General features: G+C 39.9%; 38 protein-coding genes, 1 pseudogene and 1 riboswitch. Of the genes and pseudogenes, 27 read left to right on the forward strand and 12 right to left on the reverse strand.

All coding sequences use genetic code 11. From position 1 onward, the window contains the following. Nucleotides 1-49 precede the first annotated feature (49 nt). From BDR01S_RS17615 to BDR01S_RS26080, 7 genes and pseudogenes are all read left to right on the forward strand, one after another. Nucleotides 50-1,798: pseudogene (locus tag BDR01S_RS17615) on the forward strand (ABC transporter ATP-binding protein). Nucleotides 1,799-1,822: 24 nt separating this feature from the next. Then, nucleotides 1,823-2,497: a response regulator transcription factor gene (locus tag BDR01S_RS17620; protein ID WP_066249995.1), complete on the forward strand. Its 675-nt coding sequence runs from the start codon at nucleotides 1,823-1,825 to the stop codon at nucleotides 2,495-2,497. Then, the gene (locus tag BDR01S_RS17625) at nucleotides 2,494-3,531 is read left to right on the forward strand and encodes a sensor histidine kinase (RefSeq protein ID WP_066249997.1); all 1,038 of its coding nucleotides are present in this window, start codon (nucleotides 2,494-2,496) and stop codon (nucleotides 3,529-3,531) included. The genes BDR01S_RS17620 and BDR01S_RS17625 overlap by 4 nt, the downstream gene beginning before the upstream one ends. A gap of 314 nt (nucleotides 3,532-3,845) precedes the next feature. Further along, the gene (locus BDR01S_RS17630) at nucleotides 3,846-5,228 is read left to right on the forward strand and encodes an L-cystine transporter (RefSeq protein WP_066250000.1); all 1,383 of its coding nucleotides are present in this window, start codon (nucleotides 3,846-3,848) and stop codon (nucleotides 5,226-5,228) included. Between the two features lie 249 nt (nucleotides 5,229-5,477). Beyond that, complete coding sequence (locus BDR01S_RS17635; protein ID WP_066250002.1) at nucleotides 5,478-6,323, forward strand: VOC family protein; 846 nt, start codon at nucleotides 5,478-5,480, stop codon at nucleotides 6,321-6,323. A gap of 23 nt (nucleotides 6,324-6,346) precedes the next feature. Then, complete coding sequence (locus BDR01S_RS17640; protein ID WP_066250005.1) at nucleotides 6,347-7,417, forward strand: LLM class flavin-dependent oxidoreductase; 1,071 nt, start codon at nucleotides 6,347-6,349, stop codon at nucleotides 7,415-7,417. An 87-nt stretch (nucleotides 7,418-7,504) separates the two neighbouring features. Then, on the forward strand, nucleotides 7,505-7,660 hold the full coding sequence (locus tag BDR01S_RS26080) for a hypothetical protein (protein ID WP_157406206.1): 156 nt from the start codon (nucleotides 7,505-7,507) through the stop codon (nucleotides 7,658-7,660). Between the two features lie 104 nt (nucleotides 7,661-7,764). On the opposite strand, the gene BDR01S_RS17645 is transcribed toward BDR01S_RS26080, so the two are convergent. Together BDR01S_RS17645 and BDR01S_RS17650 are read right to left on the reverse strand one after the other, a co-directional pair. Continuing rightward, the gene (locus BDR01S_RS17645; RefSeq protein ID WP_066250007.1) at nucleotides 7,765-7,944 is read right to left on the reverse strand and encodes a DUF3934 family protein; all 180 of its coding nucleotides are present in this window, start codon (nucleotides 7,942-7,944) and stop codon (nucleotides 7,765-7,767) included. A gap of 89 nt (nucleotides 7,945-8,033) precedes the next feature. Then, nucleotides 8,034-8,267, reverse strand: coding sequence for a hypothetical protein (locus tag BDR01S_RS17650; protein WP_066250009.1), 234 nt, complete (start codon nucleotides 8,265-8,267; stop codon nucleotides 8,034-8,036). 212 nt (nucleotides 8,268-8,479) lie between these two features. Between BDR01S_RS17650 and BDR01S_RS17655 the strand changes: the two genes are divergently transcribed. From BDR01S_RS17655 to BDR01S_RS17695, 9 genes are all read left to right on the forward strand, one after another. Then, nucleotides 8,480-9,013: a DinB family protein gene (locus BDR01S_RS17655; protein WP_066250012.1), complete on the forward strand. Its 534-nt coding sequence runs from the start codon at nucleotides 8,480-8,482 to the stop codon at nucleotides 9,011-9,013. Nucleotides 9,014-9,144: 131 nt separating this feature from the next. After that, complete coding sequence (locus tag BDR01S_RS17660) at nucleotides 9,145-9,888, forward strand: NRDE family protein (protein ID WP_439951486.1); 744 nt, start codon at nucleotides 9,145-9,147, stop codon at nucleotides 9,886-9,888. A 245-nt stretch (nucleotides 9,889-10,133) separates the two neighbouring features. After that, nucleotides 10,134-11,870: a sensor histidine kinase gene (locus BDR01S_RS17665; RefSeq protein ID WP_235846600.1), complete on the forward strand. Its 1,737-nt coding sequence runs from the start codon at nucleotides 10,134-10,136 to the stop codon at nucleotides 11,868-11,870. Continuing rightward, nucleotides 11,848-12,639 (forward strand): response regulator transcription factor, encoded by a 792-nt coding sequence (locus BDR01S_RS17670; RefSeq protein WP_066250019.1) that lies wholly within the window; start codon nucleotides 11,848-11,850, stop codon nucleotides 12,637-12,639. Before BDR01S_RS17665 ends, BDR01S_RS17670 begins: the two co-directional genes overlap by 23 nt. Nucleotides 12,640-12,762: 123 nt before the next feature. Further along, a complete protein-coding gene (locus BDR01S_RS17675) occupies nucleotides 12,763-14,043 on the forward strand; it encodes an ABC transporter substrate-binding protein (RefSeq protein WP_066250022.1) in 1,281 nt (426 codons plus the stop codon). 28 nt (nucleotides 14,044-14,071) lie between these two features. Next, nucleotides 14,072-15,013 (forward strand): carbohydrate ABC transporter permease, encoded by a 942-nt coding sequence (locus tag BDR01S_RS17680; protein ID WP_235846601.1) that lies wholly within the window; start codon nucleotides 14,072-14,074, stop codon nucleotides 15,011-15,013. 36 nt (nucleotides 15,014-15,049) lie between these two features. Continuing rightward, nucleotides 15,050-15,880, forward strand: coding sequence for a carbohydrate ABC transporter permease (locus BDR01S_RS17685; RefSeq protein WP_066250027.1), 831 nt, complete (start codon nucleotides 15,050-15,052; stop codon nucleotides 15,878-15,880). 91 nt (nucleotides 15,881-15,971) lie between these two features. Beyond that, on the forward strand, nucleotides 15,972-17,246 hold the full coding sequence (locus BDR01S_RS17690) for an MFS transporter (protein WP_066259608.1): 1,275 nt from the start codon (nucleotides 15,972-15,974) through the stop codon (nucleotides 17,244-17,246). A 24-nt stretch (nucleotides 17,247-17,270) separates the two neighbouring features. After that, entirely contained in the window at nucleotides 17,271-18,956 is a 1,686-nt protein-coding gene (locus BDR01S_RS17695; RefSeq protein ID WP_066250030.1) for an amylo-alpha-1,6-glucosidase, read from the forward strand. A gap of 62 nt (nucleotides 18,957-19,018) precedes the next feature. Here the strand turns inward: BDR01S_RS17695 and BDR01S_RS17700 are convergent, their stop codons facing one another. After that, complete coding sequence (locus tag BDR01S_RS17700) at nucleotides 19,019-19,852, reverse strand: AraC family transcriptional regulator (RefSeq protein ID WP_066250036.1); 834 nt, start codon at nucleotides 19,850-19,852, stop codon at nucleotides 19,019-19,021. 216 nt (nucleotides 19,853-20,068) lie between these two features. Between BDR01S_RS17700 and BDR01S_RS17705 the strand changes: the two genes are divergently transcribed. Continuing rightward, nucleotides 20,069-21,523, forward strand: a complete 1,455-nt coding sequence (locus BDR01S_RS17705; protein ID WP_066259610.1) for an amino acid permease — start codon at nucleotides 20,069-20,071, stop codon at nucleotides 21,521-21,523. A gap of 10 nt (nucleotides 21,524-21,533) precedes the next feature. Further along, nucleotides 21,534-24,590, forward strand: a complete 3,057-nt coding sequence (gene ebgA, locus BDR01S_RS17710; RefSeq protein WP_066250039.1) for a beta-galactosidase subunit alpha — start codon at nucleotides 21,534-21,536, stop codon at nucleotides 24,588-24,590. Nucleotides 24,591-24,751: 161 nt separating this feature from the next. On the opposite strand, the gene BDR01S_RS17715 is transcribed toward ebgA, so the two are convergent. After that, nucleotides 24,752-26,152, reverse strand: a complete 1,401-nt coding sequence (locus tag BDR01S_RS17715) for a sigma-54 interaction domain-containing protein (RefSeq protein ID WP_066363275.1) — start codon at nucleotides 26,150-26,152, stop codon at nucleotides 24,752-24,754. A gap of 295 nt (nucleotides 26,153-26,447) precedes the next feature. Here BDR01S_RS17715 and BDR01S_RS17720 point away from each other — a divergent pair, with 295 nt between their 5' ends. From BDR01S_RS17720 to BDR01S_RS17750, 7 genes are all read left to right on the forward strand, one after another. Continuing rightward, nucleotides 26,448-27,227, forward strand: coding sequence for an SDR family NAD(P)-dependent oxidoreductase (locus BDR01S_RS17720; RefSeq protein WP_066250041.1), 780 nt, complete (start codon nucleotides 26,448-26,450; stop codon nucleotides 27,225-27,227). 23 nt (nucleotides 27,228-27,250) lie between these two features. Further along, the gene (gene gcvPA, locus BDR01S_RS17725) at nucleotides 27,251-28,642 is read left to right on the forward strand and encodes an aminomethyl-transferring glycine dehydrogenase subunit GcvPA (RefSeq protein WP_066250046.1); all 1,392 of its coding nucleotides are present in this window, start codon (nucleotides 27,251-27,253) and stop codon (nucleotides 28,640-28,642) included. 25 nt (nucleotides 28,643-28,667) lie between these two features. Next, a complete protein-coding gene (gene gcvPB, locus BDR01S_RS17730) occupies nucleotides 28,668-30,245 on the forward strand; it encodes an aminomethyl-transferring glycine dehydrogenase subunit GcvPB (RefSeq protein WP_066250048.1) in 1,578 nt (525 codons plus the stop codon). A 17-nt stretch (nucleotides 30,246-30,262) separates the two neighbouring features. Continuing rightward, complete coding sequence (locus BDR01S_RS17735; RefSeq protein WP_066250050.1) at nucleotides 30,263-31,555, forward strand: ABC transporter substrate-binding protein; 1,293 nt, start codon at nucleotides 30,263-30,265, stop codon at nucleotides 31,553-31,555. Nucleotides 31,556-31,696: 141 nt separating this feature from the next. After that, nucleotides 31,697-32,581: a carbohydrate ABC transporter permease gene (locus BDR01S_RS17740; RefSeq protein WP_374725418.1), complete on the forward strand. Its 885-nt coding sequence runs from the start codon at nucleotides 31,697-31,699 to the stop codon at nucleotides 32,579-32,581. After that, complete coding sequence (locus tag BDR01S_RS17745; protein ID WP_066250054.1) at nucleotides 32,578-33,408, forward strand: carbohydrate ABC transporter permease; 831 nt, start codon at nucleotides 32,578-32,580, stop codon at nucleotides 33,406-33,408. The genes BDR01S_RS17740 and BDR01S_RS17745 overlap by 4 nt, the downstream gene beginning before the upstream one ends. A 418-nt stretch (nucleotides 33,409-33,826) precedes the next feature. Beyond that, on the forward strand, nucleotides 33,827-35,002 hold the full coding sequence (locus BDR01S_RS17750; protein WP_066250057.1) for an ABC transporter substrate-binding protein: 1,176 nt from the start codon (nucleotides 33,827-33,829) through the stop codon (nucleotides 35,000-35,002). Nucleotides 35,003-35,060: 58 nt separating this feature from the next. Here BDR01S_RS17750 and BDR01S_RS17755 read toward each other — a convergent pair whose 3' ends face one another. From BDR01S_RS17755 to BDR01S_RS17765, 3 genes are all read right to left on the reverse strand, one after another. After that, nucleotides 35,061-36,203 carry a glycosyltransferase family 4 protein gene (locus tag BDR01S_RS17755; protein WP_066250060.1) on the reverse strand — a complete coding sequence of 381 codons (1,143 nt, stop codon included), beginning with the start codon at nucleotides 36,201-36,203 and terminating at the stop codon, nucleotides 35,061-35,063. A gap of 21 nt (nucleotides 36,204-36,224) precedes the next feature. Beyond that, nucleotides 36,225-36,752, reverse strand: coding sequence for a phosphatase PAP2 family protein (locus tag BDR01S_RS17760; protein WP_157406207.1), 528 nt, complete (start codon nucleotides 36,750-36,752; stop codon nucleotides 36,225-36,227). A 71-nt stretch (nucleotides 36,753-36,823) separates the two neighbouring features. After that, nucleotides 36,824-37,030: a hypothetical protein gene (locus tag BDR01S_RS17765; RefSeq protein ID WP_066250062.1), complete on the reverse strand. Its 207-nt coding sequence runs from the start codon at nucleotides 37,028-37,030 to the stop codon at nucleotides 36,824-36,826. 384 nt (nucleotides 37,031-37,414) lie between these two features. On the opposite strand from BDR01S_RS17765, the gene BDR01S_RS17770 reads away from it, so the two are divergent. Together BDR01S_RS17770 and add are read left to right on the forward strand one after the other, a co-directional pair. Beyond that, nucleotides 37,415-38,305, forward strand: a complete 891-nt coding sequence (locus BDR01S_RS17770) for an acyl-ACP desaturase (protein ID WP_066250065.1) — start codon at nucleotides 37,415-37,417, stop codon at nucleotides 38,303-38,305. Between the two features lie 97 nt (nucleotides 38,306-38,402). Continuing rightward, nucleotides 38,403-38,503: riboswitch (purine riboswitch) on the forward strand. 59 nt (nucleotides 38,504-38,562) lie between these two features. Next, a complete protein-coding gene (gene add, locus BDR01S_RS17775; RefSeq protein WP_066250068.1) occupies nucleotides 38,563-39,558 on the forward strand; it encodes an adenosine deaminase in 996 nt (331 codons plus the stop codon). Between the two features lie 148 nt (nucleotides 39,559-39,706). Here the strand turns inward: add and BDR01S_RS17780 are convergent, their stop codons facing one another. The 5 genes from BDR01S_RS17780 to BDR01S_RS17800 form a co-directional block, all read right to left on the reverse strand. Continuing rightward, complete coding sequence (locus BDR01S_RS17780; RefSeq protein ID WP_066250071.1) at nucleotides 39,707-40,621, reverse strand: pseudouridine-5'-phosphate glycosidase; 915 nt, start codon at nucleotides 40,619-40,621, stop codon at nucleotides 39,707-39,709. After that, a complete protein-coding gene (locus BDR01S_RS17785) occupies nucleotides 40,618-41,754 on the reverse strand; it encodes a carbohydrate kinase (protein WP_066250074.1) in 1,137 nt (378 codons plus the stop codon). The genes BDR01S_RS17780 and BDR01S_RS17785 overlap by 4 nt, the downstream gene beginning before the upstream one ends. A gap of 11 nt (nucleotides 41,755-41,765) precedes the next feature. Continuing rightward, entirely contained in the window at nucleotides 41,766-42,836 is a 1,071-nt protein-coding gene (locus BDR01S_RS17790) for a BMP family lipoprotein (protein WP_066250078.1), read from the reverse strand. Between the two features lie 233 nt (nucleotides 42,837-43,069). Further along, nucleotides 43,070-43,867 carry a Cof-type HAD-IIB family hydrolase gene (locus BDR01S_RS17795; RefSeq protein ID WP_066250081.1) on the reverse strand — a complete coding sequence of 266 codons (798 nt, stop codon included), beginning with the start codon at nucleotides 43,865-43,867 and terminating at the stop codon, nucleotides 43,070-43,072. A 204-nt stretch (nucleotides 43,868-44,071) separates the two neighbouring features. After that, nucleotides 44,072-45,037 carry a LacI family DNA-binding transcriptional regulator gene (locus BDR01S_RS17800; protein WP_066250084.1) on the reverse strand — a complete coding sequence of 322 codons (966 nt, stop codon included), beginning with the start codon at nucleotides 45,035-45,037 and terminating at the stop codon, nucleotides 44,072-44,074. Nucleotides 45,038-45,475: the final 438 nt, after the last annotated feature.

Raw genomic sequence — 45,475 nt, forward strand, 5'->3', positions numbered from 1 at the left:
CAGTAATATCCATCAATGTCTATATATTTAGGAACGGATGTAAATATATATGACAGAAGTGAAGAAAGAGAAGGGCTGGCGTCAATTTGTTCGCTTGGTTCAACACACCAAGCCCTCGAAATGGTTTATGGGGATTGCTCTCCTTTTAAGTGTGAGTACCACCTTAGTGGGGCTAATGGTCCCGCTTTTTACAAAAAACCTTATCAATGATTTTACAATTAGCTCTTTAAGTACGGGAAGGATTATTCTTCTTGTTTCCGCGCTCTTAATTCAAGCAGTGGCAAGCGGCATATCCATCTATTTATTAAATCATATCGGCCAATCCGTAGTTGCCGGGATTCGCGACCGTCTATGGAAAAAACTGCTCGTCTTACCGATTCCGTTCTACGATGAAAATCAAACAGGTGAAACGGTCAGCCGAATGACCAATGATACGGCCGTTGTAAGAGGATTAATTACCGATCACCTCGCCAATTTCCTCTCAGGTACCATTTCCATCATTGGATCGGTTGTTGTTCTGCTGCTATTGGATTGGAAAATGGCTTTGTTAATGTTTATCGCACTGCCACTTGCAGCAGTCATCTTAATGACACTTGGAAAAAGGATGCATCAGGTGTCAAAAGGGATGCAAACCGAAACAGCACGGTTCACCTCAGTCCTCCAGCAAGTACTCTCAGAAATACGCTTAGTCAAAGCCTCGAACGCAGAAGCAATCGAGTATAAAAATGGAAAAAATGGGATTACCCAATTGTTTCAATATGGCTTGAAAGAGGCAAAAATTCAGGCATTAATCACACCGCTGATTGGTTTAGTAATTATGGTATTACTCGTGGTAATTCTCGGCTACGGTGGAATGAGGGTATCTTCAGGTGTATTAAAGGCAGGGGATTTAGTTGCCTTTATCATGTATCTATTTCAAATCGTCATGCCAATGGGGCAATTAGCTGCCTTTTTTACCTAATTTCAAAAGGCAACCGGCGCCACCGAACGAATTATCACCATCATGGATATGACCGAGGAAAAGGATGATTCCATGATGGATGTCAATAATGTGAATCAATCCATAATCGTAGAGAACCTGAATTACTCGTATAAAAATGGGGACGACATACTAAAAGATATCAGTTTTTCCGCTGAAGCAGGAAAGGTGACAGCCATTGTCGGCCCGAGCGGAAGTGGAAAAACGACGCTGTTTTCCTTGTTAGAGCGTTATTATCAACCGCAGCAAGGGGTTATCCGTCTTGGAAACGTACCAATTAACCAATTTTCACTATTTTCTTGGAGAAGTCAAATTGGCTATGTATCACAGGAAATCCCGATTGTTGTGGGGACGATTCGTGATAATATTTGTTACGGAATGGATAAGAAAGTGGACCAGGCAGCTATCGAGAGGGTAGCCAAAATGGCCTTTGCGGACCAGTTTATTTCCGAACTGCCGAACGGATATGATACAGAAGTTGGTGAAAGAGGAATCAAGTTATCAGGCGGGCAACGACAGAGGATTGCAATTGCGCGTGCCTTTTTAAGGGACCCAAAAATATTAATGCTAGATGAAGCGACTTCGAGTCTTGATAGCAAATCAGAACAAGTTGTCCAACAGGCATTGCAAAATTTAATGAAGGGAAGAACCACGCTCGTGATTGCGCATCGTCTATCGACAGTGATTGATTCGGATCAAATTCTCTTTTTGGATAAGGGGAAAATTACTGGCAGTGGAACACATGAACAGTTGATTAGGACCCACTCTTTGTATCGTGAATTTGCCGAGCAGCAATTACGGATTAATGAAACTGTTTAATAGTAGGAAAGGAATGAGATTGGAATGACGAAGGTACTACTAGTCGATGATGATGCCAATATTCGCGAATTAATCCACCTTTTTTTAAAAAAAGAAGGATTCGAACTTTATGAAGCGTCAGATGGTTTACAGGCATTACAACTGCTGGAAAAGGTAAAGATCGATTTAGCGGTCATTGATATCATGATGCCAAATATGGATGGTTGGGAATTATGCAAAGAGCTGCGGGAGTTCAGCGATATTCCTATCTTAATGCTGACTGCTAAAGGAGAAACTTCACAAAAACTGAAAGGGTTTGATCTGGGAGCGGACGATTATCTTGTGAAACCCTTTGACCCGATGGAACTAACCGCTCGAGTTAAAGCATTATTAAAACGATATAATATAACCGTTTCGCAGACGATCACGATTGAAGAATTTAAGTTAAACCGAAAGACCCATGAAATTTTTTTTAAAAATAAGGAAATTACCCTTCCGTTGAAGGAATTCGAACTGCTGTTTAAATTGGCCAGCTATCCCGGGAAAACATTTTCAAGAGAGGTGCTGATTGAAGACATTTGGGGCTACGACTATGAAGGAGACGAACGAACGGTTGATGTCCATATTAAAAGGTTAAGAGAGCGGTTTCCCGACGGAGAATTCCCGTTCCGGATTCGGACGATTTGGGGATTAGGCTACCGCTTTGAGGGAAGAACATGAAAATCAAGCGGTTTTTTCAACATGTATTTGGGATGGTCTTTTTCTTTGTATTTGTTTCTTTTGGTTTTTCAGCAGGTTATTTCATCGTCTCCGGCATTTATCATTTATTCGATTTTCATACATCCGATTATTTTCGTCATATGGCAACGGCGATTATCAGTTTATTCGTCATGAGTATAGTAGGATATCTTATCTCTATATTCACTCGTTCAAGGCGCCGCAATCTCCTTCTTGAAGTACTTGATGCTTTAAAAAGGATTTCTAAAGGCGATTTTAATGTATATCTTGAATTAAATTCTGGTAAAAGGAACCAATTTACTAGCCTGGTTGACCATATTAATCATATGGCAAAGCAATTAAAACAATTAGAAGAGATGCGGCAGGAGTTTATTTCTAATGTCTCACATGAAATTCAGTCGCCGTTGACCTCAATCATGGGTTTTGCAAGGGCGCTTCAATTTGATCAACTTTCGGGTGAGGAAAGAAGCCATTATCTTAGTATCATTGAAACGGAGAGCAGAAGGTTATCGAAATTAAGTGATAATCTTATGAAGTTAACCTCACTAGAATCACAGCATCATCCCTTCGAGAGGCATAGCTATCGATTAGACCAACAAATACGGACGATTATCTTGGCGTGTGAACCGCATTGGACAGAAAAGGAACTGGAACTGGATGTGTCCCTAGAGAAGGTCGTCATCACTGCGGATGAAGATTTGATGAGTCAGGTATGGACCAATCTCATTCACAATAGTATTAAATTTACTCCCAAGCTCGGAACGATTCGCGTTCATCTCCATCAAGTCGATGACAAAACGGTGGTGAAAATAACCGATACGGGGATTGGCATTGCAAAAAAAGATCAGGTTCATATCTTTGAACGTTTTTATAAAGCAGATAAAGCCAGAGACCGCTCAAAAGGCGGCAGTGGCTTAGGACTATCTATCGTGAAAAAAATCATCGAAATGCATGACGGTACCATCCTAGTTGACAGTGAAGAAGGGCAAGGGACAACCTTTACCATCACATTGTAGTTTGGCATTAGTTTGGTATTAGTTTGGTATTAGTTTGGTGTCAGGCACCTTTCGTGGACATTTGTCCACGAGCGGTGCCTGACACCATTTTTTTACCCCCACTCTTTGCAGTCAAAAAACTAATCAAACGTTTGATTAAATATGTGGGGGGCTTGGAATATAAAGCATTTCTTTGTCATATTATTTACAATATCAAACGTTTGATTGTTGAAAAATGAATACAGGCATAGATTTTATTAATTATAATTCCGACTTAATGCATTGGAATATTGAGGCTGGGTTGCATTTTTCCAAAATTGAAGGGGAGGAATATAATGAATACCATTCTTATCATCGTAAATGTCGCGGTGTTGTTGTTACTCATCTTTGGTCTATTTACGATGCAAAAAAAACATGTTTCTTTTTCCAAACGTGTTTTTAGTGCGCTGGGTTTAGGTATTATATTTGGTTTTATTATTCATTTGATTTATGGTACAACACATGAAGTGACGACAGGTTCGACTGATTGGTTTAACATTGTTGGGAATGGCTATGTCAAACTGTTACAAATGGTGGTTATGCCGCTTATCTTTGTATCGATTGTCGGAGCATTTACAAAATTAAAGTTAACTAAAAATATAGGGAAAATCAGTTTCCTTGTCATCGGCATACTGCTTGCTACGACAGCCGTTTCTGCGGCGGTTGGAATTGGTTCTGCATTAGGATTTGGCCTTGACGGGGCGCAGTTAACGGAAGGAGAAGCAGAAGCAGCCCGTAATGCCCAGTTAGAGGAAAGAGTTGCAGGGATTGAAAATATGACACTCCCACAGCAAATCATTGAGTTAATTCCGAGTAATCCGTTTCAGGATTTAACAGGGGCCCGTGCCACGTCGACGATTGCGGTTGTTATTTTTGCCGTATTTATCGGGACTGCTTACCTTGGAGTTAAGCGGAAGGATCCAGAGCACGGGGAGTTTTTCGCAAAAATCATTGATACCTTCTACTCTGTGGTTATGAGAGTGGTTACACTCATTCTTCGTTTAACACCCTATGGTATCTTAGCAATCATCGCCAGGGTGACGGCAACGAGTGACTATGCAGCGATTGCCAAATTAGGAAAGTTTGTGATTGCCTCATATGTGGCGCTCATTATTGTATTTATTATCCATCTTCTATTATTATCATTTGCCAAACTTAGCCCGGTAAATTATGTGAAAAAAGGGCTGCCAACTTTAACCTTTGCTTTCACCTCACGGACAAGTGCAGGCACCTTGCCAATGACGATTAAAACGCAAACAAAGGACTTTGGTGTATCTGAAGGGATTGCCAACTTTGCGGGTTCATTTGGACTTACCATCGGCCAAAACGGATGTGCAGGTGTTTATCCTGCAATGTTAGCAGTGATGGCAGCTCCAGCGGCAGGTGTCGACCCAACGAGTATATCCTTTATCCTAACGCTCATTTTAGTAGTCGCAATTAGCTCGTTTGGTGTGGCTGGTGTTGGTGGCGGGGCAACCTTTGCAGCCTTGATTGTTTTATCCGTAATGAACCTCCCAATAGCAATTGTAGGTCTGCTTATTTCAGTTGAGCCGCTCATTGACATGGGACGTACAGCCTTAAACGTCAGCGGAGCGATGACCTCAGGCATACTAACCAGTAAAGTAACAGGAGAATTTGAAAAAGAGGTTTACCAGCAGCCTAACATTGTCGAAGCATAACATACGAAAAACATCAGTTAAGGGCTTTCCGCTTAGCGGAGGAGTCCTTTTTTCTGTTGCAGGGATAAAAAATAGTCTTCTAATGTAGTTTGAATTTAAAATACTTGAATTCAAGATAAATTTGAAGTATGCTGTAAACATAGAGAAATAGCAATTGGTTTAATGTAATGTAAAAAAACCATATTAATAAAGAGGTCTTAATCATAAAAGGTTTCGTATACAAAAACATGAAGAAGGGTTGAGGAGAAGATGGAAAAATTTCATCAAGAACCAAATATATTTGTTGGAGAAGTCAATATTAAAGTAAAAAACCTAGACTATTCACTTGCTTTTTACCAAAATATAATCGGCTTTCAAGTATTAGAGAAATCAGCTCGTAAAGCAGTCTTAACGACAGACGGAAAAAACCCTTTATTAACACTTGAACAGCCTGAAAAGGTTGTTGCAAAAACACCACGCACGACAGGGTTGTATCACTTTGCTATTTTACTTCCATCCCGAGCTGATCTATCAGTCTTTTTACAACACATGATTCAAACGGGATACCCGCTCGGTGCTGCAGATCATTATGTAAGTGAGGCGCTATACCTGAACGATCCGGACGGAAATGGGATTGAAGTCTACCGTGACCGCCCCTCTTCCGAATGGAGATGGAAAAACGGTTTAGTAGAAATGGCAACAGAAGAGCTTGACGGGAATGGGATTCTTGCGGAAAGTGATGCGGAATGGAAAGGTCTGCCGGCGGGCACGCTGATGGGCCACATTCACCTTCATGTTGCCCATTTGAAAAAAGCAGAAGAATTTTACACCAAAGGGCTCGGCTTTGAGATTGTAAGCTACTATCCACAGGCTGCTTTTCTATCTACAGGGAAGTATCATCATCATATTGCCATCAACACTTGGCAGGGAGAAGGGGCAGCGACACCACAGGAAAACAGTGTCGGATTAAATTGGTACTCACTCGTTTTCCCCAATGAGGGAGCAAGAGAGAATGCGTTGAAAGAGCTGAAGCAATTAGGTGCGCCGGTTACGGAAGAAGCAGATTATTTTGTAACCAGTGATCCTTCAGGAAATAAAATTCGATTAGTTCTATAAAGCAATGTGGGAGGAAATGAAAGATGAAGCCAGAATCTAAAGAAGAACATTCAGGTATGGAAATAGGGATCTATACGTTAGGGGATATAGTTCCGGATTGGAGTACTGGGAAATCAATCAGTGCAAGGCAGCGGCTCGAAGAAATCATTGAAGCAGCGAAAATGGCTGATGAGGCAGGCTTGGATGTAGTGGGTGTTGGTGAGCATCATCGCCTTGACTATGCCGTATCGGCACCACCGGTTGTCTTGTCCGCTATTTCGCAAGTTACAAAGCAAATTAAACTGGCAAGTGCTACAACTGTCTTAAGCACAGTTGATCCTGTTCGTCTATTTGAGGATTTTGCGACACTTGATCTCCTCTCTAATGGTCGAGCCGAAATCATCGCTGGACGAGGAGCCTTTATCGAATCTTTCCCGCTGTTCGGGTATGATTTAAACGATTATGACCAGCTGTTTGAAGAGAACATCCGTCTCTTCCAGCAGCTAAATGCACAGGAGCGAGTTACCTGGAAAGGTCAATTTCGTTCTCCGTTGCAGGATGCAGAAATTGCTCCACGGCCGTTTCAAGAAAATATTCCATTGTGGGTTGGCGTAGGAGGAACTCCATCAAGTGCAGCACGAGCAGGAAGATTAGGGACCAACTTAGCCATAGCAATACTAGGAGGAGAACACATTCGCTTTAAGCCATTGGTAGACATTTACCGCCAGGCAGCGAATGAAGCAGGACATGCTCCTGAGTCGATGAAGGTTGCAGTGACAGGTCATGCTTATATTTCGGAAACAACCCAAAAGGCAAAGGATGAGTTCTATCCGTATCATTCTAATTATTGGGGTTACTTTAACCGCCAGCGTGGAATGAATACACAAATGTCCCGTGCAGATTTTGAGCAGATTGCTGGTCCGGAAACAGCTTTATTTGTGGGCAGTTCCCAGCAGGTCATTGAAAAAATCCTCCATCAACATGAGCTCTACGGACACCAGCGGTTTATCGCCCAAATGGACATCGGCGGAATGCCGTTCAAACAAGTGGCCGAAAGCATCGAGCGATTGGCAACAGAAGTAGCCCCGGTTGTACGGAGGGAAACAAGGAAGTAGTTAGGAATTATGGTGTCAGGCACTGTGCGCGGACATTTGTTCGCGAGTGGTGGACTGGCGCCTTTTTTTTAAATGAGGGGGCGCCTTGTGGAAAATCTAGTTAGCAAAGCAGTATTACGGACAAAACTCGTCATTGGAACGAGAGACTTGTCCGTAATAAGCATTCTTAAGGACATCCGCCGTGTTAGGAGCGAGAAATTTGTCCGTAATAGGCCCCCTTACGGACAAAACCCACCTCAGTAATAAGAGATTTGTCTTTTATAGGTCCCATAAATAGTAAATCCTACGATAACGGCCAAAATAAAAGACCAGGGGAGATGGGACTTCCCTAAGTCTTTGGAATATCGCTATTTATCGGAATTATCACCTGTATTTGTACTAGTGACGCTCCCGTCAGTTGCTCGTTTAGCACCTTTACTTACATAAGGTTTGGCACTTTTAGCCTTTTTGACACCGGCTTGCCAGCGAGTCCAGCCCTTTTTGCCGGTGCCTCTGCCTGTTCCGCCTTTCCCTTTTGCACTACTCATATAACCACTCCAAAATTATTGTACGTTACCTAACCGTCGTTGGTTAGTTTAACACAGTTCATGGCGATTAGCCCTGAAAATTTAGTTCGTTAATGATTGAAAAACCCCAATGCAAATTTAATTCCTTCTTCGATTTCATTTGTTTCATATCCTTGTAAGTCCTCATCTGTAACCTCTAACTTTGTTCCCGCCAAGGAATAACCGCTGTCTAATTCTATATTTAGCACCACTTCATATCCGGTGGCTGTTTGGTTAATTTCAATAATGTCATATTCACGAATAGCGGTACCAGTTTCGTATTCTAAAGGCTCTAGTTCTGACATGGTAACACACCTCCAAATTAAATTAGGTCGTAGCTATTATCATCTCCAGAGATGCGAATAAACATCAGAAATTGTCTTATTTTCTTTTAACCAATTTAGCTTTCTTAAGCGCCGCGACTATTAAACGTGATGGTCTCCACTATGCGAAAAGGGATTTCGTAAAAGATGGCGAATAATAAATGGTGCATTATTTTTCGAGTGGAGGTATTTAAATGAATTTGGATACATTATACATAATTGATCAAAAAGATGATTTGGGTCTGGAGTTTAGCAAATTGGTTTCAATGATGAATTATACAAGGGTTACGACAATTGAGGCCGTGAAGGATTTAACGGTGGACGAATTGGACTTTCTGTATGATGAGGATGCAAATTCAATTGGAATGTTGTTATCCCATATGGCAGCGGTCGAAAAAGTGTATCAAGTGTTAACCTTTGAGAATCGTGAACCCAGTGATGAAGAGATACTCCCTATACTTCCTAGCTTAGATTTAGGAAATTTAGGACGAGAACAAATTAAAGGAAACACGATTGATTATTACTTGGAGCAATTAGCCGATGTTAGAAAAACGACAATCGCAAACTTTAAAACGCTCCCTGATGAATGGTTATTTGAACAAACTCCGTTTTGGCGGGATTGCCCCGCTAATAACTACTTTAAATGGTTCCATGTGTTCGAAGATGAACTAAGTCATCGAGGCCAAATTCGATTGATCAAAAAAATGGTTTTTAAACATAAAGGTTAATCTGTCTCTGCACGTTAAAATAATGGTTTTTTTATTTTCCTTTGGAGGTAAAAGAACTTTTTTGAAAAATACGATTGAAACGGAATCGATGAATTTTTTTTAAAAGGCTGTGAATCCACATGTGTTTAATATTGTTTGCTTATCAAGTCCATCCAGTCTACAAGCTTATTGTAGCAGCAAACCGGGATGAATTTTTTCATAGGCCTACTGCCCCGGTTCATTATTGGGAAGACCAGCCTGATATTCTTGCCGGCAGGGATTTAGAAAAAATGGGCACTTGGATGGGGATTACCAGAACTGGACGCTTTGCGGCGTTGACCAATTATCGCGACCCAAAGGAAATAACAGAGGGAAAGCGTTCACGAGGTGAGCTGGTAGCTGATGCCCTGAAACACAAAGGTAATGTAAAGGATTATATGCAGAGTCTTGTAGAGAAAAAGGATTTTTATCCGGGCTATAACCTACTTGTAGGGGATGGAATGGAATTATACTATTATTCAAGTAAAGGGCAGAACCTGCAAACGGTAGGCCCAGGTATTTATGGTGTCAGCAATCACTTATTAAATACTGAATGGCCAAAAGTACAGAAAGGTAAGGAAGGCTTGTCCAAAATCATCAACGGCGAACAGGACGACCTTGTCGGGAAGCTTTTGAACCTACTCCAAAATGCAGATCAAGCTCCTGATGAACTTCTTCCCAGTACAGGCGTCTCTTTAGAATGGGAAAGAAGGCTTTCCCCGCTGTTCATCAAAAGCGAGAACTACGGGACGAGGAGCTCGACAGTAATGTTAATGGAAGATAAAGCTATACAATATGTGGAGCGGGTCTTCACGAAAGAGAGGGGAAGTGAGCAGCAATATAAAATGAAATTATAGGCGATTTTGAAATAGGTCCAAATGAAGGGACAAAGGGAGATTTTTCTCTCTTTGTTCCTTCATTTTTATTTTTCAAAAAGTGGTTCTATCTAAATAAAAAACAAATAACTTGTCTATAGAAATTGTCCCAACACTGGTTTATGATTTAGGGAGATTTATGATAATACTTTCGAGACAAAAAGGGAGATACATGCTGTTATGAAAAATGTGATAACATGCGAAAACAATGAAGGTTGATACAGAAGATGAGAGTCGAAGTTATCAAGAATATGACGAAAAAAATTAAAAATCAATTGTATAGCAGCTTTCGAATCAAGCTAATGCTGTTTTTCATCGTGGTGGCACTCATACCGCTTTTATTATTCGGTTATCTCTCCTATCAAAAGTCATCCACGATTGTGAATAGACAATTTAATGAATATGAAAACTTTGCAGTAACTCAGCTTGAAAACCAATTAGAAAATACGATTAATCAAATGTTTGTCGTCTCAAACGACATTCATCAATACTTATCCGACCCTACTTTGATTGTAATCAAAGAGGAGATTCCAAGGACCTATGAAGGATTTATTGAGAAAAAGAACTTTGAAAGATTCTTAGAAGCCCATAAAACGTTTAATACGAAGGGAATCTATTTAATAACAAGCTCTGGCTATTATTATGGTGGAAACCATCTTAATTCAAAAAAACTGTTTCAAATGCCATTTTGGAAGGAAGCGAGCCAAATCAAACAAGGGGAGCACTGGATTGGTTTTTATCATGCCGATCATTATGATAGCAGCAAACCTCCTGAACCAATGATTGGTTTGGTTTTGCCTATCCAGAGCCAATATGGAATTTTAAAAGGAAGCAAGTTGTTAATTGAGACAAATGCTGAGGAACTTTTTTCCTATATTACATACTTAGAACGGGATGTTCACGCCTTTGTAACCATCGATAATGAAGTGGGTAAGGTCATTTACCGAACAGAAGCAAAAAGGGAGCCGCTCTCAAGTGATGTAGTCAGGGTAAAAAATATTGAGGCCTATGGCTGGAAAATTGAGATCCGTGTCCCTAAAAAGCTGTTTTATCAATCCTCTGCAGTGATCTTTAACTATACGTTGCTAGGTATTTTCTTTTTAATTATCCTAGCTATTCTTTTAGCGATTGTTTTTTCAGCACCGCTGGCAAAACGGATCAGAAAATTGAAGGAATCCATGGAACGGGTTAGTTTGGGGGAGCTGCAGACTCAGATTCCTGTAAAAGAACACGATGAAATTGGGAAATTAACGATTAGTTTTAATCAGATGGTTCAGCAAATTAAGGAATTAATTGATGAAATCGGTGAGACAGAACGGTTAAAACGGCAAGCAGAGTTAAGGGCGTTTCATTATCAAATTAATCCACATTTGTTGTTTAATACGTTAAACTCCATCCAGTGGAAGGCTAGGCTTAGTAATGCCAAGGAAGTTCAGCAAATGATTTATCATCTTACGGAGGTTCTCCATGAAAATCTCAATTTTTCTGATGAACTGATCTCATTAAAAAAAGAACTCGATACCATTAGGCACTATTTGAAAGTTCAGGAAATCCGTTATGGTCATATGTTTGAGTATCAAGAAAGGGTTAGTCCGGAATGCTTAGAGTTTTTGATACCAAGATTGTCTTTACAGCCATTATTTGAAAATATTTTTTTCCATGCCTTTGAAGACGGACAGGGAATAATTGAATTAACTATTGAGGATAAATCAGACTTACTTGAACTTACCTTGAGTGATAACGGAAAAGGAATGAGTGAAAAAACGGCACTAAATTTACTTAATGACCATTCTTCAAATGAAAAAGCGCGGGGAATAGGCGTCTATAATGTCGATCAGCGGCTTAAGCTTCATTTTGGAAGTGAATATGGTCTAACAATTGAATCCGAACCAAAGTGTGGAACAACATTTAAAATACGCTGGCCAAAAAGGAGGGTGAATAATGATCAAAGTCATAGTAGTTGATGATGAATATATCGTCCGAAAAGGGTTAATGGCAACAGTGAATTGGCAGAAATACAATATGGAAGTGGTTGCGGATGCATCCAATGGTCAGAAAGGCTGGGAAGCGTTTCTTGAACATTCTCCTGAGGTCGTCATTACAGATATTGTCATGCCAGAACAGAATGGTATTGAGCTGGCTCGGAAAATTAAACAAGCTGCCCCGAACACAAAAATCCTGCTATTAAGCTGCCATCGGGATTTTGAATATGCCCAGGAAGGCATTAAGCTTGGTGCTTCCGGTTATATCTTAAAAACAGCTTTTCAAGATGAGGAATTTGAAGAGTATCTAAAACAATTCTCAGCTGAAATACAATCAGAAGTTAATGAACAAAACTCAAATGAACCAGAGGTCTTAACATATAGCATTGATGAAAAATGGCCGGAACCGATTCAAAAAGCCGTTCAACTAATCACGAAAGATCTTTCAAAATCCTACTCATCGGTTGATATTGCTTATGAAGTATGCCTAAGCAGAAGCCATTTTAGTACCCTTTTTAGTAAGTCCGTAGGGGAAAGCTTCCATTCATTTACGGAAAAGTTAAAGCTCGATGCTGCTTGCGAATTGCTTGAAACCACTACTCTCACATTACAGGAAATAGGGGAAAAGGTGGGGGTGCATGACGGTAAATATTTTAGTAAATGGTTTAAAAAATGTACTGGACATACACCATCAGACTACCGTCAAACAAAAAGGGGAGTCGATTCGGACAATTTTACCCCTATCCCATAAACTTTCACAGAAAATTAAAACATTATTACGAACAAGTTAAGATGAATTTCAGTATGAGACCGCTTTCATTCGAAGTACAATGAAAGCGGTTAATTTTTTATCTAAAGAGGGGGAAATTCAGAAATGAGAAAAATCAGCTTGCTAGCGATGATTTTAGTACTAGTTAGTGCCTTCTCCTTGGCCGCTTGTTCGAACAGCAGTTCAGGAGAAAAAGCATCTGGAGGATCTGGAGAAGAGAAGGATGGAAAAGGAAATACTACCCTTCGTTTTGCAACCTGGGACTCCGGGGAGGCCCTGAAAATTCAACAGGATATCGCCAAAAAATTTGAAGAAAAGAATCCTGGTGTAAAGGTTCAAGTGGAAGCTTATGGTGATGGGTTTGACCAGAAGCTGGCCGCATCCTTTGGCGCGAAAAATCCACCAGATATGATGTATATGTGGAATTTCCCAGCATACTCCGAGTCGCTTGAGCCGCTTGATGCGTACCTCGAAGGCGATACAGAGATGGATATGGATGATTTTTACCAAGGTCTATTTAATTATTCCAGCATGAATGGAAAAATTTACGGAATGCCTGCTGGATTTACTACAAGGGTTGTGTATTACAACAAGGATTTATTTGATGCAGCAAATGTCCCTTATCCAAAGGACGGATGGACATGGGATGACTTCCAGCAAATTGCAAAAAAATTATCAGACCCGAGCAAAAAGCAATACGGTGTTGGGATCGTGCCAGAGCCAGATACGTATGATCTTCAAGGGTTGGTATGGAGCAACGGCGGCAGCTTCATCAGTAACGACGGGAAAGAAGTTAAGGGCTATATGAACAGTCCTAAAACAATTGAGTCGATCGAAATTTTAAGTAATCTTCTTAAAAAGAAAAGCGCTGTTCTTGTTGGCGGGAAAAATCAACAAAGTGGCGATGATATTTTCAAGGCTGGAAAGATCGCAATGTGGGAAAGCGGTATTTGGCCTTTAGCAGGATTTAAAGAAGCTAAGATTAATTTCGGAACGGTTGAAGTTCCGTCATTTGGCGCTAAGCCGGCAAAAGGGGTAATTGCTTCATCTGCTGTTTCTGTAGCGAAGGATTCTAAACATAAAGAACTTGCTTACAAATTTGTGAAATTTTATTCCTCTGCAGAAGCCATAAAAATGCGTACGGCTGATTTACCCGTTCGAATCAGTGTGGTTAAAGAAATGAATATGGAGCAGGATTTATTAATAAGTCCGTTCTATAAAATGCTTGAACGATCTACTGACACACCAGCATTTCTTTTAAACAGTAATTGGAATGAAATCAACCGTAACCTGTCTGCAGCCGTTAATGCGGTTATGCTTGGGCAGGATGCAGAGAAACTTCTAAATAAAGCTGTTCAGGACTCTGAAAAATACATGAAGAAGTAGACTATATTAAATAAATGGGGTGTTCATGATGAAATCTTTACTTGCCTCTCCAACACCCTATGTGGAAATAAAAAGGAAAAAGAAAATAAAGTGGGACAAGGTGGTCCCACTTCTTTTTATCTCCCCATGGGTAATCGGGTTTCTTGCTTTCACGCTCGGACCTTTATTATACTCGCTTTTTATCAGCTTTTATGATTGGCCAGTTGTCGGTAAGGCGACATTTATCGGTTTAGATAACTACAAAACCATGTTTATGGATGATCCGTTGTTTTGGCAATCATTGTGGGTAACGGTAAAATTCGCAGCGTTGTTTGTTCCTTTAAATATTGTTGTAGCTCTAGTGTTAGCGATTTTATTGAATCAAAATGTAAAAGGTCACTCCTTTTTCCGAACCTTTTTCTACCTCCCATCCGTCATATCAGGCGTTGCCCTAGCCATGATCTGGGCATGGGTGTTCAATGGTGAATACGGTATTCTTAATTACTTTCTTTCTTTAGTTGATATTACAGGCCCTAACTGGCTGAATGAGACGGGTTGGGCACTAATAGCAATGGTGATTGCAAGCCTTTGGGGTCAAGGAACGATGATGTTAATCTTCCTGGCAGGTTTAAAAGGTATTTCGGGTGAACTTTATGAAGCTGCATCCATTGATGGAGCAAATAAACTAACTCAGTTTTTCAAAATCACCTTACCGCTCTTGACACCAACCATTCTATTTAATGTCATCACAACGATTATTGCTGCCTTTCAACAATTGACGTTAGCCCTGCTACTAACCGGCGGAGGGCCGCTCAATTCCACTTATTTTTATGCAATGTATGTTTATGAAAATGCCTTTAAATATTTTAAAATGGGCTATTCCTCCGCAAATGCATGGTTTATGTTTTTGATTGTTTTAGGTTTAACGATGCTAGTGTTTAAATCCTCGTCTGCCTGGGTGTATTACGAAGGAGAAGTGAAGAAGAAATAAAATTGCAGCCAATCTATTGATACGTGAGGTATTACTATGAAAATGAAAAGCAGGGTTGAAAAAACCTATATATACGGAATCTTAATCTTTTTCTCACTGTTATTTTTGGCACCATTATTTTGGATGGTAACGACATCGTTAAAATCCCCAGAAGAGCTCTATCTGTTCCCGCCAAAGTGGATTCCTTCCAGCCTCCACTTTGAGAACTTTAAGGAAGCATGGATTTCCCAGCCTTTTACGCAATTTCTAAAGAATTCACTCACAGTGACAATCTTAGCAACACTTGGTCAAATCGTTTCATCGGCACTCGTAGCCTATGGATTTGCGAGATTTACCTTTAAGGGAAGAGACTTCTTATTTATGGTGCTTCTAGCTACGATGATGATTCCGTGGGAAGTGACAATGATTCCTTTATATATGGAATTTAACTTCTTAGGCTGGATCAATACGTTGAAACCGCTGATTGTTCCTGCCTGGTTCGGGGCTCCATTTTATATCTTTTTGATGCGTCAATTCATTATGGGTATACCAAAAGAGCTGGATGAAGCGGCAAGAATAGATGGTGCTAACTCTTTTCAAATTTTTTATAAAATTTATCTTCCGCTTATGAAGCCGATTTTAATCCTTGTCGGAGTCTTCAGCATGCTGAACTGCTGGAATGATTACCTAGGACCGCTCGTGTTTTTGAATGATCAGAGCAAATATACGCTGACACTTGGGCTTGCCCAGTTCAAAGGAATGTTTGGCGTTGATATGGAGGGAATCATGGCCATTACCTTCCTAATCAGTATCCCGCCGCTTATTCTTTTCTTCGCTGCCCAGCGCTACATTGTCGATGATGTATCGAAATCAGGAGTAAAGGGATAAATCATAGAAATAAGGACAGATATACATGAGTTTGGTGCTGGTCAGTAGGGAGTCCTGCTTGGGCAGTAAGTTTATTGGGAAGGTGGCAACCATGAAACAGTCGTTACAAAAAGTTTCATTATCGCCCGGTGTGAAGCGCTTTTTAGCCACCGAATCACTGTATGGGCTGAGCATCGGTATGTTTACCTTGATTCTGAATCTACATTTGATTGAAATGGGCATCTCCGAAAAGCAGATTGGTTTTATTACTTCAATGGGGATTTTACTGAAGGGAATCTTTGCTATTATTGTCACCTTTCTAGTCAAAAAAATAGGGCGGAAAAAGCTTCTGGTTTCTGGTGTTGGGAGTGTGGCACTTGGCTGTATGATATTTGCATTATCTAAAAGCTTTCTCATATTATTTATGGCCCAGCTGATTGTCTCTATCGGCTTTACGCTAGTCGAAACAACAGAAATACAGCTACTATTCTATTATTCCCGTTCAAAAAGAGAAGAAACTCAAGCATATAGTTTTCTGTTTGCTGTCTTTACAGCCTTTACTGGTGTGGGAACCTTACTTGCTGGCTATTTACCCAAATGGATTGATTCTTCAGGCATCGGATACCAAAACACACTATTGGTGACTTCTCTGGTTTTTGTTCTATTAGTTTGTGCAAGGGTGGTATTACTGCCAAAGGAACAAAGACAAACCAAGGAACCGCCCCGGCAGAGTGGGAGAACTTACAGTTCCTTCCTTATAAAAGAACCTTCACGTGGTCTGCGTCAAAAATTATTATTATTTTCAATTATGGCGTTTTTAACCGGAGGTGCGGTATCCAGTCTACAGCCATATTTGAATCTATTTGTAAAGTTTCGCTATGATTTCTCAAATGAATCCGTATCTATTTTATTAGCCTTAAATGGTTTAGCGTTGTTTATCGGTTCCATATTCTCTCCATTTTTGATTGAACGGCTTGGGACGAAAAAAACGTTTTTCTATATTTATCTAGTGAATGTGATTTTCTGTTTTATTTTATTTTTAAACATACCAGCCTATGTTTTCTCAATGCTGCTCGTTGTAAGGGGGGGGACTTTTACGATGCTGACAAATTTGGTCGACAGTCTGTCCATGTCGTCGTTTAGGGATGAGGACCGAGATGCTTACGCAGGGATGAGCGTTGTATTCCGGAGTATTGGTTCGGCATTAATTGCCTTTGTGATTGGCAGCATTCTATCTGGAAAAAATTATACACTTCCGTTTTTACTGACAGGCGTGTTTCTGCTTATAGGTTATCTATATTTTATCCAAGTGATTATACCAAATTATTTTGAAACTAAACGAGTTTTTCATACAACTAATCAGGAACAGCTAACAAATGAAGAATAGATCAACAGAACAAGAGGTGGTCTTATGTTTGATATACAAAAAATCCCTTTCAGCCGTTACGGCTCGTTTATAACCATTTCCCCCAATCATCAGGAAAAGGGAGATGGGGCACTTTATATTCGCAATATTCGGAACGGTGACAATGACTTTGGTGAAGTGTTCAAGATAGAACTAGTTTGGGAAGGGAAAATCCAGTCGTATAAATCAACCCTCAAGCCAAGTTTTCTTCTTCTTGAAAGTGCGGAAGGTTATGTGGAATTTTGTATAACAGATGCTAATGTATTACAAATAAGAAGCAAGGGTATTGGGGTTAGGCTGACAGGTATTACTGGTGCCTATGATTATGCGGTCATGGTTGAATCGGACCGTTGGGAGGTCAATCATTCCTCTCAAGAAATGCGCTATATGATTGCATCTGTAAAAGGTCTAATTGAAATGGACGCACCATTTATCGAGCAGCGCTGTGATAAAATTATCGCTGATTTACTGCCTGACTCGATTGGCGCGGAAATGGAATGTGTGATAGAGGAGTTTACAACGATTTATCACCCTCGATCTTATCCTGCATTTGAAGATGGGCGAATGGCCGTTAAGAGAGATTTTGAAGCTTGGGTTCACAATACACTTCCGCTCCCGGAGGAATATAGCAGTGGTAAGGATTTGGCGGCGTACATTACCTGGTCATGTGTTGTTCCGGCGGAAGGAATCTTAACACGCCCAGCCATGTATATGTCTAAGAATTGGATGACGAACATTTGGAGCTGGGATCACTGCTTTAATGCCATGGCCTTGGCAAAAAAATCTCCTGAACTGGCTTGGGATCAGTTTATGATCTTTTTTGACTTGCAGGATACGACTGGCATGCTTCCAGATTTCGTGAATAACCGATTTGCGTTGTGGAATTTCACGAAACCGCCGATTCATGGTTGGACTTTAAAACGCATTTGGGAACAAAGCGATTATGTGACGGTTGAGAAATTATTGGAAGTTTATGAACCGCTGAAGAAATGGACAAATTGGTGGATGACTTATCAGGATAGTGATCATGATGGGATACCACAATATAATCATGGAAACGACAGCGGCTGGGATAACAGTACGATTTTTCACAAAGGGACCCCGGTGGAAAGTCCGGATTTGTCTTCATTCTTAGTACTACAAATGGAAGTGCTAGCTGACATCGCGGGTAAGATCGGTAAAAAAGATGAAGCTGAGGAATGGAGGCTTCAATCTAAGCAATTGTTAACAGGAATGATTGAACACTTCTGGGATGGAGAGCGATTTACGGCCATACGTTCAGGTACCCATGAAGTGATTGAATCTGATAGTTTAGTATTATCTATACCACTCATTCTCGGAAAAAGGCTGCCAGGGGATATCTTAGAGAAGTTAATTGAGGGGATTAGAGATAAAGGGTTTTTAACAAAGTATGGGTTAGCAACGGAACTTCCTTCTAGCTCGTTCTACCGCGAAGACGGCTACTGGCGCGGCCCGATTTGGGCACCAACTACACTATTAATCGTTGACGGATTGCTATCTGCAGGCGAACAGGAACTAGGACTGGAAATCGCCCGCAGATTCTGTGCTATGGCCACTAAATCCGGCATGGCAGAAAACTATAACGCGCTAACTGGTGAAAGCTTACGTGACCCAGCATTCACCTGGACATCCAGCGTATTCCTTATTCTCGGTTATTTATTGTATAAATAAGGGTTTTGGTGTCAGGCACCACTCGTGGACAAATGTCCACGAGCGGTGCCTGACACCCTTTTTCATACCTTCTTAAGGAATTGTTTTCGATAAGCGGCGGGTGAGATGGATTTATGTTTGGTATATAGTTTTGAGAAATGGGACGTGTTGTTGAATCCCACAAGCTCACTAATTTCGCTTATTGAAAACCTGCTCTTACGCAGTAAATCACTGGCTTTATTAATCCGATAGTGAATAATGTACTGCTGTGGACTGTATTTTACATAGGTTTTAAATAGACGAAATAGATAGGTCCGGTCCACATTTATTTCTTCAGCAAGTGCAGCCACGGTTAAATCCGTCTGATGGTAGCGTTCATGGATAATATCTAACGCCCATTTCACATATTTTTCTGCTTCGTTAAACGAATATCTCAGCTCACTCTCATATTCCACCATTAATGTATTTAGTAGAATATATAAGTAACCTAGACCGGCATGCAATTTCCCCTTGTTACAATTGTTAAACACTTCAGCAAATTGCTTCTCAACAAAATCATCCTTCGTATAGGACAGTGTAAACTTATCACCACTAAAGCCGCACTTCTTTAATAAGTCGCCGCATTTTGTTCCTTTAAATCCAATCCAGCGATAACTCCACGGGTTCCCGATTAACGGATAATAATTGTTATCCGTATGTGGCGGGATCAAAAACAAGTCCCCAGCACCTAGTTTGTGTACATCGCCATTTATAAAGAATAGACCTTCACCACTTATGACATAATGAAGCAAATAATAATCAATTTGTTCATATTGATACGGATCCCTCGGTTTCACATCCTCATAGCCGCATTCATAAATATAAAGCTCTTCCCCGATTTTTTCATCGGTAAGAAAAATTCCAATAGAGTCAAACATCAGCTGTCCCTCACAATTCAACATAATGACATATAGTTGCAACACTAGTATATAGAAAGTTAATCTACAAATAACTACAATGAAAACGTAAACACATAAGATATAACTGATTTTATAACAAACTCATCTTGGTGTAAATCTATAGTGTGTTTATTTTTGCAACATCCATTTGCAACATTTGCTCAATATGAGGCTAAAAAGGGAGATGAAAACATCATGGAGCAGACAAGAAAGAAGATCGGTTCCACTTCATTACTGCTAATGACCTTTACAGCAGTTTTTGCGTTTAACAGTATTATCAATAACAGCATTAGTATCAGCCTGGCTACCATACCTGCTTATATTATTGCAACTGTGTTTTACTTTTTTCCATTTGCACTAATGATAGGGGAATTTGCTTCAGCAAACCAGAATTCAGAATCAGGCGTATACAGCTGGATTCGTACATCCCTAGGAGACAAATGGGCGTTCCTCGGCTCGTGGTCCTATTTCTTTGTAAACTTATTTTATTTTACTGCACTATTACCACAAATTATTATTTACGCTTCCTACACATTTTTAGGTAAAAACGTGTTTGAAGGGGACAAGGGTACGCTTATTATTTCCCTCGTATCAATTGTTCTTTTTTGGTTAGCCACTTACGTCTCCACCCGTGGTGTCGGCTGGATTTCAAAAGTAACCAATATCTCCGGAATTGCTCGATTAATTCTTGGATTAGGATTTATTGTTCTAGCCTTTGGGGTAGTAATAATCTTTGGAAAAGAACCCGCACAAACCATTAATGCTTCCACGATGACACCAAAATTTGACTGGACCTTTTTCATGACCATGGCCTGGATCTTCCAAGCGGTTGGTGGTGCTGAAAGTGTTGGTGTTTATGTAAAAGACGTAAAAGGCGGTAATAAGTCATTCATCAAAACGATGTTAATTTCCACGGTTGCAATTGGGTTAATTTATAGCTTAGGCTGTTTGGCTGTAGGATTAGTCGTCCCATCTGATGTACTGAAAAATAATTATTCAAATGGTCTGTTCGATGCATTCAAAATTATTGGCGGGCATTATGGGATTGGCAACATCATTACAAACGTTGTCGGTCTGACAATGATGCTGGCGGCCCTTGGATCACTTGTTATTTGGACAGCAGCTCCTGTTAAAATCTTATTCTCAGAAATCCCTGAAGGTATTTTTGGAAAATGGGTAGCAAAAACCAACCATGAAGGAAACCCAGTTAATGCGCTTTACCTACAAGCTGCTATTGTAACTGTATTACTTCTTATCCCAGCAATCGGAATTGGTTCAATGGATACATTTTTACAAACTTTGATTAATATGACGGCATCCACAGCGATTATTCCAGTCCTTTTCTTGTTAGTTGCTTACATTAACATGCGGATGAAAAAGGACGATTTAGAACGCAGCTTCAGGATGGGCGGACGTTCGTTTGGGATTTTTGCGGGATTCCTAATTTTAGCCATCTTCTTTCTATCATTCCTGGTTTCTACATTTCCAGAACCAAGTGTGATTTTGGAATATATCAAAACAGGAAATGTAGCAGGTGACGGTGCTAACCCTGTATTTGTACTTCTTTATAATGTGCTAGGAATTATTGTATTCCTAGGGTTTGCCTGGATTTGTTACCGGCGTTACGAAAAAAAACTACAACTTAAATGAGGGGAAAATTATGAAGAATATTAAAAGATGGGAAGACATTCATACTGACGAAATTAACCGCATGCCAGCCCGGGCTCATTTTAACAGTTTCCCAAACCGCGAGGCAGCAGAAACACAAGACGCTAGTCATGCGCATTACTATCAAAAACTAAATGGAACATGGAAATTTATGTTCCTAGAGGCTCCAGAATATTCGCCAGAAGGTTTTTTTCAAGAAGCACTTGATACAACCGACTGGGACGAAATTAAGGTCCCCGGCAATTGGCAACTGCAAGGATATGGGAAGATGCATTATTCGGATTTGTGGTATAACTTCCCGATTATCCCTCCAAGGGTACCAACAGATAATCCTACTGGCATTTACCGCCGTGAATTTGAATTGGACCGCAGCCTTGAAGGGGAACAATTAATTCTTAAGTTTAATGGAGTAGATTCAGCCTACGAATTGTACATAAACGGCGAGTTTGCCGGATACAGTAAGGGGGCGCGGATTCAGGCTGAATTTGATATTACCAGCCTTTGTCGTCAAGGAAAAAACAACTTGACTTGCCGCGTGTTTCAATGGTCAGATGGGACCTATCTTGAAGACCAGGATATGTGGTGGCTGAGCGGGATCTTCCGTGATGTTGAACTTTATACAAGACCAACAGTTGGCCTTTATGATTATTCCGTGAACACGGAGTTAGACAGTGATTACCAAAATGCCACTCTATCTGTTTCAGTAAATTTGACCGAGCAGTGTGGGCAAACAATCAGTTATGAATTAATCCACCCTAATGGAGAGCAAATTTTTAGCGAAGAAAAAAAGGCGGGCGAGCCTTTCAGCAAATTTGTTGAGGCACCACTAAAATGGAGTGCGGAGGAGCCGAATTTATATCTTCTTTATATGACCGTAAAAGATGCTGATGGAAAAACGATTGAGATCATCAGCCAGCATGTTGGTTTCCGTTCGATTGTAGTTTCGGGTGAAACGTTCCTAGTGAACGGTGTGGCGATTAAGTTCAAAGGAGTAAACCGCCATGACTACAATCCGAAAACAGGCCGTGTCGTCACGAAACAGGAAATTGAGCGCGACATTATCACTATGAAGCGGAATAATATTAACGCGGTTCGTACTGCTCATTATCCAAACTCTTATTTCTTATATGATCTTTGTGATCAGTATGGACTGTATGTGATAGATGAAACAGATTTAGAATGTCACGGCTTTGAACTAACAGGTAAATACGATTGGATCAGTAATGACCCTGAATGGGAATTGGCTTATGTTTCACGTCTAGAACGGATGATTGAGCGCGACAAAAACCATCCATCTATTATCATGTGGTCACTTGGAAATGAATCAGCTTTCGGTCACAACTTCCGTGCTATGGCGAAACGGGCAAAGGAAATGGATCCAACGCGTCTGGTTCATTATGAAGGAGATTTCGAAGCGGAAGTCACGGATGTTTACAGCACAATGTACACTTGGCTTGAACATAAAGAGAAGTTAACCATGGATCAGGTAATTGAAAAATCTGCGAAACCACATATTCTTTGTGAATATGCTCATGCAATGGGGAATGGTCCTGGTAATCTGAAGGACTATCAAGATTTGTTTTACAAATATGATAAGCTGCAGGGCGGTTTCATCTGGGAATGGTTTGATCACGGAATTGAAACGGTGGCAGAGGATGGTACGGTCTACTATCGGTACGGCGGTGATTTTGGTGATGATCCGACGAACGGAAACTTCTGTATCGATGGATTAATTATGCCTGATGGCACTCCGTCACCAGCGTTATCAGAATATAAAAAGGTCGTTGAACCTGTACAAACAGAAGGCGTTGATATCGAAAAAGGAATATTCAAACTGATTAATCGCTACGATTTCTTATCACTAGATCATTTAGAATTAACTTGTTCCTTGTTTGAGGACGATACACAACTTGAGTCCTTTAAGGTGGATCTACCGAAGATTTCTGGGCGTGAAACAGTAGAAATTCATCTTCCAATAGGACAAGAAATTGAGAAAATAAGCGGTGCTAACTATTACTTCGTCTTTTCTTACACACTGAAACAAGACGCAGTATGGGCAGCCAAAGGTCATGAACTAGCAAATGCTTCTTTTGTCCTTCCAGGTAAAGAGAAGTTACCAAAGGTACATGCTGACGGTGAGCTTCAATTGGTTAAAGAAGGTGCGTACGTAACTGTTAGCGGCACTGACTTTACGGTAACCTTTGATTCTGTTAAAGGCGCTATTACTAAGGTAACTCGTAATGGAAAGGTTCAAATTGAGAAGGGACCGCAGTTCAACTTTTGGCGTGCGCCTATCGATAACGATATGTATTATGTCGCGGATTACCGGACTAAGTATTTCATGCATTTAGGCCATGAAATCGTGGAAGATGCTCGCTGGGAACTGAAAGAGGGCGTGTTTGAATGGCAAACAGATGCTTTATACGGAACCACAAACAGTTCTTGGTACTATCAGCTTCAATACCATTACAGCATCTATCCAGACGGTGATATTGTTTGCCGCATTGATGGTATTGCTTCAGGGATGAAAGAAAATGCACCTGTCATGATTCCACGTCTCGGTGTGAATATGCGCTTGACAAAAGAGTTTACCGATACTCAGTGGCGTGGCCGAGGACCTGGTGAAAGTTATGTAGATTCGAAGCAAGCAAATCACTTCGGTGTTTACGCTAAGACAGTTGATGAGTTGTTCACAAACTATGTGAAGCCGCAAGAAAACGGCAACCGCTCTGATTGTGACTGGGTAAGTTTATCAGATAATCAGTCTAATGGTCTCATTTTCATCGCTGATGACAAATTTGACTTCAGTGCTTCAACCTTTGAAGTTAGTGATTTAGAACTTGCCAAGCATACAGTCGATTTGAAGCCGCGTGACTACGTCGTCCTTAACATTGACTATAAACAGAATGGTCTCGGCAGCAACTCCTGCGGTCAAGACCAGCTCGAAAAATACCGTTGTAAATTCGAAGACTTCAGTCTGTCGTTCCGGATCTCAGCCTATAATACAGAAGAAACTTCAGCGGTTGAATTAGGTAGATTAAGTAAATAAACAATATTGGAAAGTGTCAGGCACCGTGTGTGGACAAACCGTCTTTTTTGTCCACCTCAGGCGGACGGTTAGTCAGTATTGTAGATAGTGGATTATGTTATTTTGGTCGAAAGAAAAAAGCGAAGAGCATAATTGCGCTCTTCGCTTTTTGTGATTCCATATTAAGAATGAATCTGGAGTTTCTCCATTTTTCGGTATAAAGTCCGGATGCTTATGCCTAAATCCTTGGCGGTTTTTTGTTTGCCGTTATAGCTGCTGCCATAATGGTTCAGCTTTTGAATAATAACCTCTCTTTCTGCTTCTGCTAGAGAAGGCTCGAGGAGAGGTTTAGAATCCTGAAGTAAATGTTGTTTATTTAATAGATTGTGGGGAAGAGAGTCTTTTGTTAACTTTTGCCCGGTTTCTATATTCAGACTATATTCAATCACATTCTCAAGCTCGCGTAAATTTCCCGGCCAGTGATAGGAAGCTACCAAATCTATATATTCGTCCGTAAAGGAATTAATATACTTACCTGTTCGGTCTTGTAATTTTTCCAAAAAGTTAACTACTAATAATTCGATATCCTCCATTCTTTCTCTTAATGGCGGAACCATGATTGGAATGACATTCAATCGGTAAAAAAGGTCCGCGCGAAACAATTTCCCAGCTATTAATTCATCAAAAGACTGATTTGTTGCAGCAATAAGACGAACTTTTACCTTCTTAGCTGTCGTCCCTCCCACACGCCGAATAATACCATCCTGTAAGACCTTCAATAGTTTTGGCTGTAAACTCATGGGTAAATCAGCAATTTCATCTAAAAATAAGGTTCCATTATCGGCTAACTCGAAGTAACCGGGTTTTCCTTGTTTTCTTGCATTCGTAAAGGCTCCGTCTTCATAGCCAAACAATTCACTCTCAAATAAACTCTCTGGAATGGCCGCACAGTTTAATTCAACAAAGGGACCCTTACTGACAAGACTTCCTTTATGAATATACTGGGCTAGCAAGCTTTTCCCGGTGCCAGTTTCTCCTGTAATTAAAACAGAGGAGGTACTATTCCGAATGCTCTTAATTAGATTATGAATTTGAGTATGTGACTTGCTTTTGCCAAAAATATAGTTTGTATTAGCGAGTTCCAAATAGTCTTTTACTTTGAAGCCATCGGTATCTCGTAATATGGAGATAATAATCTCCTTCAAGCGCGAGAGCCATTCAATATAGAAAGCCTTGTTTTCGATGAGTTTCTTTTCATTTTCTTGAGAAAAGCTGACAAATGTTAAATAACCATACTTCTTTCCATTGATAATCATGTCTTGGACTAGCTCAACCTTTGAGGGGCAATTATTAATAAAATGGCACCCATCACATGTTTTCATTTTTCCAGGTTGATGGAGGAAGGTAATGTGATGCCCGTATAAAGTATTAAAAAATGGCACATACACTTTCTTGCCCTTTTGGCGGACATATTCCTCCGTGGCAGCAATTAGTTTTCCCTCCGGATTAAAACAAGCAATATCTACGTGAAGGAGTTTGGAAAAAGCCTGGATGACCTTTGAAATCGAATTTAACAGTAACAATCATGATCCCTCCACTTGTGATTGTCTTTCTTTTATGTAAGTTTATGACGTTAATTTAATTATAACATTTAGAATAGTTAAAAAGTTTTGTCAATAGTGACAAGGATATGTCATTTATGACATAGATCTAACCCGGGATTTTGCAAAATAGGCGAAGCGGGCTTTCTCTTTCTTATTTTTAGATATATCGCAGTCTTGGCACAATAATTGCAAAGTATTTAAGAAAAGGATAAAGGAGGAAGAACAGCAATTATTTATTTTTTAGATAAATAGTTTAGAAAGGTTGGAGATTCAATTGAACTATGAAGAACTCATCGGATTGAAAAATAAAGTTGTTGTCATTACGGGAGCTGCCTCTGGGATTGGATTAGCCACGGCAGAGTTGTTTAGTGAAGCAGGGGCCAATGTAGCTATGATTGATATTAATGAAGAATTGGGAATCAAACATGCCAAAAACATAAATGATAAAGGCGGAAAAGCAGCATTTTTTAAGTGTGATGTTACTTCATCTGCTGAATGTGAACTGGCAGCAAATCAAATTGAAAGAGAACTGGGGAAAATTGACGTTCTCTTTAATAATGCAGGTGTGATTAGAAGAAAAACTGCTGTCGACCATACCGAAGAAGAATGGGACCTAGTCCTAAATGTTTCTTTAAAAGGAGCCTTCTTATTATCGAAATACATCATCCCAATTATGGCTAAAAACGGCGGGGGAAGCATTGTCAACACAGGATCAGGCTGGGGGTTAAAAGGAGGAGATAAAGCGGTCTCTTACTGTGCGGCAAAAGCAGGGGTCGTTAATTTAACAAAAGCAATGGCCATTGACCATGGGAACCAGAATATACGTGTCAACTGTATATGTCCTGGTGACACAGATACGCCGTTATTGAGGGATGAAGCGAAACAATTGCAATTTGAAGAAGAATCATTTCTGGCTTCATCAGCAGTCGGCCGGCCGCTTGAAAGGATTGGAACACCTCGAGATATTGCTAAAGGCGTGTTGTTTTTAGCAAGCGATATGTCATCCTGGGTGACAGGAACGGTTTTAACAGTTGACGGCGGCGGTTTAGCGTAAAACTAATCAAAGGAGAGAAAGTGATGAAAAAACAAGCCCATCCATATATACCTAACACAGTTCCGGAAGTACAAGAGGAAATGCTAAGAGAGATCGGTGCACAAACGATAGAAGAGCTTTTTGATGGCATACCTGAAGAATTACAGTATAAAAAAGAGATGAATATTCCAAAAGCGCTCTCAGAATATGAACTAAGACGATATATTGATGGAATCTTAGCCAAGAATAAAAGCACGACAGAGTATGTAAACTTTTTAGGCGCAGGATGCTGGAATCACTTTGTTCCGGCGGTTTGTGATGAGGTGAATCAGCGTGCTGAATTTTTAACGGCTTATGCTGGTGATCCATATGAAGATCACGGCAGATATCAGGCATTGTTTGAATATCAAAGCCTAATGGCTGAATTAGTGGACATGGATGTGGTCAATGTTCCAACGTTTGATTGGGCGCAGGCAGCGGCAACATCAATCCGGATGGCAAGCCGGATCAATGGCCGAAACAAGGTGCTTTTACCAAAAACCATCTCACCTGATCGGCTGAAAGTCATCAAAAATTATTGCTCACCGCATATTGAATGCATTCTGGTTGATTATGAAGAAGATTCAGGACAAATTAATTTAAGCGATCTGGAAGACAAACTATCCTCAAGTATCGCTGCCGTTTATTTTGAAAACCCTTCCTATTTGGGATTTGTTGAAACAAAAGGTCAAAAGATTAGTAAACTAGCAAAAAGTATCGGCGCAATCACCATTGTTGGTGTGGACCCGAGCTCGTTAGGTGTACTCTCACCGCCAAGTCACTATGGCGCTGATATTGTCTGTGGTGATTTACAGCCGCTCGGGATGCATATGAACTATGGCGGTGGTCAATCTGGGTTTATCGCTACCCACGATGATTTAACCTTTATCCAAGAATATCCTTCCCGTTTATTTGGGATTGCACCAACGGTTGTCGAAGGTGAATATGGCTTCGGCGATGTTCTTTACGACCGTACATCCTTCGCGTTAAGAGAGAAAGGAAAGGAATCAGTTGGAACTCAAACGGCATTATGGGGGATTACTGCTGGAGTCTATTTGTCGCTCTTAGGTCCTGCTGGAATGTATGAACTTGGGAAGACTATCCTGCAAAAATCACAATATGCGATGGGGCAGCTTGGGAATATTTCAAATGTTGTAGCGTCCAGATTTGAATCAACGAATTTTAAAGAGTTCGTCGTTGACTTTAGCTATACAGGGAAATCTGTGAAGGACATCAATAAATATCTATTAGACCATGGAATTTTTGGCGGAAAGGACTTATCCGAAGACTTTCCAGAACTAGGTCAATGTGCATTATTTTGTGTCACAGAAATTCACTCAAAAGAAGACATCGATCGACTAGTAACTGCGATTCAGGAATGTATAGATGCAAAGTAATAAAGGAATGGGATGGTGTATGTAAATGCAAAAAATTAATAGGGATCAGAAGGTAAGAAATTTTCATCAAGCAAAATGGGATGAGCCGATCATTTTCGAACTCCATAAAAGCGGAGAGCGGGGAGTTACACTTCCTGCGGTGGAAGAAAGTATAGAAAATCATGTTGGGGACGGGGTCTCTGCTATACCAGCGGAAATGATGAGAAAAAGAAAACCGAATTTGCCGGAAATTTCTCAGAATAGAGTATTGCGTCATTATTTACGGTTATCACAAGAAACGTTAGGAGCGGCCTTTAACGTTGAAATCGGACAAGGAACCTGTACGATGAAGTATTCTCCGAAAATTAATGAAGCCTTTGCCTCCTCAGCCAAAATGACGGAACTGCATCCTTTGCAAGATGTAAGCACAGTCCAAGGAATGCTTGAAATTATCTACAAGTTAGATTTGTGCATGAGAGAGATTTCTGGAATGGACTACTTTTCTTTCCAGCCGGGGAGCGGAACGCAATCCTTATTCACAATGGCCTCCATCGTTCGGGCTTATCATGAGTCGAGAGGAGAAGGGGAACAGCGAAATGAAATCATCACGACTATATTTTCGCATCCTTCCCAAGCCGCAACTGCTGCTGTAAAGGGGTATAAAATTATCACGTTGTATCCAGATCAAGACGGCTTCCCAGATATTGAAAAGCTAAAAGCAGCCGTTTCCGACAGAACGGCAGGATTTGTTGTCGCAAACCCTGAAGATACGGGGATTTATAATCCGCGAATCAAGGAATTTACAAAAATCGTCCATGAAGCAGGCGGGATTTGTTATTACGACCAGGCCAATGCCAATGGCCTCCTAGGTATTACACGAGCGAAAGAGGCTGGATTTGATATGTGCTTCTTTAACCTTCATAAAACCTTCTCCACACCACATGCCTGCGGCGGGCCGGCGACGGGAGCATTGGGTGTTGTTGGTAAGCTAAAAGAATTTTTACCGGGTCCGATCGTTGAAAAACAAGGTGAGAATTATAGTTTGAATGATAACTTGAATCATAGTATTGGGAAAGTACGTTCGTTTCAAGGAGTACCACAAACCGTGTTACGTGCATATGCTTGGATTCGATCCCTGGGTGCAGAAGGGTTAAAAGATGTAGCTAAAGTGGCAGTGTTAAATAACAATTATTTGTACCACAAAATATTAAAGATACGCGGGGCTGATGCTCCTTATATTAAGGGGAAAAGACTGGAGCAAGTCCGTTATAGCTGGGAGCAATTAACAAAAGATACTGGCGTAACTACAGACGATATTTCCTATCGTATGGCTGATTTTGCCCATCATTATTGGTCCAGTCATCATCCCTATGTTGTACCTGAACCGTTTACACTTGAACCGACAGAATCGACTTCAAAAGCGGATTTAGACGAGTATATCGCATCATTAACACATATTTCTAATGAGGCGTATACCAATCCTGAAGTGGTGAAAAGTGCACCGCACAATAGCACCATTCATCGTGTGGATGAGCAGGACTTTTTTGAGAATCCTGAGAAATGGGCAATTACTTGGCGTTCCTATTTGAAAAAAATAAAGAATACCGAAACCATAAATTCTTAGTAAATGGGGAGTGAAACATGAAAAAGTACATGTCTTTAATGCTAGTCGTGCTTCTTTTACTACTAGCTGCCTGCTCCAATAAAACAACTAGTGATCAGGGAAAAACAGGGGATTCAAAACATCCATCAGGAACCATAACGGTTTGGGGCTGGGATGTCGCTGCAGCAACAATGAAAGCATCCGTTGAGAAGTTTCAGAAACAGTATCCGGATGTAAAAGTGAAAGTCGAAGATTTTAATAGTTCCGACCTCTATGACAAACTGACAGTTGGATTAGCCGCAAGAGGTTCAGGCTTACCGGACGTCGTGCTAATGGAGGATGAACGGATTCCAGGGTATGTTCACCAATTCCCCGAAGGATTTTTAAATTTAAACAAGCTTGGATTTAATAAGTACACTGATTCATTCAATCCAGCTAAAGTCGCATCCGTACAGAAAAAGGATGGAGAATTTATTGCCGCTCCGTGGGATATCGGCCCTGCAGGTGTATTCTATCGTGTCGATTTCTTTGAAAAAGCAAAGGTTGATCCGAATTCCATCAAAACATGGGATGACTATATTGCAGCTGGGAAGAAAATTAAAGACGCCACAGGTGCACAGCTATTACCAATTGATATAGCCAACTATGATGGTGTGTTTCAAATGATGATGCAGCAGCAAGGTGTTTCTTATTTTGATAAAAATGGAAAAATAAATCTTCAATCTGAGGAAGCTAAACGGGCAATGGCAACAATCAAGAAGTTCCATGAAGAGGATCTAATCTTAAATAATAATGGCTGGGACGGGATTGTGACAGCAACTGTAAATGGCAGTGTGGCGACGATTCCGTATGGTGTTTGGTATGCCGGTACCATTATGGACCAGGCTCCAGATTTAAAGGGAAAATGGGATGTATTTTATCTGCCGAGCTTTACAGATGAAGCTGCGAGGTTTGCTAATGTGGGGGGATCCTCCTTGTTAATTCCCTCAACTAGTAAAAATCAATCGGCAGCCTATGCGTTTACGGAATTCTTTACAACCGATCAAGAATCACAGCTTCTAGGTTTTGAAAAATATGGCCTATTCCCATCTTTAAAGGAAACATACAGTGCACCTCAATTTACTGCAAATAGTGAGTACTTCAATAATAGTCCAGTATTCAAAAGGTTTGCTGATATTGTCGGTCAAGTTCCGAAAATATATTTAAATGAGAACTTTGCCAAGGCCAGCACCATTACAGTTAATGCCCAAGCCGCGATCTTACTTGAAAATAAATCAGTCGACAAAGCACTAACGGATGCTCAAAAACAATTAGAAAATGAAATTAAATAAGGAATAATAACAGAGCTGGAAGGTGAATGGTGAAGGTTGAATGGAACCAACATTTTTCAGCTCTATCATTCAATAGTTCTTTAAGTCATGGAGGTGTATCGGGTGGCTCAAGCTGAAAAAATAGCAGAAACGACTGCAAACATTCGAGTGAAAAACAGAAAATATCTATTGACTCCTAAAAGTGCTCCGTACATTTTTATTGGACCAGCTTTTGTTTTTATATTAATCTTTACCGTTTATCCGGTCATCTCTTCATTATTCCTTAGTTTTCAACAGGTACGTGGTGTGGAGAAATCCTTTGTTGGCTTGGCTAACTATTCGCGTTTATTCCATGATCCAATTTTTTATAAATCTCTATTGAATACATTTGAAATTTTAATTATCCAAGTTCCCATCATGCTCTTTCTAGCATTAGTAATTGCCGTGGGGCTTCATTCATCCTTAATAAAAGCTAAAGCATTTTTCAGGATTTCGTTCTTTATGCCAGCGATTACAGCGCTAGTGGCAGCATCGATCGTCTTTATGATTTTATTAGATGAACATTTCGGGTTAGTAAATTATTTATTATCCTTTATGGGAATTGACTCCATCCATTGGTTGACGACGCCTTTTTGGGCAAAAGTTTCTGTGATTGTGGTTATGACATGGAGATGGACAGGTTATAACATGGTTATTTTCTTAGCAGGATTACAGAATATTCCCTCTGAACTCTATGAAGCTGCGAGTATAGATGGGGCCGGTAAGGTCAAGCAATTTTTTATGATTACCATCCCGCTCTTAAAGCCTGTATTTATTTTTACCGTAGTTATGTCGACAATCGGAACACTTCAGCTTTTCGATGAGCCTTTCATATTAACTCATGGTGGTCCTAATAGCGCAACAATGACGATTACGCTTTATTTATATGAACAAGGATTTAAATTTTTTGACTTTGGATATGCGTCAGCTATCGCTTATGTGCTTGTCCTTATAACAGCGCTTGTTTCCTGGATCCAAATGAAATTGGTAGGTGATATTGAAGAATGATTACTCAGAAGAAGCTTTCTACAAAAATAGGGATCTATTGTTTATTGGTCTTGGGTGTCATTCTTTCAATAGGTCCATTTTATTGGATGCTGATTGGCTCCACACTTCCCTCTGGAGAGATTTTCCATCTCCCGCCTAAGCTCCTTCCTGGCGATTACTTAGCAAAGAACTTTCAGGCGCTAAATGAGTCATTAGGCATCGCAAAAATATTTTGGAACTCCATATTTATTGCGATAGTTTATACAATTGCCAGCACATTTATTTGTGCAATGGCCGGGTACGCTTTTGCGAAATTTCGATTTAAGGGGAAGAACTTTTTCTTTTTTATTATATTGTTTTCCTTAATGATCCCTTTTCAAGTGACCTTGATTCCGTTGTTTGAATTAATGGTTTCCTTCAATTGGTTAAATACATATCAAGCAATCATTTTACCAAGTCTAGCCTCACCATTTGCTATTTATTTAATGAGACAAAATATGCAGGCGGTTCCAGACTCAATTATTGAGGCGTCACGTGTAGACGGGGCAGGGGAATTGAAAATCTTCTTCTCAGTTATTCTGCCAGTAACAAGACCAACATTGGCGGCCGTGGCAATATTTCAATTTATGTCCCAATGGAATAGCTTACTTTGGCCGCTTATTACTCTGAATTCAAAGGAAATGTTCACACTTCCGGTGGCATTATCTAGTTTAATCGGGATGGCGCGGATTGACTACGGACAGCTAATGCTAGGAACCACGTTATCGACGATTCCAATAATGATTTTCTTTTTAGTGCTCCAAAAACAATTCATCTCTGGAATTTTAGGTGGGTCTGTAAAAGAATAAAGGCAGGTGTCAGGCACCACTCGTGGACAAATGTACACGAGCGGTGCCTGACACTCTTTTATTCTCCAAAAGGACCTACTTGTTGAAATACTCGTCTTCGAAATTGTATTTATTTGTAAATAGTGGCAAGGAAATCCTATTTTGATTTTAGAATAATTTTTTTAAAAAGGTGATATAGGATTTGAATAACTATTTAGTGAACCTGATACCGAAAGCGTTATCATAAATACTGATGAATCGTAAGTTTCAGAAATATTTAAATAAATAAAAAATATACTAGACGAATCGATAAAATTGTTCTAAAATAATATTTATTAAATAGCTTTGGCATTAACTGAATAGTTAGTTTGTCAGTTAATCTAACAAACTGCGTTGTTATATGTCAGAAAAATCAGATAAAAGAAAAGGGGTCCTTAGGATGAAGAAGAAATGGGCAAAAATGTTTATGGCTTCCGCTTTATTAGCCGGAGTTCTTGCAGGTTGTTCAGGAGCACCGAAAAGTTCGGGAAGTGACAGTAAAACGATTAAAGTGGGCGTAAACTTAGAGTTATCCGGAGGGGTTGCTTCTTACGGGGAGTCACTCGAAAACGGTGTCGATATTGCAGTGGATGAGATTAATAAAGCTGGCGGAGTAAAGGGTAAAAAACTAGAACTCATTAAAGTCGATAACAAATCCGAGGCAGCAGAAGCGACAAACGGTATTATTAAATTAACAAGCCAAGACAAAGTAACGGCCATTATTGGTGCAGCGACTAGTGGTAATACAGTAGCACAAGCGCAGATCGCAAATGATACAAAAACAATTCTTTTAACACCTTCAGGGACAAGCCCAAATGTAACAGTTGGCGATGATGGAAAATTAAACGAATTTGTTTTCCGTACTTCCTATATTGATCCATTCCAAGGGATCGTTGCAGCGAATTTTGCCGCGGATAAATTAAACTTAAAAAAAGCAGCTATCTTTGCAGACAGTGCCAGCGATTATGCGAAAGGTTTAGCATCTGCATTTAAAGCGACCTTTGAAAAAGATGGCGGTAAAGTTGTCGCTGAAGAGGCTTATGTGGGCAAGGATACAGATTTCCGTGCAACATTAACTCGCATTAAGTCAAAAAATCCAGAATTCATCTTTATTCCTGGTTACTATGAAGAAGTTGGTTTAATCGTGAAACAAGCTCGTGAATTGGGTATCACTGTTCCGTTAATGGGTGCTGACGGCTGGGATTCACCGAAGTTAGTAGAATTAGCTGGTAAGGATGCGTTAAACAACACGTTTATCACGAACCATTACACATCAGAAGATCCTGATAAAACGATTCAAAAGTTCGTAACAACATATAAAGAAAAGTTCAATGGTGAATCTCCTAACGCCTTTAATGCACTTGGCTATGACACTGTTTATCTATTAGCGGATGCGATTAAGCGTGCGGGCAGTACGGATTCAGTGAAAATTAAGGATGCATTAGAGCAAACAAAAGATCTGTCGTTAATTACAGGTAAGATCACGATTGATAAAGACCACAATCCAATCAAATCAGCAACTGTTTTAGAATATAAAGACGGTAAGCAAGTATTTAACGCTAAGGTAAATCCGTAAAAATAGAAAAGTGAAATGGAAGGCTCTCCTTCTATTTCACTTTTTTTATATAAATTAATTATGCATATTTTTGCCCGTTTTGTTCTTCAATAACACTCTTGTACTGCCAATTCAGATCCTCGAATATCTGATCCCATCCCTGTTTTAATGCATACTCTCTTCCGGCGATTCCCATCTGTTCTCGCAACTCAGCATTGGTTAAGAGCTGAACAATGGCATCTCTAAATTCCCGGACCTGACCCGGCTTACACAAAATCCCCGTAACCCCAGAGTTAATAATATCCTTAACCCCGCCGGAATTCGCACCTATGACAGGCGTCCCGCTGGCAAGGGATTCAAGAACAACATTTCCAAAGGTCTCGGTAGGAGACGGGAAAACCAATAGGTCAGATGCTGAATAGACCTTGGCCAAGTGTTTTCCAACTAAGTATCCTGTAAAGGTCATATTACTTTCCGACTGGGCTTGTAATTCCTTTCGTAATGGACCATCACCTACGATTAACCAATGTAATTTTTCTTTTAGTTCTGCCGGGATTGATTTTGCGACAGCAAGGAGTGTTTTGATATCTTTTTCAGGTGCCAATCTGCCAACATAGGTCAGTAGGTATTTTTCAGGTGTGCTGTGAAGTTTCTGAACAGAGTTTTTATCATAGTGTGGGTGATAAAGCTGGCAATCTACGCCTCTAGGCCAAACCTCTATGTTGGAAAACCCGTTCTGCTTTAGCAGTCGGAATGTTTCAGTGGAGGGAACGAATAGTTTTCTGCATGATCGATGGAACCAGTGCATGTATTTCCAATGGATTTTTGATAGAAAATTCAGGTCATAATAGTGTAAATAATGATTGAAGTTGGTGTGATAGGATCCAACAAGGGGAATATTTAATTTCTTAGCAAAATAAACACCGCAAAGTCCAACGTTAAAAGGGGTCGCCACATGAATTATATCTGGAGAGAAAGTTTGTAATTCTGACTTGATATCGAAAAGGTTTGGAAAAGCTAAGCGGCATTCAGGGTATAAGAAAAAGGAACGGCTTTTTAAAAGATGAATATTTGGAGAGTGATATTCGTTGGAATAGGAGCTGGGTGCAAAGATCTTATAAGCAATGCTCTTTTCTTCAAAATAGTTCGTTAATCGTTTAAGTGTCTTTGCAACTCCATTGATGTCAGGATAATAGGTATCTGTGAAAATAGCAATCTTCATAATATCCCTCCTAAATCAATCTCATAACCACATTAAACAAAAGCATAAGATCCCGGTAAGTGTTCCTAGAATTCCTCCAGCAATCACATCGGAAGGATAGTGAAGACCTAAGTAAATTCTAGATATAGCTACACAAAGCCCAATCGGGATCAAAGCAAAAGCAAGTTGAGGTATGAATAAGATATAAGGCGTCACAACGGAAAATATTGCGGTTGTATGCCCCGAAGGAAAAGAATGATCTTGTAAAGGGTTAGCAGGAACCTTTGTTTTTTCAATAATTAAATAGGGCCTTTTTCGGGGAAACAGCAACTTTACAAAATGTACAGGTATATGACTTGTTGATAAAGCTAGTGCGCTGGCAATGGCAATCAATCGGGTCTCTCGTGGCGAACACATTAGAAGCAGCAAGGCTACTGTGATCGTAAATCTTGCCCCGCCAAGGTGTGTGATCGTGCGGAAAAAAAGATTTAATAGCTTATTATCAAAATGGCTGTTAACCTGCTGAAATAATCGGCACTCGAAGCCATAAATCAAATGAAACATTCTCATAATAGTTTTTTCCCCTTTTTTAAAATTAATCATCCTCAACCATTGGTTTGGCCGAACATTATAAATGCAAGTTAGAGGTTAGGAGGCTTGCTTCTCTTGATAATTAGTTGGATAAGTTCGTTAATACCGACTGGAAAGGTTCTTTTTGTATAAACAGTCACATCATTTCGGATATTTTCCTCTTTCTGAATGTCTATACACACCCTAGGCTCTAATTCTTCTAACCACGCACTTGTGACTTGCCCTAGATATTCTGCTCCAGTTACGGTAATCTGCATCCAATCCCTCCAAAAGAATTATTTATTTTAATTGTATAAGGGAATCGCGAATTTTTTCTTAAGTTAACGTTAAAAGAGTGTAAAGACTTTGTAAGAATCAGGAAAAGCACCAGTCCCCATGAAATTTGCCAGCAAAGGAACGAAATGGAATTCTTGCTCGTTGTGTGCGGCTTAAATGAAGATAAAGGAAAGTATTTTGTTAGTAAAATTCAGAATAGTTGTGTTATAATCAATTTAGTAGCAGGTGCTAATATCTGATATAAAAGAATGGTACCAAAGATTGTGTATCCACGGAAAGTTAAATGGGTATATAAAGGGGAGTATTTTCACCTTTGGAGCATTTGTATGGTAAACTAACGAATTCTACAACAACGGGGGACTACGATGTTAACAAATGATTTGGACTTTAGATTAGAGCCTAAACTAATTGATTTATATGAAGAACATAAAAAGCGGTCTGAGAAAGTAGATTGGGGTTATCATGATTTCTTACCATGGGATAAGGCAATGGACTTCAGGCGGGTGCCTTGGGAGGAAAGCCAGGTTACACTGCCTGCATCCATTGTTACTGCGGTTGAAACGGCCCTGTTAACCGAAGTGAATTTGCCGTGGTTTACCTCTCATCTAGATCAAACGTTTAAGGGGTCTTTAACGGTTATTAAAGATTTTGTCCATACTTGGACTTCAGAGGAAGACCAGCATTCCAATCTGCTTGAGACGTATCTACTAATAACACGCAATGTAGATCCAAAGCGCCTTCACCAATTGCACAAACAAACGGTTGAGAATGGCTGGAATCCTGATTACCATACGCCGTTTGAAACGATGGTCTATACCTCGCTCCAAGAGTTAGCAACCATGGTCTTCTATAATAATGTGGCGAAAGTAGCGGGGGCCCATGATAAGGATTTAGCAAGCCTGCTTCGCCGGCTGGCAAAGGATGAAACGTTGCATTATGCCTTTTACCGTGATGTGATTAAATATCATCTGCAATTGGAACCTAATTACTGTTATCATTTAGGACATGTTATAAAAAACTTCCAAATGCCCGGTACTGTCATGCCTGACTTTGAAGATCGGATGGCGATAATTGCCAAAGAAGCAAACTATGGTCCACTGGAATACTTTGATCAAGTTTTAGATGTGATTGTTGATTATTGGGAGTTGGAAAAATTAAGGCCAATTGCACCGGAGGCAGAAAAAGCCAGACTGGACATTCTGAAATATCACGCCCGATTGAAAAGAGTAAGAGAGCGTTTTTATAAAAATAAGTAAGATACTTCCTGATAGGGCATATTTGGGCATATTTTCCGGGTTTTATTCCATCCTTTAATCGCTTGACATTAATAATAAAATTTATTATTCTTGAGCAGTAGTAATTTAATAATACTTTCGTATAACTCCAATGATATGGTTTGGAGGTCTCTACCAGGAACCTATAAATTCCTGATTACGAAGAAGGTACATGTATTTGTATTTTCTTCGTAATCAGGAATTTTTTTTTTACAAAAATACTAGGAGGTAACCCCAAAATGAATTTCTCAACTTTACCCAAAATTGAACTTCACTGCCATTTAGATGGTAGTCTTAGACCTAAAACAATTATTGATATCGCAAAGAGAGAGGGAATCAGCTTACCCTCCATGGAAATAGAGGGCATTCAAAACGAGCTTATTGCGCCAATAGAATGTGAATCCCTTGATGAATATTTAGAGAAATTTTCTATCCCTAATTTGGTAATGCAATCAAAAGAAAATCTTAAAAGGATTACCTTTGAACTTTTTGAGGATGCGGCACTGGAAAATGTGAAATACATGGAGGTAAGATTTGCTCCACTCCTTCATACGGTTGGAGGATTAGATGTTGAAGAGATCATCCAAAGCGTCTTAGCTGGAATGAAAGATGCCGAAAAGCTATTTGATATAAAGGGAAACTTGATTCTTTCCTGCATGAGGACCATGTCTGTGGACAGTGCTTTTGAGGTCGTAGAGAAGGGGAAGAAATTCCTTGGAGAAGGTGTAGTGGCCATCGACTTATGTGCATCAGAAGAGGAAGGGTTTTGTGGAAAATTCGTGGCACCGATTGCCTTAGCTAGACAATATGGATATAGAGTAACAATCCATGCGGGTGAAACGGGCGTTGGAAAGAATGTATTAGAGGCTGTTGAATTATTGGGTGCAGAAAGAATTGGACACGGCGTATTTATCAAGGATTGTCCTGAGGCATATAACATCGTGAAGGAAAAGCAGGTCGTGCTTGAAATGTGCCCTACAAGTAATGTTCAGACCAAAGCAGTAAACCAGTTCCGTGAACATCCAATCTATCAGTTTCATAAAGATGGAATAAAGGTAACTGTAAATACAGATAACCGAACGGTATCTGATACAACGATGGCGAATGAATGTAACATTGTATTTAAAGAATTCAATATAAGTGAAGATGACTATAAGCAAATTTACCTTAATAGTGTTAAAGCAAGCTTTGCTGATTCCGAAACAAAGGATAGGCTAAAAGAGTTCATGGCTTGATTGCCGTTAATAGGGCTAAAACCTAAATTTTAAGCAACAAAAGGTATGAAACCTAATCTGGTTTCATACCTTTTGTTTTATTCTAGAAGCTAGATTGAATCTGCAAGCAAGTACAAGTGGCAGCTGCCTATAAAAGTTTATCTACTTCTTATTTCAAGCCATTAAAACTTACAGCTATTTGAGCTCCGACAACGGCATTGTTTTTAACTAAAGCAATGTTTGCCTCCAAGCTCTTGCCTTCAGTTAGTTCTTTCACTTTGCCAAGCATGAACGGTGTTACATCTTTACCGGCAATTTTGCGTTCATCTGCCTCTTTTAATGCTGTTTCAATGATGCCATTAATAAATTGCTCATCCATGGCGTGTTCTTCAGGAATCGGATTCGCAATGACAGCGCCGCCTTTAAGACCTAAATCCCATTGTACTTTTAAAGTGGAGGCGATTGAATCCACATCATCCGCACGCAGGTTTAACGGGAATTCGCTTGTGCGTGTAAAGAAAGCAGGGAGTACATCGGTTTGATAACCAATAACAGGTACACCTTTTGTTTCAAGATATTCCATTGTTAACCCTAAATCTAGAATCGATTTAGCACCTGCACAAATGACGGCCACCTTTGTTTGTCCTAGTTCTTCTAGGTCTGCAGAGATATCCATGGTAGTCTCGGCACCGCGGTGAGCCCCGCCAATACCTCCGGTTACGAAGATATGAATATCTGCTAACTCAGCGCAAATCATTGTAGCTGCAACGGTTGTGGCACCCAGCTGTTTTGTCGCAATCAAATAAGCTATATCGCGTCTTGATACTTTTGCTACTCCAGAACTTTTTCCGAACATTTCTAGCTCTTCGTCAGATAAGCCAACTTTAATTTTTCCATCAATGATCGCGATAGTTGCCGGTACTGCTCCGTTATCACGGATAATTTGCTCTACTTCACGTGCTGTTTGGACGTTTTGTGGGTATGGCATACCGTGAGAGATAATTGTCGATTCTAAGGCAACGATTGGTTTTCCTTGTTCCTTGGCGATACGTACTTCTTCTGATAATGTAATGTATTGTTTCAAGATAATTCCTCCATGTCTTTTTGTAGTTGTTCTGCTGATAAATCCTGTCTTACTGTATAAGATGATTGTAGGGTTTTAGAAGCATTCATACTCCCGGTATTAGCAATTTCAATCAATGATTTCCCCTCTAACCAAGAGTAAATAACAGCGGAGGAAAAAGCGTCTCCCGCACCTGTTACATCGATGACTTCATCAACTTCAATAGGAGGAACATGAAAAATTCCCTCTTTTTTATTACCAATCATCGAGCCTTGTTTTCCATTCGTAATTACGACATTGGCTATCCCTAGTGCCAGCCATTTGCCCACTGCGTTCTTCCAATCTTCCTCATCCTTGATTTCCATTTGGAAGTATGTTTCAGATTCATCCCGGTTCGTAATGAGCCAGGTAACACCGTCTAAATTATCCGGTAACCGATTCATCTTTGGTGATGAAACAGGTATTAACACAATCGGTAAATCATGGCTATAGGCAAAAGAACACAAGAATTGAATCGCTTCTTTCGGACAGTTTAAATCGACGATTATACATTTTGAGCGACTCAGTAGAACATCATGTTTACGCAGTAAATCAGGTGTAATTGCCTCGTACACTTCCATATCCGCTAACGCAATAATTAGTTCACCGGTAGCATCTAAAACAGCCGTGTAGGAACCTGTTGATTTTTCAGGGAATTGCGTGACGGTTTCTAAGTTCATGTAAAGAGATGATGAATCTTCAATGACAGACCAGTCCTTATCAGCGCCGCTTGTAGAAATTAATGATACGTCCATCCCGAGCCGCCCTAGGTTTTCAGCGATATTCCGGGCAACCCCGCCTGCATTTTGAGTAGCGTAAATCGGATTGGAAGTACCTAACTGGGCTTTTTCTTTGATATGGAATTTACGGTCAATATTAGCCCCGCCTATACAAATAACCTGTTGCGATTCATTTAAAATATAAGCTCTTCCTAGAATATTACCCTTTTTAATTAAACCAGAAATAATATTTGCAATGGAAGGCCGGGATAATCCTAATATCTCGGCCAGTTCCTGTTGAGAAACATAGGGGTTCTTACGTATTAAATCGATAATCCATTGTTCTTTATCATTCATTTCTTCAGGCACAAACTCACCCCATTTAATCTTGTACATTCCTTGTACGATTACTTTGGACTAAAAGTTTTTAATTCTTTACGTGTTTCAGGGACCTTTACTGCACCTGATTTAATCTTTTCAACCCATTCTTTGATGGCGGCTTCGGTAGCTGCTTTGTTTGCTGCTTTTGCATTAATAGGGGCTAAGCCAACACCATCTTCTGCTAAACCATATAACGCAACTTCGCCGCCAGGGAAATTACCCTCTTTAGTTTTTGTTGCAAGGTTTTTAACAGCTATATCCACGCGTTTTAAAGCGGATGTTAGGACAACATCCGGACCCATGTCAGCTTGGTCACGGTCTACACCAATTGCCCAATATTCCTTGCTGGGATCCTTTGCCTTCCGGTCATTGGCCTCTTTGAATAGACCGACACCGGTTGCCCCTGCTGAGTGAAAGATAACGTCCGCTCCAGAAGAATACATTTTTGAAGCGATAGATTGCCCAAGTTCGGCCTTGTCAAACGCACCTGCATATTGCACGTCCACTTTTACCTCTGGTTTGGCCGCTTTAACACCGGCTAAGAAACCAGCTTCGAAACGTTCAACTACAGGGATTTCCATGCCGCCAATAAATCCGATATGGTTCGACTTTGTTGTATTAGCCGCTGCTATTCCCGCGAGGAATCCAGCTTCTTGCTCTTTGAAAAGAATACTTGCAACGTTTGGCTGTTTTACTTCAGCGTCAACGATTGCGAATTTAGAATCTTTTTGTTGTTTTGCAATTTCTTCAACTGCTGCCGGCATCAAGAAGCCAATCGCATAAACTAAGTCAAATCCTTCACGGGCAAGTTTGTTTAAGTTCGTTGTATAATCGGCATCTGATTTAGATTGAAGGTAATCGTAGCCGCCTTTACCTTTTTTCATACCGTTTTCTTCCCCGAAACTTTTGAGACCTTCCCAAGATGATTGGTTAAAGGATTTGTCATCAACACCGCCGATGTCTGTCACCATTGCTACTGAAAAGCTGTTTTTTGCATTTTCTTTACCTTGGTTGTTATTGCTTTTTCCACAAGCACCTAATATTGCCCCTGTAGCAAGAACGAGTGATAGTGCAATTCCCACTTTTTGTTTTTTCAAAATAAGTTCCCCCTTATGATGTATGTTTGGTTAAAATAAACGCATTCGTAAACTTTTGTTTAAAAATTAAACTTATGTTTGGATTATAACTCTAGACCTATTTTAGGTCAACCCATATTATCTATAATTTTTCTTAGTACAATGCAGACTAAGCCTGACAAATTTTAGTATGCTCTATTCGTCAAAAAAAATAAGGGACTCCAATCGACAGGAGTCCCTTTAAAAATATCCAATTATATGATTTTCTTCAGCTTTTCCTCCAATAGGCCAACCTGAATAAGCCCGTTAAAAATTCCGTTTTGTGAAGATGAGGTAGTGACGATATCCGCAACAGCCTTTGCTTCAGGAACAGCATTCCCCATCGCAATTCCAGTGCCGGCTGAAGACAACATCTCCAAGTCATTCAGTCCGTCCCCAAAAGCATAGCAATTCTCATTATTTATATTTAAAACTTTTAACAGCGCCTGAATTCCAATAGCTTTTGAAGCCCCCCTTGGAAGAATATCGTAGGCGTATTCATGCCATTTCACAAAATCAAAATCAGGAAAGAGATCGACATACAGCTGGTGATTACTAGTATCACAGTATAAGTGTCCTTGGTAGATAGGCTTTTGTTTATAAAAATGATGATTGACCTCAGGATAGGTCATCATTAAAGTGTCGAAACTACTTTCAATTAACGGATGATTGGATGCACTTACCTTAATATCTTGATCACTGCAGTAGGCCAAGGCATCGCCGTTTTCTGCTGTCCTCAGGGATAATGAATGAAGCCGATTCGGATTCATCGGATTCGAATAAATTTCTTTCCCATTATATACGACGTATTGTCCATTCATGGATACGTATGAATCAATATTTAATTCCTTTCGGATCCAATAAAACATTTCCGGTACACGACCAGTCGCAATAACTGTATGGATTCCTTTATCTTGGAGTAAACGAACGGCGGTCTTTGTTGATTCCGGAATGATTTTATCCTCATTAAGTAATGTTCCATCAATATCGAAAAATACAATTAGTTTTTCCATTGTTCTTCCCCCTGTCAAACACAACACTGCCGTTACGCTCCGTTTTCGGATCACGCCGGCTCGTGTTGTGATTTTCCTGCAAGGAAAGAATAATTTATGAAACGCGTTTCAGGTCAAGAAAGTTAATGTAAGTTTATTTCGGTAGCTAATGAAAACCTAGAATTTCGTACAGGACCAGGTTCGATATATCGATAAATAAAGAGATTAGACAGTTTGCCGTTCAATTAATGTCACGGGTATTTCCTGATAATAAGGCTCTTTTGTATCACTTAACCCTTGGAGAAATAATTTTCTCCCTATTTCCACAAGCGGGATTTCAATGGTCGTAATATTCATCATTTTTGCGATGGGCTGATTATTGAATCCGATGAGAGCCAGGTCACGAGGGATCGAAAAAGCTTGAGTCTGTGCGCAGGTAACAATCCCTGCTGCAACCTCATCACTAGTGACTAACAAGGCTGTTGGCGGGTGAGTCATTTGTTTAATTCGCTCAATTACTCGTTCTCCATCTTCAAAATGTAGAGATTGCTCAAAAATATAATCAGCTTCATAAGACAACTGGTAGTCCGCGCAAAAGTCCATAAATGCCGCCTTTCTATTTCTGCTGTTCGTTCCTGAGTTTCTTCCAATACAATACCCAATTTTACGATGACCTTTTGTGTATAGGTATTTTAATGCAAAAATAAAGCTTTTATAGTGATCCACATACGTGGAGGACACCATCTTGCCTCTGGTATCTTCACATAAAATAATGGGTCCATATGGTAAATACGCTTCTACTGTGCTCCAAGTACATATTCTTGAACAAATAATTAATGCATCAATCTGCTTTTGCTTTAGCATTTGCATGGCTTCTAATTCTCGGCTTTCTATATAGTTAGTTTGAAATAATACCAAATTGTAATTGTTTTTTAACGCTTCATTGGCTATGCCTTTTATTAACATGGCGAAGTAAGTGTGATCGATAAAGGGAACAACCACACCAATAAGAAACGTTTTCCCCATACTTAAATGGACGGCGTTAATGTTTTGTTGGTAATTACTTTGTTGAATGGCTTCCTGCACAGCTTTCCGTTTTTCCTCACTTACATACGGATGCTTATTTAACACTCGAGAAACAGTGGTTACAGATACACCAGCCATCTTCGCCAAATCTTTAATATTTGTCATACAATTACCTTCCTTAAGTGGTGCCTGACACCATAGTTAATCTTTGCATCATTGTATATTATCAGCCTGTCGTTTTGTAGTATCAGTATCTACAGCTGTTATATTGTGATCGAAGTAATTAATTTAATTATTATTAGAATAGTAGTTGACTTTACTTATATATGATAGTAATATAGTAAATCTGATGAGGGCATTGCGAACGAGGTTATAAAATTCTCAGGAAAATTCCTTCACCAGTTGACAAGTATGACAACGAATGATATGATAATAACCTCGCTGATTTATTGAAGAAAGTTATTTTAAAATAACATTTGACTTTATCGAGGCGGCGTGATAAGCTGTTGTTCTGTCACAAAAAAATAGTTCTTTGAAAACTAAACAAAGCAGAAACGTCAACAAAATTTTATTAGTGGATCTTTCGTAAGAAAGTGAAGCTGA

Source organism: Neobacillus drentensis NBRC 102427 (assembly GCF_001591445.1).
Classification (GTDB): Bacteria; Bacillota; Bacilli; order Bacillales; family Cytobacillaceae; genus Neobacillus; species Neobacillus drentensis.

What these genes read in the sequence shown, in the direction of transcription:
- add (WP_066250068.1), top strand. Translation starts at nt 38,563, where the DNA reads ATGAATTTCTCAACTTTACCCAAAATTGAACTTCACTGCCATTTAGAT.
- BDR01S_RS17670 (WP_066250019.1), top strand. Translation starts at nt 11,848, where the DNA reads ATGATCAAAGTCATAGTAGTTGATGATGAATATATCGTCCGAAAAGGG.
- BDR01S_RS17745 (WP_066250054.1), top strand. Translation starts at nt 32,578, where the DNA reads ATGATTACTCAGAAGAAGCTTTCTACAAAAATAGGGATCTATTGTTTA.
- BDR01S_RS17650 (WP_066250009.1), bottom strand. Translation starts at nt 8,267, where the DNA reads ATGTCAGAACTAGAGCCTTTAGAATACGAAACTGGTACCGCTATTCGT.
- BDR01S_RS17800 (WP_066250084.1), bottom strand. Translation starts at nt 45,037, where the DNA reads ATGACAAATATTAAAGATTTGGCGAAGATGGCTGGTGTATCTGTAACC.
- BDR01S_RS17675 (WP_066250022.1), top strand. Translation starts at nt 12,763, where the DNA reads ATGAGAAAAATCAGCTTGCTAGCGATGATTTTAGTACTAGTTAGTGCC.
- BDR01S_RS17680 (WP_235846601.1), top strand. Translation starts at nt 14,072, where the DNA reads ATGAAATCTTTACTTGCCTCTCCAACACCCTATGTGGAAATAAAAAGG.
- BDR01S_RS17655 (WP_066250012.1), top strand. Translation starts at nt 8,480, where the DNA reads ATGAATTTGGATACATTATACATAATTGATCAAAAAGATGATTTGGGT.
- BDR01S_RS17630 (WP_066250000.1), top strand. Translation starts at nt 3,846, where the DNA reads ATGAATACCATTCTTATCATCGTAAATGTCGCGGTGTTGTTGTTACTC.
- BDR01S_RS17760 (WP_157406207.1), bottom strand. Translation starts at nt 36,752, where the DNA reads ATGAGAATGTTTCATTTGATTTATGGCTTCGAGTGCCGATTATTTCAG.
- BDR01S_RS17635 (WP_066250002.1), top strand. Translation starts at nt 5,478, where the DNA reads ATGGAAAAATTTCATCAAGAACCAAATATATTTGTTGGAGAAGTCAAT.
- BDR01S_RS17620 (WP_066249995.1), top strand. Translation starts at nt 1,823, where the DNA reads ATGACGAAGGTACTACTAGTCGATGATGATGCCAATATTCGCGAATTA.
- BDR01S_RS17625 (WP_066249997.1), top strand. Translation starts at nt 2,494, where the DNA reads ATGAAAATCAAGCGGTTTTTTCAACATGTATTTGGGATGGTCTTTTTC.
- gcvPA (WP_066250046.1), top strand. Translation starts at nt 27,251, where the DNA reads ATGAAAAAACAAGCCCATCCATATATACCTAACACAGTTCCGGAAGTA.
- BDR01S_RS17770 (WP_066250065.1), top strand. Translation starts at nt 37,415, where the DNA reads ATGTTAACAAATGATTTGGACTTTAGATTAGAGCCTAAACTAATTGAT.
- BDR01S_RS17665 (WP_235846600.1), top strand. Translation starts at nt 10,134, where the DNA reads ATGAGAGTCGAAGTTATCAAGAATATGACGAAAAAAATTAAAAATCAA.
- BDR01S_RS17755 (WP_066250060.1), bottom strand. Translation starts at nt 36,203, where the DNA reads ATGAAGATTGCTATTTTCACAGATACCTATTATCCTGACATCAATGGA.
- BDR01S_RS17785 (WP_066250074.1), bottom strand. Translation starts at nt 41,754, where the DNA reads ATGTACAAGATTAAATGGGGTGAGTTTGTGCCTGAAGAAATGAATGAT.
- BDR01S_RS17690 (WP_066259608.1), top strand. Translation starts at nt 15,972, where the DNA reads ATGAAACAGTCGTTACAAAAAGTTTCATTATCGCCCGGTGTGAAGCGC.
- BDR01S_RS17640 (WP_066250005.1), top strand. Translation starts at nt 6,347, where the DNA reads ATGAAGCCAGAATCTAAAGAAGAACATTCAGGTATGGAAATAGGGATC.
- ebgA (WP_066250039.1), top strand. Translation starts at nt 21,534, where the DNA reads ATGAAGAATATTAAAAGATGGGAAGACATTCATACTGACGAAATTAAC.
- gcvPB (WP_066250048.1), top strand. Translation starts at nt 28,668, where the DNA reads ATGCAAAAAATTAATAGGGATCAGAAGGTAAGAAATTTTCATCAAGCA.
- BDR01S_RS17685 (WP_066250027.1), top strand. Translation starts at nt 15,050, where the DNA reads ATGAAAATGAAAAGCAGGGTTGAAAAAACCTATATATACGGAATCTTA.
- BDR01S_RS17750 (WP_066250057.1), top strand. Translation starts at nt 33,827, where the DNA reads ATGAAGAAGAAATGGGCAAAAATGTTTATGGCTTCCGCTTTATTAGCC.
- BDR01S_RS17695 (WP_066250030.1), top strand. Translation starts at nt 17,271, where the DNA reads ATGTTTGATATACAAAAAATCCCTTTCAGCCGTTACGGCTCGTTTATA.
- BDR01S_RS17735 (WP_066250050.1), top strand. Translation starts at nt 30,263, where the DNA reads ATGAAAAAGTACATGTCTTTAATGCTAGTCGTGCTTCTTTTACTACTA.
- BDR01S_RS17700 (WP_066250036.1), bottom strand. Translation starts at nt 19,852, where the DNA reads ATGTTTGACTCTATTGGAATTTTTCTTACCGATGAAAAAATCGGGGAA.
- BDR01S_RS17765 (WP_066250062.1), bottom strand. Translation starts at nt 37,030, where the DNA reads ATGCAGATTACCGTAACTGGAGCAGAATATCTAGGGCAAGTCACAAGT.
- BDR01S_RS17705 (WP_066259610.1), top strand. Translation starts at nt 20,069, where the DNA reads ATGGAGCAGACAAGAAAGAAGATCGGTTCCACTTCATTACTGCTAATG.
- BDR01S_RS17795 (WP_066250081.1), bottom strand. Translation starts at nt 43,867, where the DNA reads ATGGAAAAACTAATTGTATTTTTCGATATTGATGGAACATTACTTAAT.
- BDR01S_RS17645 (WP_066250007.1), bottom strand. Translation starts at nt 7,944, where the DNA reads ATGAGTAGTGCAAAAGGGAAAGGCGGAACAGGCAGAGGCACCGGCAAA.